We start from the raw sequence: 57,222 nt of genomic DNA, 5'->3' as shown, positions 1-57,222 counted from the left end.
TGCATGATATCAACTTTGCTTCAGTCTATTCCGATCGGATCGTGGCATTAAAAGAAGGCAGGATCGTCAAGGATGGTCCGACGAACGATATTATCAATTCGGAGTCATTACGGGAAATCTATGATATGGATATTCCGATACAACAAATGAAAAATTGCCGTATTTGCGTCTATTTTAACTCTTAAAAAAGTGAGGAACTTAAACCAATGAAAAAACTTACATTATCCCTGTTTGCATTAGTTTTAATGCTTGCACTAGCTGCTTGTGGCAGCACGAAAGAAGAAGATAAGCCGGCTGACAACGCAGCTCCTGAAGATAAGCCAGCTGAAGAAAGCAAAGAAGTAACAATTAAACACGAACTTGGTGAAACAACTCTTGGAAAGAACCCTGAAAAAGTAGTAGTTTTTGACTTCGGAACATTGGATACACTAGACGAACTGGGAGTGGAAGTAGCAGGCTTACCACAAACAAACGTACCTGGATATCTTTCTAAATATGAAGATGAGAAGTATGAAAACTTAGGAAGCTTAAAAGAGCCGGATTTCGAAGCAATTCATGCATTAAAGCCAGATGTCATCTTCATTTCTGGACGTCAATCGGACTTGTATGATCAGTTTACAGAAATCGCACCGACAATATTCACGGGTGTAGATACATCACGTTATATGGATTCGTTTAAAGAAAACATGGAAACTATTGCAACGATCTTCGATAAAGAAGATGAAATGAAAACTGAGTTGAACGATGTGGACGCAAGTATTGAAGGAATCAAAGCAAAAACAGCAGAATTAGATAGCAACGCATTGATCATCCTTGGAACAGAAGGTAAAGTAAGTGCTTATGGTCCTAGCTCACGTTTTGGAATCATCCACGATGTGTTCGGTTTTAAACCAGCAGATGAAGGTATCGAAGTATCTACACATGGACAAAATATCACGTTTGAATATATCTTGGAAACAAACCCTGATATCCTATTCATCATCGACCGTGATGCAGCTATCGGCGATGGAAGTGCAAAAGATTCCATTGAAAACGACCTAGTGAAGAAAACAAACGCATTCAAAAACGATAAAATGATTTACCTAAACGGTGAATATTGGTACTTATCTGGCGGCGGGCTACAATCATTTAAAGAAATGATCAAAGAAGTCGAATCTGCACTATAAAGAGAAATGCCACCCCGAAGGACTTAGTCCTTCGGGGTTTTTCTATGGAGTGGTGTAATGAATTTTGCGTGCGATGAACATAAAAGGCTGAATTGCGCTCATAAATTACCCACCTTAGCTCATACTTCTTTCTTAAGTAAAACTACGCTAGTCAAATTACCTCATAAAGTGCTATAATTACATATGTAAAGACACCTAAAGATTGTACAATAGAAAGGTAGAGCACTAGTGAAAACGAAGGAAATCTCACGTAATAAATTGCTTGGCATCGCGGGTACCGGGTGGATGTTTGATGCAATGGATGTCGGCATCCTGTCATTTATCATTGCAGCGCTCGCTGTTGATTGGCAGCTGACGTCTTCAGAGATGGGTTGGATCGGAAGTATCAATTCAATCGGTATGGCTGTTGGAGCGTTTGGTTTTGGATTGCTTGCGGATCGTATTGGGAGAAAACAGGTGTTCATGATCACGCTCATCTTATTTTCAGTCGCTAGCGGATTATCCGCCTTAACCACCTCTTTATGGGCGTTTCTGATTCTGCGTTTTTTAGTGGGAGCAGGATTAGGCGGTGAGCTTCCTGTTGCGTCTACGCTAGTATCGGAAAGTGTTTCAGCGAAAGAGCGCGGGCGTGTTGTCGTATTGCTTGAAAGTTTCTGGGCGGCAGGTTGGCTGATTGCAGCGCTGATCGCGTACTTTGTCATCCCGAGTTATGGTTGGCGGATTGCATTGATCATAACAGCATTACCGGCATTTTATGCAATTTATTTACGACGGAATTTGCCGGATTCAAAGAGGTTTATAAAAGAAGGAAGAACAGAACAGTCTACTGGACAAAAACTGAAGCTATTGTTGGCTCCGGCATATAGAAAGCGCACCGTTATGCTTTGGATCGTTTGGTTTGCTGTTGTCTTTTCCTATTACGGAATGTTCCTATGGCTACCGAGCGTCATGGTATTAAAAGGTTTTAGTTTAATCAAAAGCTTTGGATATGTTTTGCTTATGACACTGGCCCAGCTTCCTGGCTACTTCAGCGCTGCCTGGCTGATCGAACGAGCTGGACGAAAGTTTGTCTTGGCCACATATTTATTCGGCACGGCACTTAGCGCGCTGGCTTTTGGTAATGCGGATACGCTAACGACATTAATGATTGCAGGCGCATTTTTATCGTTCTTTAATTTAGGCGCGTGGGGAGCATTGTATGCTTATTCACCTGAGCAATATCCAACCGCAATACGGGCAACGGGATCAGGCGTTGCAGCAGCTGTTGGCCGAGTTGGCGGTATTTTCGGTCCGTTGCTTGTCGGTTCGTTGCTGACGGCAGGCTATGGGTTCGGTATCATATTCGGTATCTTCTGTGCCGCCATCCTGGTGGGGGTATTATCTGTTGTATTACTCGGAACAGAAACAAAACAAACGGAGTTAGCATAGTATAGGTTAAGTCGTTTCCATTTAACATAAATGGGGGCGGCTTTTTCAATGGTAAATATTTTTGATTCTGCCTAAGAACCTCTATAATTGTGACAAGGGAGTTGATAGGATGTTTCGTATTCCGGATGATATAGCACAGACTGCACTTGAACGCAGTGAAGGTTTTCAGGTGGAAGGGTTTGTACGAGGTGAAGGTCCTGAATCACCGACCCTCTTGCTGGTCGGAGAAGCGCCTGGAGAACATGAGGCCGTACATGGCGTGCCATTCATCGGCAGAGCAGGTGACGAACTGATGAAATCTCTTGCCTCGATAGGACTTTCGCGAGAAGATGTTTATATGACAAGTTCATTCCGCAGTAGACCTTATAAATGGGGAACGAAGAAAGAACGTGACGGCAGCTTGACGAAACGTAAATACAATCGTCCGCCAACGCAAAAGGAACAACTTGCCCATGCACCGGTATTGGATTATGAAGTGGCAAATCTTAAGCCGAAGCTCATCGTTACGCTTGGTAATATTGGTTTACAACGATTGCTCGGAAAGCATGCCAAAATAACAACACTTCACGGTCAGCTATTGACACAGCCTGTTCAGTATCTGAAATCATTGGATGAGACGCACTATAGCTGGACAGACCATTCGTATACCATTCTACCGACATTTCACCCGGCATCCATCTTTTATCGTCCGTCCCTTCGACCTGATTTAGAAGAGGATTGGTTGCGCATTGGGGAATATATCCAAGGGCTAAATTACAACGCATTGGAATAAGATAGAAAAGAGGCGAGTGATGAACAATCAAGCAAAAGCAACCGGATCATTGAAAAATTTCATAAGTTTAATCAAGACATTACATTGGCCTGTTGCAGTTACAGCCTTTGCCTTGCTTTTATCACTTATCGAGACAGTAGCAGGGTTGGTCGTTCCCTTGATCACCAAAGATTTGGTGGACTCTTTCACGAGCGAACTGATGAACTGGAAAACAGGCGTATTCTTGCTGGGTTTATTCGTTGTCCAAGCAATTGCTGGTGGCTTTTCCTACTATATGCTTGCTTATATTGGAGAAACGGTAGTGGCAGATCTACGCAATCAATTATGGCAGAAGGTTCTGCGTTTGCCGATCCCATATTTCGATCAGAATGAAACCGGGGAGACGATGAGCCGGATTACACAAGATACAACTGTGCTCAAATCGTTAGTGTCTGAACATCTAGTATCTTTCATTTCCGGCATGATTTCCATTATCGGAGCCATTGTCATTTTGTTGGTGCTGGATTGGAAAATGACCATCATTATGCTGATTAGTGTGCCAGTCAGTATGGTCATATTAATCCCATTAGGACGGTTAATGCATAAAGTAGCGAAGGCGACACAAGCTGAAATGGCGAAGTTTTCGGGGCACTTAGGTCGTGTGCTCGGTGATATCCGGTTAGTAAAGGCGTATCGGGCAGAGCCGACAGAAGGAGGGAAAGGGAAGACGGCAATTCAATCGTTATTCCGGTATGGGTTAAAGGAAGCGAAGATTCAAGCCGTCATCTCACCCATCATGATGCTGACGATGATGGGGATCTTAGTAGTGATCCTTGGTTACGGCGGAGCACAAGTTGCAAGAGGTGCTTTGTCTGCAGGAACGTTAGTAGCCATTATTTTCTTACTGTTTCAAATCATCATGCCGTTTGCCCAAATGGCACAGTTCTTTACCTCGTTTCAAAAAGCAGTCGGAGCGACAGAGCGTATCCAGGGAATTCTACAAATGAAGTCTGAGCCGGCAATGGGCAAATTTTCACCGCAATCAGAAGGGGCACTAACGTTTTCAGATGTGCACTTTTCTTATGATCCGGATAAACACGTAGTGAATGGTATTTCATTTACAGCGGGTAGAGGGACGGTCACTGCATTCGTAGGCCCAAGCGGTGGCGGGAAAACAACAATCTTTTCATTAGTCGAACGCTTCTATCTACCGAATTCAGGAGAAATCTTACTTGGCGCGGTGCCTATAAAGGACATACCACTAGCAGAGTGGCGTGGACGAATTGGTTATGTTTCACAAGAAAGTCCATTATTGAGCGGCACTATTCTAGATAATATTGCTTATGGTTTAGAGCGGCGACCCTCTATTGATAAGATTATCGAAGCAGCAAAGGCGGCCAATGCCTACACGTTTATCGAAGAGATGCCGGATCAATTCGAGACATTGGTCGGGGAACGCGGTATGAAACTGTCAGGAGGCCAGCGCCAACGGATTGCCATAGCCCGTGCATTATTGCATAACCCGGAAATCTTGTTATTGGATGAAGCTACTTCCAACTTAGACAGCGGGTCCGAAACTCATGTGCAGGAGGCATTACAGCATTTGATGAATGGCCGAACGACATTGATTATTGCGCACCGTTTGGCGACGGTTTTGCATGCCGATCAACTGTTGTTTTTAGAGAGCGGCAAGATTACGGGGCGAGGACGGCATGAAGAATTATTGGAATCACATGACCTCTATCGTGAGTTCGCAGCGGGTCAAGGTTTGGCCTGATATGTGGAAAGGAGAAGATTACAATGTATGAACCGATCGATCCGTCTTTTTTTGAAGCTCCTGTCTTAGAACTTGCACGCAACTTAGTCGGAAAGCATATTGTTCATGAGCGTTCGGACGGCTTGCTGGTTGTTAGAATCGTAGAGACTGAAGCGTACCACGGACCCGAAGATCGTGCGGCTCATAGCTTCGGTAATCGTCGAACAAAGCGCACAGAAATTATGTTTGGAGAAGCGGGATCGGTGTATACATACCAGATGCACACCCACGTGCTGATGAATGTCGTGGGTGCAAAGGTAGGAATTCCGCATGCCGTTTTGCTGAGAGCAGGCGAGCCTGTAGAAGGTTTGGTTCATATGCAAGAAAACCGTGGGAATCACATTAAGAAAATGACCGATCTGACAAATGGTCCGGGTAAGCTCTCAAAAGCACTTGGGGTCACGATGGACTACTACGGTCATCATTGGGCACAGAAACCGCTTTATATTTCAGAAGGATTGTCGCAAAATGAAGTGGAAGCTGGTCCGCGCGTAGGTATTGGAAACTCAGGTGAGGCTGTCCATTATCCTTGGCGGTTTTATGAAAAAGACAACCCTTTTGTTTCGAAATACAGGAAATGAAGTGGGGGTAAAGATCATCTCGCGGCCTTGTCGTGACAGAGAAGAATAGGGGAAATTATGAGAGACATATTAAAGATGGGAAGTGCCTTCATCGGCATAATTGTCGGGGCTGGTTTTGCTTCCGGGAATGAAATTATGACGTATTTTACGAGTTTTGGATTCTGGGGGATCCTGGGTGCTATCGTCTGTACTGTATTATTTGCTTATTTGGGGATGGTATTGACGCGTCTTGGCAGTCGGATGCAGACGAATTCTCACAAGGATGTCATTTATAAAATTAGCGGGCGTTACTTAGGCGTCGTGGTGGATGGCATTATTATCTTTACACTGTTCGGCGTTGGAGTGGTTATGCTGGCTGGCGCCGGAGCTAATTTACATCAGCAATTTGGGTTGCCTTCTTATGTCGGCAGTTTGCTGATGATTGTGCTCGTATTTTTAACAATCTTATTGAATGTCGACAAAGTGGTTGCGGTGATTGGCAGTATTACACCATTTCTGATCATCACAGTTGTTGGCGTATCGATCTATAGTGTATGGACTATGGATACAACATTTGCGGTTCTGGATCCTGTAGCTAAAGCGGTGCCGACGACATTACCAAATTGGTTTGTTTCGGCAATCAACTATGTGTCGTTCAATATTGCAGTGGGCGCATCTATGTCCATTGTGATGGGAGGCGCGGAAAAAAATGAGAAGACAGCTGCTTGGGGCGGTTTTGTTGGGGGCCTTGGTCTCGGTATCTTGATTTTATTGAGTCACTTGGCAATATTCTCGAAGGTAGATGACGTGGCGGGAACAGAATTGCCAATGCTTGCGATTATCAATTCTATTTCACCTATATTCGCGATATTTATGGCGCTTGTGCTGTACGGCATGATCTTCAATACGGCAGTCAGTATGTTCTATGCATTTGGTGCGAGATTCATTGAATCTGGTACGAAGACGTTTAAAGTTTTCGTAGCTGTTTCATTAGTAATCGGCTATGGGCTGAGCTTCTTCGGTTTTACGAACTTGGTCAGCAATTTTTACCCGCTTGTCGGCTATTTAGGACTTTTTTTAGTGGCTGCACTGATTTTTGCTTCAATCCGTATGCCTAAGAAATTATAAAGCGAAACACAGTTAGAAATGAACTAAAAGCCAAAGAAAGACCCCGCGAATCAAATTCGCGGGGTTTGTTAGTATGGTCAAACAGTTGCTAAATCAAGTTGTACAGCAGGTCCGAAGAATTCGAAGTGTACTTTTTCTTCTGGTACGCCGATTGCATAAAGCTGTTGGATAACGAATTCCATGAAACCAGTAGGTCCACAGACATAGACATCGCTGCCTTCGATGACATTTTCCTGCAAGAATTCGCGTGTGAACATGCCGTCTCCCTCTTCTGAATAAAGGGCTTTGTAGCTGGAGTTCGGTAATTTTGCGTTCAACTGCTCTAATTTAGTAGCAAATGCTTGTTGGCTGCGTGTACGGGCGGAGTGCAAGAATGCGACTTCACGTTCAGGAGACACGTCTGCAATTGTTTGATACATTGCTTTCATTGGTGTGATTCCTACACCGCCGCTGATCAATGTTACAGGTGTTGTCTTTGTCGGCTCTAGATAGAAGTCTCCTGCAGGTACGCTTACCTCGATGATATCGCCAACGGCTGCTTCGTTATGCAAGTAGCAAGAAACAACGCCATTCGGTTGCAGTGAATCTTCACGTTTGACGGAAATGCGGAATGTCTCATCATTGGATTTTTGCGACAAGCTATATTGACGATTAACGACATTTTTCACACCTGGGATTGAAGTGCGAATTGTAATATATTGTCCTGGCAAGTAGTACGGTAACTTTTTGCCGTCAACTGGTTTTAAATAAAAGGAAGTGATAACATCACTTTCTTCTACTTTATCGACAATCTCGAAATCCTTGAATTCTCTCCAGCCGCCATCGGCAGATTCGTTGTCATCATACATTTTTGCTTCCAATCCGATGAATGCATCTGCAATCACTCCGTAAGCTGCTGCCCATGCGTCGATGATTTCAGGAGTTGCTGCATCACCTAGTACTTCTTTGATTGCACCTAATAAATACTCCCCTACAATTGGATAATGCTCAGGCAAGATCCCTAAAGATACATGCTTGTGTGCGATTTGCACGACTGCTGGAAGAATTGCTCCTAGGTCGTCAATGTGTTGAGCTGCTGCGTACACTGTATTAGCTAGTGCCGTTTGCTGACGTCCCTGTGATTGGTTTGCATGATTGAAAATGTCGAGTAACTCTGGGTGTGCTTCAAACATATTTCTGTAGAAAACTGTTGTAATCGTTTTACCGTGTTGCTCCAGTACTGGTACTGTTGATTTAATAATATCGATTGTTTTTTGATCTAACATGGTAATGCACAACCTTTCCGTATTTGATAAACCCATCATAAAACACTTTTTGTTTAAAAGCTATATATAAAATACATGTTTAAACAGAATACAAAAAGTGGACACAGTTCATTCAATAAACCGCCATACACTAAAAAAGCTATCTTTTAATGATAGCCGGTTCTGATAAGTTTAAACCCTAAATGGATCAACATTATTATTCATCTAACTCGCTGCGGTAAATAAGGAATTTTTGAATGAAAATGCTATAATGGAAAAAGAACAGAAAGTGGTGATATTATGCGTTTAACTATGTACACTGATTATTCGCTGCGTGTTCTGATTTTTCTAGCGTCCAAGCAACCTGATGAACTTTCCACTGTGCAGGAAATATCGGATGCTTATCAAATCTCTAAAAATCACCTCACAAAAATTGTCCATGAATTGGGAAAGCTGCAGCTGATTGAAACGATTCGTGGTCGCGGAGGAGGAATTCGCCTTTGTACAGACCCTAAAGATATCAATGTCGGAGAACTTGTCCGTAAAACCGAGGATGATTTTCATTTGGTTGAATGCTTTGATCCAAATAAAAATATGTGTGTTCTATCATCGGCCTGTCATCTGAAAGGTGTATTGTATGAAGCATTACAAGCCTATTTTGCTGTGCTGGATCGTTATACAATAGCAGACTTCGTTCATAATAAAGATGAAATTCATGCTTTATTATTTCCCACTACTCAAACTTAAATAGTGTGGTAAAATAAAATTAGTAAACAGAGTGAATTAGGAGGATTTAACAATGTCAAAAGTGTTAGTCATCGGGCATAAAAACCCAGATACAGATTCAATAGCATCTGCTATTTCATATGCGTACTTGAAGCAGCAATTGGGAGTAGATGCAGAAGCAGTGCGTTTAGGAAATATTTCAAAAGAAACTGCGTATGCTCTTGAAACATTTGGTTTTGAAGCCCCTCGTTTAATCGAAAAGGCATCGCCTGAAGTATCGCAAGTTATCTTGGTCGATCACAATGAAAAGCAGCAGAGTGTAGACGATTTGGACGAAGTACAAGTGTTGGAAGTCATTGACCATCACCGAATCGCAAACTTCCAGACAAATGATCCGCTATATTATCGGGCTGAGCCGGTTGGTTGTACGGCAACAATTTTGAACAAATTATTCAAGGAACATGGAGTCAAGATACCGAAAGAAATCGCAGGACTCATGCTATCGGCAATTGTTTCTGATTCATTGTTATTCAAATCACCAACTTTTACAGAGCAAGATCAGGCAGCGGCTAATGAATTGGCTGCCATTGCCGAGATCAATGCTGCTGAGTATGGTCTAGCCATGCTAAAAGCCGGTGCAGATTTGAGTGCGACGCCTATTCAAGAATTAGTTAGCTTGGATGCAAAAGAATTTTCATTCGGCGATATCAAAATGGAGATTGCTCAAGTGAATGCAGTCGACCTTCAAGATATTCTTGGGCGTCAAGCAGAGTTGGAAAAATTGCTTCTTCAAGTGATTGAGCAAAAGAACTTGGATTTATTCTTGTTTGTCGTAACGGATATCATTAACAGTGATTCTGTCATCATTGCATTAGGTAAAGAAGCAGAACGTGCAGGCTCCGCGTTTAATGTATCGTTCGATAATAACTCCGCATTGCTAAAAGGCATCGTGTCACGAAAAAAACAGATTGTACCAGTATTAACTGAAGCGTTATCCTAATGAAAAGACTGTCTAGAAATCGGAAATTCATCCGGTTTCCATGACAGTCTTTTTTAACTTAAATCAAGAGGCTGAGTGGCAGGACCTTCGAGTACTGAACCATCTGCACGGAAACGAGAGCCGTGACAAGGGCAATCCCATGTTTGGTCGCCTTTATTCCAGCGAGTACGGCAACCCATATGTGTGCAAATAGGCGAGTCCGTGCGTGCGATATGACCGCCTGCAAATTCCTTCACTGTGCGCCCTGTCAATAAAAGAGCCCTGCTGAATAATGCGCCAAAATCCGTGCGTCGAGGAGAGTATAGTTCGCTGGCAGGATTGTGTCGCCCGACAATTGCGTCCGAGATGATTTGAGCGCTGGCCATGGAGTTGGAGAGCCCCCATTTTCGATAGCCAGTACTAATAAAGACATCAGGCGATGCATCTGAAATAGCTCCGGCGTAGGGCACTAGATCTGGCGTAGACGGATCTTGCGCAGACCATTTGTAGATGATGTCCGAATGTTGCAAGTTCGTTTTTAGGTCCTCTGTAATGCGGTCATAATGGATCTGCGTTTCTTTTTCTGCCCCCGCATGATGAGATTCTGCCGCCAGTAATAAATACGATTGACCGTCAATGGTTGTTGTGCGTATTGAGCGTTTCGGATTATCAACGGCGATATATTGATGGGCGAAAGGGGTGGTTGTTTTTGCCGCTGCTATATAAGAACGATCGACGTCTAATTTGAGAATTTGCATACCTTCAAGTGCCTCAATCGGATAATGCGAACAGATGATCAGCTGACGGTAACGAATTTCTGTGGAAGAAGAAAGCTTAACGAAATGGCGGTCTGTATCGAGTGCCGCAACTTGTGCATGTTCAAATAATCGAGCACCAGCCTTGGTTGCAAGCTGTGCTAACTTTTGTCCAAAACGAACTGGATGTATTTGAGCTTCGTTCTCGATGATTAATGTGTTTGTAGTCTGAAAAGGTAAATCGGTTGCCTTGCCAGCTAATGTGAACGGAATTCCTATTTCCTCATAGGCTTTTTTCTCTCTCATTAATTGTTCTGTACCTTTTGCAGTTTGTGAGTAAAGTGCGGAATGTGCAGTTTGCAGCTCATTTGCATCTGCAATGGAACGAGCGAATTGCAGAGCACTTTCGTTCGCATTGAAATAAAGCTTTGCGCTTTCCAAGTCAAATTGCTCAATCAAATCGGCATATACCAAGTCATGTTGCGCAGTTAGTTTACCAGTTGAGTTCCCGGTCGCTCCGTGTAAAATGCTGTTTTTCTCCAATAAAATGACATCTTTACCTTGTGACGCTAAGAAATAGGCATTTGCAATCCCACTTAAACCTCCGCCGATGATCAAAACCTCGCATGATAGATTATCCTCTACCACAGGATATTCTTCGTTTGGATATGCGGTTGCCAGCCATAGTGACTCATTCATTTTTACACCCGTCCTTTTATATTCAAATAGTTCAAGCATTTATATTGTACCCAAATTTTATTGAATCTAAAATTGATAGTAGAAAGGTGGCGGAATAAATGAAAATTGAAGTATGGTCCGATTATGTTTGTCCGTTTTGCTATATTGGAAAGAGACGTTTGGAGCAGGCACTGAAGCAAGCAGGGCTAGAGGAGAAAGCAGAGGTGCAGTACAAGGCCTATCAGCTGGATCCGAATACACCTGTAGCATCTGACCAATCGCAACTTGAAGGGTTGGCAAACAAGTATAACATCAGCAGGACTGAAGCAGAAAATATGATGAAAAATGTTGAAGAGCAAGCAAAAACGGTGGGGCTTCATTATCAAGTGGAAAAAATGAAGACTTCCAATACGCAGGATGCACATCGTCTAGCGAAATTTGCTGGACAGCATGGGGCGGAAGAGCAAGTGACCGAGCGTTTGTTGCATGGTCACTTTGTGGAAGGTGAACGTATCGACACAGAGGAAGTACTCGTATCGATCGCACAAGAAGCGGGTCTCGATGCAGAGCTGACGAAAGCAATGCTCCACAGTAATGATTTTGCAGATGAAGTGCAAGCTGATATCGAAGAAGCACGTCAGATTGGCGTACAGGGTGTACCGTTCTTTGTCATCAATCGGAAGTATGCAATTTCCGGTGCTCAGCCGATCGAAGCATTTGTGGAGGCGCTCGAAAAGATTGCAGAAGAGGAAGGAATCAAACCAACTCTGCAGATGCTAGGAAAAGATAGCGGGGGGCAGTGTGATGATGACTCGTGTGATGTGTAAATAAGGATAGCAAAGCAGCAGTCGGAATGCTCGTATGGCATTTCGGCTGTTGCTTCTTTAAATGTACGAGATTATTGAGTTACCTTACCAGATGAGATGATCTGGAGATATTTCACATTGTTATTATCGAGATTTCCATTTTAAGTGAAGCAAAAGTTATACGAATACAGCTGGTCAAGTTTTCGCCGAGTAAGTGCGGCAGGGGGGTATCCGTGAGGATTTGCGCTCTAGACGGTACGCTTTCCCGGAGTCGACCGTCTTCCGCTTCAATCCCTAAATTGCGTAGACTGGGCAATTTGATCTTCGTTTAAATTCAGTAAAAAGCAAATGCTTCTGACTGAGCACTGGTATTCATCTGTTCAGGCATTTTCATTTTTTCTTTACGGCAATGGTCAGCTGAATATCAATTGTATCGCCGACCATGACACCGCCTGCTTCGATAGCCCTATTCCATGTCAGGCCAAATTCTTTCCTCTTAATCTTGCCTTCAGCTAGATAGCGGGCATCAAATGTTTCAGGCGCTAAAGGTGTAACACAAAACAATAGCTTTTTCGTAGTCTGTTTAATGGTCAAATCTCCAGTCATTCTATACATATTATCCTTCTCTAGATAAATAGATCGAGAGAGAAACGACATATATGGAAAGGATTGTGCGTCAAAAAAGTCTTGTGAGCATAAATGCACATCGCGCTCCTTATTGTCTGTCTGAATAGAACGAACAGCCACTTGAAACTGGACAGAACTCTTCGCCAAATCCAGTGCATTTCCTTCGATTTCCCCTGAAAACTCTTCAAACTTACCCTTCACGCTCGATACCATCATATGGGGAACGGAAAATTCGACAGTGGATGCTGTGGAATCAACTTTCCATTTATTCACTTACTCTCCTCCTTGTGGGTCTTTAGTTATGTAAACTGTAAAGGAAAAGCCTATAAAAGTCAAAATGAAAAACCTTGTCAAAAAGACCGATTGGAAGCATACTAATAGAGTGATAAGAATGTTTCCTTGTTTGGAGACAGGTAAAGTGAAAGGACTGGATGTGAATGTCAAAACATCGCTGGTTTGAAGACCTTCAAATGAAAATAAAGAACGGTTGGGTATTGCTTGATGAACCGCTAAACAAATACACGAAAACGCGTCTAGGTGGAAAAGCAGATGTTGTCGTAGCACCTGGAACTATAGAAGAAGTGCAAGCAGTTGTAACCTACGCATATGAACAAAACATTCCGATTTTATTATTGGGTAACGGATCGAATATGGTTGTACGGGATGGCGGTGTTCGTGGGATTGTCCTGTACATGGCCAATCTTAATGAAATTCAGATTAAGGAAAGTACGCTAATCGCGGAAGCGGGGGCACATATCATCGATGCATCCAAGGCAGCGGCAAAAGCTTGCTTGACTGGTTTGGAGTTTGCTTGTGGGATTCCAGGATCGATCGGCGGAGCAATGGCAATGAATGCCGGGGCATACGGCGGTGAGATCAAGGATATTATTACACAAGCTACATTGATGGATGATACGGGGAAGATCTTCATTCTATCCAAAGAAGAGCTGGAACTTGGTTATCGAAAAAGCATTATTACAACGAAAGGCTACTATGTACTATCTGCTGAATTCCAATTGACGCCTGGCGTACAATGTGATATCGATGCGGCTGTGGCAGACCTTACGTTTCAGCGCGAATCTAAGCAGCCTCTTGAATATCCTTCGGCGGGCAGTGTTTTCAAGCGACCGCCAGGCTATTTTGCAGGAAAATTGATTCAAGATAGTGGGCTGCAAGGCAAAGGATTTGGCGGAGCAGAAGTTTCTACGAAACATGCCGGGTTTATCGTTAATAAAAAAGACGCAACTGCAACAGATTATATCCAGACGATTGAAATGGTGAGAGCAGAAGTCAAAAAGAAATTTGGAATCGATCTGGAGATGGAAGTGAAAATAGTAGGAGAAGAGCTCTCTGAATGATAAGAAGCAGCATCCCGAAAGTCGGGATGCTGCTTTTTTTTCAAAATGATATGCACAGATGTCAGTATTAATCATAGACTTTGCATTGAATCTTGCTCGTTTCCAGCACTTGGTCCTCTTCAATTTGAACTTGGCAAATTTTATTGTTTTGCATGAATTTAAAAATGCCGTTATTAAAATCTGTTCCAATTTCTTTGAAGAAGATACCTTCGTATTGTGCACGTTTGGAGAGTGTGAAATTAATGCGATAACCATCACCGTCTTGAACAAGGTAGGCACGCACGCCTTTTTCAAAAGACCCTTCCTCCTCATGTTTGATCGCCCGATCTACAGAGACTACATGGAAGTCAACGAATGGGATCTCTCTTAGCAGTACGTTCATGAAGGAGCCTTTCGTAATTTCTTCCCAACGGCTTTGCGCTGTTTGCCCGATGATGATTTGTGTGATGCCGTATTGGTGTGCGACTTCTTTAATGACCTTGGCTGCGGGTCGCGTTTCATCGTCTCGGATAATGAACGCTTCCACGTCTAGCTCTTCAGCAAGTTCTTGCCAGCGTTCGATGTACTCCGATTTCTCCGCATCAAAGTCATCCAGTGGTGCAGGATCGACGGTTAAGATGTACAGCGGACAATCCATGATTGCTGCGATTTTATATCCTCTTTTAATGAGACGTTCACCATTTGGACCGTAGTACACACAAACGAGAATACTCTCGTCCATACGGCTTTTCATTTTGCCCATAATGACTCTTCACCTCTTCATATTCGATAAAATAATTAGTTTACCACTGTATACATCCTATCTATTTGGTTGCATACTTCAGCAACCATACAACATTTCAACTGCGTTTTCTATGCGAATTCCTGTAAAGTAGTGTATACTTTCGAGTAGACAATATACTCTTTGCTTAGAGTCCCATTATGCATAACGTATGGGGTTCAGTCAAGAGGAGTTGGGTGGTTAGTCGATGTTTACGTTAGAATTTTTTAGGAGGTGTAAGGTTGATTACCGTCTTGCTGGCAATTTTTATTCCATTTATCGCGGCATGTTTGGTGCCATTCGTACATAAATTTTTAACCGGTAGGAAAATCGGTTGGTTTGTAATCATTGTTCCCTTGCTATTATTCATACTTCTTCTTCGTTTAGTTCCCTCGCTTTCACATGGCGCAACTTATACATATTCCCTTCCTTGGATACCTTCGGCGGATGTCTATTTTTTGACGTATTTAGATGGGCTAAGTATGATTTTTGCCTTGTTGATTACAGGGATTGGTAGTCTAGTCGTTTTCTATTCAATATTTTATCTTTCTGAACGAGAAGCGATTGGCCGCTTTTATACATATTTACTACTGTTCATGGGTGCGATGCTCGGAGTAGTTTTGTCTGATAATCTGATCGTTCTGTATGTTTTTTGGGAATTAACAAGTATTTCCTCTTTCTTGCTGATTGCATTCTGGTTCCACCGTAAGCAATCAAGATATGGTGCTAAAAAGTCGATGTTGATCACCGTGACTGGCGGTATTTTCATGCTGGCAGGGTTTTTAATGCTATACACGATGACCGGAACATTTAGTTTACGTGAATTGATCGGAATGCGCGATATCATCGCTGCAGATTCTCTTTTCATCCCTGCCATGCTGCTCGTATTGTTGGGTGCGTTTACAAAATCCGCGCAGTTTCCTTTCCATATTTGGCTGCCTGATGCCATGGAGGCACCAACTCCGGTCAGTGCGTATTTGCATTCTGCCACGATGGTGAAAGCCGGTATTTATCTCGTTGCACGCTTTACACCTGTATTTGCGGGTCATGCGGTGTGGTTCTATATCGTTTCATGTGTGGGTCTGTTGACGATGCTATGGGGGTCTGTCAATGCTGTGAAACAGACCGATTTGAAGGCGTTATTGGCCTTTTCAACGGTGAGTCAGCTCGGTATGATCATGAGCCTGCTCGGCGTTGGCTCACTTGCATTTGCTTCTTCAGAAAGCTCGCACGTGGCGCTATTTACAGCGGCTACATTTGCTGCATTATTTCATTTGGTCAATCACTCGACCTTTAAGGGATCGCTGTTCATGGTTGTCGGAATTTTAGACCATCAGCTTGGGACGCGTAATATTAGACGGTTGGGTGGTTTGGCGACAATTATGCCGATCACGTTTACGATTGCGTTGATCGGGAGTTTTTCCATGGCAGGATTGCCTCCTTTCAATGGTTTCTTAAGTAAAGAGCTATTTTTTGAGGCCATGCTGTCACTGAAAAATGCCAACTTATTGACGATGGATTCACTTGCTCTGCTCTTTCCCATCGTTGCATGGGTCGGCAGTGTCTTTACTTTCATCTATTGTATGGTTATTGTGTTTCAGTCCTTTTTGGGAAAGGTGCCAGAACCGTTCCCCGGCCAGCGCCCTGCTCATGAAGCACCCATCCAAATGTTGGTGGCGCCAATTGTGCTAGGCAGTTTAGTACTTTTGATTTTCTTCTTTCCGAATATTTTGGGGACGTATATTTTGGGACCTGCCATGCTTGCGGTGTATCCGCATCTTGGGAATATGGAAGGCTTGGTTCCTGAGATCCATGTTTGGCATGGATGGAAGGCTCCGGTCTTTATGACGCTTGGTGTAATCATAGCGGGAACCTTGCTCTATCGTTATTTACGTTACTGGAAAGGCGTCTATCGATTAGGAGTTCTGCAATGGACGTTGGATCGTTTCTATAATGGGACACTCTTACGGATGGAACGAGTGGCGACACGTGTTACGAGAGGCTATATGACGGGTTCTGTGCGTGATTATGTCGCATATATCATGCTGATTTTCATTGCGTTTATCGGAATCGGATTAGCTGGTTTCCAGCAATTTGTCTTTGATTTTTCAAACGATGCACCTATAGAAATGAATGAAGGCGTCATCGTTTTTGTGATGATGTGTTCGAGCGTGGCGGTTTTGTTTGCGCGCTCCCGAATTACAGCCATAATTCTAAACGGTGTGCTTGGGTATTCCATAGCGATTTTATTTGTCGTATTCCGCGCACCTGATTTGGCTTTGACACAAATTATTGTGGAGACAGTTACGACTGTGTTGTTCTTACTGTGCTTTTACTTTTTACCTGAGTGGAGAGCGGAACATAGAGCGGTATCCATGAGATGGCGCAATGGGCTGATTGCAGCGGCTTCGGGAGTCATTGTCACTGTAGTGGCTTTGTTGGTCCAAGGTCATTCGTTGTATCCAACTATCTCGATTTATTATGAAACAGCTTCGCGCATTGCGGGAGGGCTGAACGTAGTTAATACCATCCTCGGTGATTTCCGGGCGTTTGATACGATGCTGGAAGTGTTGGTGCTGTTTATCGCCGGACTTGGTGTGTTCTCGTTAGTGAAGCTGCGGCGCAAGAAGGGAGTGGATCGTCCTGAAGAAAAATGATGTGATCCTGCAGACCGTAACGAAAATTGTATTCTTCATTATTTTAACATTTGGCGTGGAGCTGTTTATATCTGGCCACAACAATCCAGGTGGCGGCTTCATCGGCGGTTTGGTGCTCTCTTCTGCGTTCGTCTTGCTTTATCTTGTATATGATATTGAGACGGTTCACCGAGGCACGCCATTCGATTTTAAGCGGGTGGCTGCGTTAGGTGTTTTATTGGCAGTAGGGACAGGCGTTTTATCTTTATTGTTTGGTGTTCCTTTTTTATCGCAGTCGACAAGAGAATTCGATCTACCGGTTTTCGGAGAGACGGAACTTGGAACTATGACAATTTTCGAAGCGGGCGTCGCACTGACGGTACTTGGAGTGGTAGTAACGATTATTTTGGGAATCAGTGAGGATGTGGAGTAATGGAAACATTAATTACCCTTCTGGTTGGTGTGTTGGTGATGGTCGGTGTTTATTTGCTTCTATCGAAAGAAATGTTGCGAGTTATTTTAGGTACGGCGATTCTTTCTCATGCCATTCATTTATTATTACTAACGATGGGCGGTTTGAAGAAAGGGGATGTGCCGTTGCTTCATGAAACAGCAGCAGAATATACGGATGCTTTGCCGCAAGCTTTGATTTTAACGGCGATTGTCATTAGCTTCGCTGTGACGGCATTTTTATTAGTGCTGGCATACCGCGTCTATCAGGAATCTGGTCGAGGACCTGAATTGCGAGGGCACCAAGATGAATAATTTACTAGTGTTGCCTATGATTCTGCCTGTATTGATGGGTGTAATCCTAGTGCTTTTCAGGCCGTATATTAGGGTTCAGCGTGTGCTGAGCCTATTGACGATGGTGCTGTCAGCCGGTGTTGCGGCTTATTGTTTGGAATATATCCGCCGTACAGGTATTATGCGATTGGATTTTGGGGATTGGTTACCGCCACATGGCATATTATTTGTAGGTGATTCATTTGCGATGTTACTTGTTTTGGCAGCTTGTGTTGTATCGAGCATAATATTGCTCTATGCATTCGTGACGACAGGTATAGAAACGGAAAAGATGTTTTTTTATCCATTCTTTCTATTTTTAGTGGCGGGTGTTAACGGATCTTTTCTGACGGGTGATTTGTTTAATCTATTTGTCTGTTTTGAAGTCATGCTGCTGGCATCATATGTTCTTCTTACCTTAGGCGGACGCAAGATGCAACTGAAGGAAGGTATTACTTATGTGCTGATCAATGTGCTGGCATCTTGGTTCTTCTTGCTGGGCATTGCATATCTGTATGGCACGGTCGGTACTTTGAATATGGCGCATATCGCGGTTCGTGTCGCAGAAGCTGGTCAAGGACCATTGCTTACTTTGATCAGTATCGTGTTCTTAATAGTATTCAGTTTGAAAGCTGGACTGCTCCTATACTTCTGGCTCCCCGGGTCGTATGCTGCACCTCCTACAGCAGTCGCTGCATTGTTTGGTGCTCTGCTTACGAAGGTTGGGATTTATGCGTTATATCGGATGTTTACGCTAATTTTCATTCACGATCCATTAGTCTTTAAAATGATCGGCGTATTAGCGGTTGTCACGATGATCGGTGGTTGTTTGGGTGCCATTGCCTACGGGGATATTCGACAAATTGTTTCCTATAATGTCATCATTTCAGTTGGCTTTGTATTAACAGGACTTGCAATTTCGACGACTACGGCATTTCAGGGTGCCAGTTATTATTTGGTTCACGATATGGCTAGTAAAGCATTGTTATTTTTACTGGCGGGTACCGTGGTACATTTGACCGGTCGCTCAAAGTTCGATGAAATTAGCGGGTTGATCCGGAATTATCCGCTGGTGGGCTGGCTATTTTTCCTGACGATGTTAGCAGTTGCAGGAATTCCGCCGTTAAGTGGTTTTATTGGAAAGGTGTATATCGGTTTAGGGGCGATTGAAACAGGTTCCTATCTGTTGTTGGCAGTCGCGTTCATATCCGGTATTGGAGTTCTGTATTCTTTGCTTCGCATTTTCCTAAATAGCTTTTGGGGAGAAACGACGATCAGTGAAGATGACCAAGTGTCGTTTAAGAAGGCGCTCGGACTGCCGCTTGTGTTGCTTGCAATGTTAGTGGTTGGTATGGGAATCGGAGCGGAATTGCTTTCACCATATATTCAAGATGCAACTAATACATTGGCGAATCCAGAACAATATATTCGGGCAGTTCTCGATAATGATTTGAAGTAGAGAGGGGGAGAGCGGCATGCCAGTCCAGCTATTGCTGAATTTATTCATCGCATTTTTATGGATGACTCTGATAGATGAAGATGAATTGAAATTCACAACGTTTTTTATGGGGTTTTTAGTCGGAATCGGCATCATCTTTTTTATGAGCCGTTTTTTCGGCATGCATTTTTATTTACGCAGAGTGTACGCAGCTTGTAAGCTCCTGCTCATCTTCATTCGGGAATTGACTCAGTCCAGTGTGGTTGTCATTTCTCAGATTTTGCGACCAACATTGCGGATTAAACCGGGGATTTTTAAGTATGAAACGATTTTGACGAGTGATGTAGAAGTAACGATGCTGTCGATGTTGCTCACGCTGACGCCAGGTTCCGTCGTAATGGAGGTTTCACACTCTGGAAATGAATTGTACATTCACGCGATGGACGTAGAAGAATCTCGAGAAGGTCTCATCAAGCAATTGAAGAACTTTGAGAAGGCGATTATGGAGGTGACACGATGATTACAGGTATGCTGACAATATCTGTCACTTTATTCGCGCTGACTATTTTAGTGGCGGTCATTCGGATTATTTTAGGTCCGTCGTTGCCGGACCGGGTCGTGGCACTAGATGTGATTGGCGTGAACTTGATTGCGACGATTGCTGTCGTGTCAGTCATGATGAATACGAAAGCATTCTTGGAAGCTATTTTGATTCTCGGTATTCTTTCGTTCATCGGGACGATCGCATTTTCTAAATTCATTGAGAGGGGGAAAATCGTTGAGCGTAAGCGAGATGGGTGAATTTGCAGGTGCATTGTTGATTTTGACCGGAGCTGTCGCGAGTATCCTCAGTGTTTTTGGCTTGATCCGGCTGCCGGATGTCTATACCCGATCGCATGCCGCGACCAAGAGCTCAACACTCGCAGTGCTTTTGACTCTGTCGGGTGCTTTTGTATACTTCCTTGCCGCTGAAAATTTCATTAGTGTGCGGTTATTGCTGGGGATAGCTTTTGTTTTTTTGACAGCACCAGTCGCTGGACATGTGATCATTCGGGCGGCATATCGTTCCAAAGTTAAATTGGCAGACATATCAACTGAAGATGAACTGTATGAGAAGATCCATGGAGTGAATGAGGATAAAACCAATGGATAGGATGATCAAACTCCTATCTGAGTAAATTGATTTTACTTAGTATGTTCTATATAATGACCATAATCTACAGTCTATGGAATGGGGTGGAAATGTGGCGAATACAGATTCATGTGACGTGACGATCGTACACGAGGACGTTGTGCGGAAAATTCAAAACGAGCTTCCGGATGTAGGGGAAATGGTACAAATATTCAAAGCGTTAGCCGATGAAACGCGGCTGAGGATTGCATATTCCCTGACATTGGAATCTGAAATGTGTGTTTGTGATGTAGCAGCTGTTATTCAATCTTCGTCGGCTACAGCTTCCCATCACTTGCGGTATTTGCGTGAACATTCATTGGCGAAATCGGAAAGACGCGGAAAAATGGTATACTATGCTTTAGCAGATAAGCATGTTGCTGACTTGGTGAAGATTGCGTATGAACATGCAATTGAGGAACAACACACGATGTAATTGAACTGTGCAGTGAGATGCTTGCTAAAGAGCGAGCATGATGGAGGAATTTTGATGCGCTTACAAGAATGGACGATAGAGGAACAAGATTTACTAATTCAGTTTATGACAACGAACTCCTGGCCATATCATGATATTAGCGAGCCCGGGCGTGAGTTATTGGAAAAGTCGATAGAAGAAGGCGGCTATGCATCCGATGACGTGAAGACGTTCTGGATAGAGAATAATGAAGATGAAAAAGTGGGTATTGTCAAAGTCTATGATTTACAAGAAGATGTTCCGTTGTTTGACTTGCGAATTGCGGATCGTTTCAGAGGTTATGGATATGGTTCGCGTGCGCTGAAGAAGCTGACGCAGTACGTGTTCGAGCTGCCTGAACAGAAAAATCGTATAGTAGGACATACCCGCCACGATAATGCGGCGATGCGTAAAGCCTTTGAGCGTGCGGGTTTCGTCAAAGAAGCTCATTTGCGGAAAGCTTGGTTTTTCCCTAAAGAGAATACCTATTATGACGCAGTGTCTTATGGGATGACCCGGGAAGATTATATAGCAGGCACAACAACCCCTGTGCATTGGGAAGATCGTGACTTTTACGAAAAAAGCATTCCGGATTTCAAAGAACAGTTCGAGTCATCACGCTTACTGATTCGGGCGCCAGAGTTGAATGACGCAATGGATGTATGGGGTGCTGTTTCACGTTCAATACCGACTTTGCGGCGCTGGACAAAATGGGCACAACACGATCTTACAATTGAGAGAACAGAGGAGCATGTTCGTCAAACGGTTGCTGAATTTATTAGCAGAAAGAACTTATGTTTCAACTTGTTTTTAAAAGATACAGGCGAATTTATCGGCTGTGCAGGATTACATCAAATTGATTGGCGGATTCGTAAGTTTGAATTGGAGTACTGGCTGGATACGAAATTTGAGGGGCGAGGTTATATGACGGAAGCGGTCAAAGAAATTGTAGCTTTTGCCTTTGATGAATTGCAAGCAGAGCGGGTGGAATTTCATTGTGATGAGAAGCACAGTAAGGGACTCGCAGTAGCAATGCGTGCAGGTTTCGAACTGGAAGGAATTCTACGTAAAAATGCTCCCTCCGCGAATGGAAAAGACTTGCAAAATACATGTTTGTACGCAAGAATTACCTGAACGCAGAGCGAGCATTAATTGAGATTTACTATTCACTATACCGATCGTCTTCCGGTGAGTAACTGAAGAATGAAGATGATTCCTGCCACTACAAGAAGAAGGTGAATAAATCCGCCGCCGATCTTTGCAACTAATCCGATTACCCATAATGCTATTAAGACTACAATAACAAGCCATAGTAAACGAGCCATTTTACATCACCTCTTTTCTTTGTTGTGTAGTTAATTTACCCAACCCACTAATTCCTAAACTTCTAAGACGAATATCAATTGCGCCGAGGCATAATTGTGTTCAGAAATTTATTGAGCTCACTCGAAAAGCTCCCTTAAAAATCTGTGACATCCGCTGGAGGCATGAAGTTAAAGTGTCTTTGCATTTAAACTAGGAGGCGATGTCTTGGCTACACCAAGTATGGAAGATTACATTGAACAAATTTATTTACAATTGGAGGCAAGGGGGGAAGCGCGTGTGTCAGATGTGGCAGAGGCGCTTTCCGTGCTTCCATCGTCTGTGACGAAAATGGCGCAGCGACTAGATCGGGAAGGGTATGTGCATTATGAACGGTATCGTGGTCTTGCCCTGACTGAGCGAGGATTGCGTTTTGGGAAAAAGCTTGTGCGTCGTCATGAACTACTCGAACAGTTCCTTCGAATCATCGGGGTGGAAGAAGAGAACATCTACGGGGATGTCGAAGGAATTGAACATCATCTCAGCTGGAATGCAATGGATCGCATCACGGATTTAGTGGAGACATTGGAACAAGATCCTGAGTTTATAAAAAAATTAAAAAGAAGAGCACTTTAGAAAGGACGGTCATTCATGACGCAATTACAATCAGGCACGCTTGCAAAACTTGAAATCCTTCGAAAGGAAGGATCTCGATGGGTGCTGGATGCAGACGGGGAAGAAATTTATTTGAATCTTTCGGAAGCACCGGACTTAGAGGAAGGCATGCAAGTAGAAGTTTTTCTCTATATCAACCGAAGAGGTGAATTAACGGCAACTGCACAGCTACCGACTGTCACAGTCGATACATTTGGCTGGGCAAAAGTCATTCGACTTGAAAGAGAAGAAGGCGCCTACGTGGACATCGGTTCATCTTTTGAAGTACTAGTTAACCGTGCTGATTTTCCACAGTTAAAAAAGCTTTGGCCGCAACCAGGCGATCAATTATACATGACATTACGTACCGATCCGGGTGGAAATTTATTTGGTCGCTTAGTTACCGAGGAACGTGTACAGGAGCATTTTACAATTGCTGATGAAGATTTATACAATCAGAATCTAAAAGCGAGAGCCTATCGTCTACTGCCTGTAGGATCTTTCTTCTTAACGGAAGATTTGTACCGCATTTTCGTTCATGAAACAGAGCGTCAGCAAGAACCTCGATTAGGTGAAGAAGTGGACCTTCGAATCATCGGGGTACGCGATGACGGGACCTTGAATGGTTCATTATTGCCGAGGAAGCAGGATCGCCTGCAAACAGATAGCGAACAAATTATGTCCTACTTGGAAGAGGCAGGCGGCAAGATGCCATTTACCGATAAATCGTCTCCTGATGAGATTGATGAGATGTTCCAAATGAGTAAAGGTTCATTTAAACGCGCGCTTGGAAAATTGATGAAAGAAGGACGAGTCGTGCAACAGGACGGCTGGACTACATTGAAGTCTTAAGACAGACGCAACTTTTTGAATTGCCTCATCGTATCTATATGTATAGAACAAGGAGGAGAAATTGTATGAAAAAAGGATTGTCATTGTTATTATCAATCATATTAATGGTTGGCGTCATCATGCCGTCAGCTGTTTTTGCAGATGACGTGATCAATGAAAAATTAGGTGTGCCGATTGTCGTCTATGGTGCAAATTTATCCGAAAGCGAAAAGGCTAGCGTCAAAAAGGATTTGAATGTGGCGGGGGAAGCTGAAGTTGAGGAATTGACGGTAGACGGTAATGACTTAATTAAATATATACCAGGCGGAGACCGCAACGCGCGTATGTATTCTTCTGCGAAGATCACTAGGCAGGAAGAAGGCGAAGGTCTCGTCATTAATATCGTGACGCCAGATAACATCACACAAGTGACTGCCGACATGTATGCTACCGCAATGCTAACAGCAGGTATTGAGGACGCAGTCGTTGAAGTGGCGTCTCCGAAAAAAGTGTCAGGCCATTCCGCGCTTGTCGGTATTTATAAGGCGTACGAAGTGACCGGGGAAGTATTGGACACGGAACGTACGGATACAGCAAATGATGAATTGAATCTTGCGACAAAGCTGTCTGAAAAAGCAGGCGTTGATAAAGATGAAGTGGCTCAATTGCTGACCGATATTAAAAAGCAAATTGCCGAGCAAAAGCCTGCAACGAAAGAAGATGTCGAGAAAATTGTCAATGAACAGCTGAAGAAGCTTAATATCCAATTAAGTGATGCTGACCGTCAGTTATTGATTGATCTCATGGATCGAATTTCAAAGCTGGATATCGATTTTTCAAAGCTAAATGAACAGCTAACCGACATGGCGTCTAAAATCAAAGACAAACTGGGAGATATCGATCCGAGTTTCTGGGAGAAAGTAAAAGAGTTCTTCAGAAATATGGCAGATTCGCTCAAATCATTGTTTAGTTAAGTTACAATAGTGGTAGGTTAAAGAGTATGAGATGAAACTACAAAGGAGAGATTTGCATGACTGGAAATAAAGATATGAATTTGCCTGAAAAGTTGGATTTGGATCTTGTGGAATTAGGCGGACATAAATACGCTTATCAGCATAAAGACAATGGTAAAGTGACAGCTGAGATCGAATGGACAGAAGAAAACGGCATCATGACAATGACACATACCTTTGTAGATGATTCATTACGCGGTCAAGGTATCGCTAAAAAGCTACTCGACCAAGCAGCGGTAAATGCACGCGACAAAGGATTGAAGATGAAAGCGGTTTGTTCTTACGTAGTGAATGCATTTGACCGTAGTGAGGACTACAACGACGTTAAGGCTTAAGTTTTGCAATCGCTTGGAATGAAATTAACAGTGAGTAAAAAATGTTGCTATGTCATTTAACTTTTCAGTAGATGACCCACATCGCTTTTTTGAAACTTTTTCATTTCCCTAGCGTATAAATGGGAGGGAAGTAAACTTGAAGAAGAGGATGATGTGGAGATGATTAACAGAACGGCTGAAAGAGTGCTTTCTATTATAGCGGCTATTTTGACAACTATTGGGTTGGCAGGATCTGTGTTAGTGGGAGTATTTTTGAAAATGGGGTTTTCTCAACCAGAAATACAAGAGGAAATTCGTCTAGGTATGGCTAGTGATGGAACATTGACACCTTCTGAAGTCGATATGTTAATGGGATTCGTTGAGTCATTTTCTATATTCATTTGGATTCTGGTCATTGCAGCTTTCATCAGTCTCGTGCTGAACATTATAGGGACCGTAAAGATTTGGAACAATGCCAATCCGAAAGCGGCTGGAGTTTTATTTATCATAGCGGGATTATTTGGCGGTATCATTTCTCTGCCATCGATTCTACTCTATATTGCTGGAATCCTTTGTTTCACGAAAAAGGATCCACTGGCACCTGAGCTGTCACACGATGCATCTGAAGCCAGTCAGACGAATTGGATGAGCTGAGGAAACCCATAAAAAAACCCTTTTCTTTAAAGAAAAGGGTTTTTACATATAGACAGGCTGCCTAGCCGGCAACGAATAGTGGATAGTCTCAACAGGAATTCCTTCAAATAGCTCAGGGAAAGACTCCACGTGAAGAAACCCGTGATCTACGTAGAAGTGTTGTAGTTCATTTGCACGTTCATCTACATATACATCGATTCGCTGTGCGGAATGTAACAAATCTAACGCAGCATTGAGTAATAATTCTTCATAGCCACTCTCGAGATGTGATGGGAGTACATGAAGAGCTGTCACTTCACACTCCCCGTCTTCGTCGATCGGAGTATGGCTTAAGTATCCTACAGGAAGCCCTTGCAGGTCTGTAGCGATTAAGATAGTCGTCTTTTCTAGTTGTTTTCGTAACATTAACTCGGAATAAGAGCGGTTAATAAATTCCTCAAGAACTTCACTGGGAATATCATCTTGGAACGTATGTCGCCACGAAGTGAGGGCGATATATTGAACATCTCGAATATCTTCTAATGTCATTTGTCTGATCATAGTGGTCTCACTCCTGTCATTCTTTCCATATAGTATATCAAATTAGTCGTCTCAAAACTACGATGTCATGAAAATGAAATATACTATTCTGGCAACTTGGTTAGCGCACATGAGTTCCTTTCAAGTAGAAGTTTTAATATAATGAGATTGTAGCAGCCAAACATCGTGCAGTCGACATCGGGGTCTAGCATTCACGATTGAAACGGTTGGTAACCACCAGTCGCAGAAATTTCAATGCTAAGTAACTAACTGTCCTGCGGTACGTTTGAAAATATGTTGCTCGGGTATATTAAGGATTAAGTAGACAAGCACTACAATTAATTAAGACGGAGGATGGTATACATGGCGGGTAAAAAATCGAATGGATTATTATTAGCAACCTTAGCAGCAGGTGCATATGCATATTTCAGTAAAAAAGAAAATCGTGACAAAGCAATGGAGACTGTTGGTACATTAAAGGAAAAAATGGATTCGTTCATGAATAACAACAAGCTGGTAGATCAGACCGATGAAAAGGTCGGACATTCCGATCCAGAAGACTTTGGTGACAACAATATGGTATCAGAAGGTGCGCAAACTAGTGTTCACTATTACAACCAGGAAGTTCAAGATCCAGACAAGAAATCCTCGGAAAAAGACGGCCTTTACAAGAAGAATAAAAACACCTCAGACAATGAGCCACTCTACAACAAAGACAAGTCCACGAATGAAGCAGCGAAAGAGACCAAATCTAATTAATCATATTCATGCTAAAAGCGTCCCTTTCGAAGGGGCGCTTTGATCTATATATATCAGTAAATCTAGAAACTGTAGATAAATTTGGAGAATAAGGTAAAATGATTTACATATAATATCTCGTCATGAACTATCTGAGATAGAGAGAATGAGTGGAGTGATACTCATGACTAACAAAAGAATAGTAGCCTCAAGTCTCGAATTAATCAATGCAGCGGAAAAAGAAAACAGCACCCAAGAAGCAAAAACATTCTTTCGCCTAGAAGAGGAATTGCTACAACAGATTTTTGCTCTAGAAAGAGATAAGGCCCGCGATACACTCAAAGAGATCCAACAAATCTTAGCGTTGTACACCCCTGGGTTTTCAATTAAAGTCATTCAATATCATTTCATCGTACTCTCAGCGATTGTAACTCGACAATTGCAAGTGAGGGCTATTTTAAATGAAGAAAATGCTTTTACATTCAGTGGCACTTGTATTGAATTAATAGAACAAAACCTGACGGTGGATAATGCGAAAGAAATTGGAGACGAGTTAATCGAATTCTTTTGCTATGTGCTGAAAGAAAAAGAAAAACCTTCGCTCTTACATGAAACAGTAAATGAGGTAATTCAGTACATCGACGAAAACGTAGAGAAACAACTTGTTGTTGAAGAGATCGCCAAACGATTTAGTGTAAGCACGAGCCATCTTTCTCGTATATTCCGTGAGTACACATCCGTCACATTAGTGGAATTTATTACGATTCGTAAGATAGAAGAAGTACAGTATTATTTACGCTTTACCGACCAAAAGATTGCTGAAATCGCAGAAAGATTTCATTTTTGCAATCAAAGTTATTTTACCCGTGTTTTTAAAAAGTACACGGGAGTAACCCCGCGGCGTTTCCGTAAAGATTTAGACGGAAATTACTTTCAATTTACAATAAAAAAAGATGATTCGCTGTAAATCTTACGCTGTTTGCTGTATAATTTTCTATAGTTTGAGATAGCGTAGGTGAAATCATTGAAAAAAAGAATAGGGCTCGTAAGTTTACTGGCTATTACTGCTGTGTTTTTGAGCGGTTGTTCTGGAGTAGAAAATAAAACAGGTCTTTTCTACAGCACATTTGTCCGGCCGATGGAGTGGCTGCTTCATTATCTTGGTGAAATGTTTGATGGGAATTACGGTATTGCGATTATCATTATAACCGTAGCAATCCGTTTGATTTTAATGCCGTTAATGCTGAAGAACTATAAATCTCAGCAAGATATGAAAGTTAAAATGGATGCATTACGACCTGAAATGGAAGATATCCAGAAGCGCATGAAAGAGTCCAAAGAGAAAAATGATAAAGAAGAGCAAATGAAGTTGCAGCAGGAAATGATGGGCTTATACTCTAAACACGGAGTGAACCCATTGAATATGGGTTGTCTGCCGCTTATTATTCAGATGCCGATCATCATGGGTTTATACTTTGCAATACTTTATGCACCACCTGAAGTGAAAAATCATGAGTTCTTATGGTTTAAACTTGGAGAACCGGATATCATTATGATGCTTGTTGCAGGTGCAGTGTATTTTGTACAAGCACGCGTATCGTTATGGACGATGCCGGAGCAGCAGCAGAAACAAATGAAGTTATTCATATACATGTCGCCCATCATGATTATGTTCATTTCTTATACTGTCATGGCGGCACTTCCGTTATATTGGGCAGTCGGTGGATTGCTTCTAATATTCCAGACGTATCTAGGACGTAAGTTTTATTATAAACATACCGATACTCCAGTCGCTGAAGAAAAATAGGGTACATGAAAAGCTGGCGTATACCAGCTTTTTTTGATGCCGAAAGTGGAAAGGGAGAGTCGTATGAAATCGAAATGGATCATGGGTTTGGCGATTGCGGCTTCTGCTGCCGTCTCACTTTATTTTATTATCCGATTAAATTTAGAGTTCGCTATCTTGTCCATGCTGATCATGTTTACATTAACCAATGCATCACGCGCGGTCATGTATAAAAACCAGGGATTAGCACGTGAGTCCAAATGGATGTTGTGGATGTCGATGTTCTTCGCGGTTGCCTCAATAGGAACTCTGATCTATATATGGATGTTATGACAGCTGCTAAACAAGAAATAAAACCGCATTCATCTCAATTCCTAAAGGCGATGGAAGTTTTCTGCTGAATAAAAATAAGAGGAAAGGCGCTCTCAAGAAGTGACCTTTCCTCTTAGCTGTTTTCGACTATAAATCTTCCTTTGAAACGTAGAGTTAAGAAGAAAGCGGCAACAGAGCAGACCGCCATGCTTAAGAATGCCAGTCGAGGCGTATGATCATACAGATAACCTGCGGGAAATGTCAAAATTGCAACGCTGAGACTCATGGCAACTGCTGCATAAACACCTTGTGCAGAGGCGATTAAATTGTGAGGCAAGCTTTTTGATATATATTGAATGAACCCAAAATGCGCCAAGCCGAATGAAACAGAATGCAGTACTTGTGTAGCAACGAATACACTTGTCATAGGAAATAGGAAGATCAAGAACCATCGCACTGTGGAGCCGATAGCTGCAACCAAAAATATTGTAGAGGTTTTGGTTTCCGAAAACAGACGATCTGCTTGGCTAAAAAACAAAATTTCAAACAGAACAGCAATATTGAGGATCACCCCAATATAAAATCCGTTGATGCCTAAGTCATTCAGAAAAATGAATCCGTAATTATAGTAGGATGCGTGTGCTCCCTGCAATAAGATTGCGATGAATAGAACAATGAGAAAAGGTTTGTTTGCAAAAAGAATTTGTAATTGGCCTTTCTGTTCGTTCGAAGCAGAAGTTGGCGGCGCCTGCAAGACATCTGGTGCGTTTTGATAGAAGAACCATAGGGCTGCGCCTAATCCGATAATCATCATGTATAAGATGGTGTGTTCATCCCAAACAGCCGTCACAATACCTATTAGTAAAAGGGCGACGGTATAGCCAATCGAACCGAAAGAGCGGCTTTTTCCATAATGGATTTGCTCTGATTGCATGAGTAAAGAAGCTCCGCTTTCAACGCCGGGTAAAATGACCGGATAAACTGCACTAAATAAGACGGTCAGTCCAAACAGAATGAAAAATGGACTTTCAGGTAAGTAAGCTAGTGCAATCAGAAAAGAAAGCAGTGTAGTCCAACGTATTACGCGTAGAAGAGACATGTGTCGCATGGCATATGGAAATAGAAAAAAGGTCGAGAATGAGCGTGCAATCATGCCTGCTCCCATAATAATACTTGCTTGCGTAACGGAAAGCCCTTTCGCAGATGTTAGCCAGCCAGTCCAATAGGGCAAGAAAACACCCCATGTAAAGAAAAAAGCAAAGAAACTCATCGAGAGCCAGCGCTGATTATTCAATTTTATTACCTCGCAATTAGTCTCATGATAGATTTCTTTAAATGGTAGCATAGACAGACTAAAAAGAAAAATGATGATACACTATATAAAAAGAGTATAGGATGAATAGTAATTGATTTGTTTGATAGGCGACTCAGAGAAAGAAAGCAGGGTAAAGTAGGATGAAAAAAAGAGGAAGATTTTCCACTCAAAAACGTAAACGAACAACTAAATGGACGAATATGATAGTAGGGCTGATATTTATTCTCTTAATAGGGAGTGTTGTTTGGATCGGAGCGAATGGATGGAATGTAGAACGGGCGGTTAAGAGCTTGCAAGGGAATACTGAACAGCCTAGTGAGTTTGAGGAAATCGAGCCCAAACTAGATAACGATGCAACAACGGAAAGTGAAATAGAAAAAGCTAACGAACTTGAGGAAACGCCTCTTAGAGAGGTCAAAGAGGCGCCTAACGCAGCAGAAGACCCCAAAGAAGGAGAATCAAAGGTTCAATCGGAACAGGCACAGAAGAAGCCTTCTAATCCAATAGGGTATATAGAAGGACAGGAATTGCCTGCTGAACCTAAATATATTAAGGGAGTTTTAATTGCCAGTAAGCAATATCCGTTACCGAAGGATTTCGCACCTGGTGAAAGTAAGGAAGCGAGAGCTGCTTTTGATGAAATGGCAGCCGCCGCCGCAACCTCAGGTATCAATTTACAGGCATTCAGTACATACCGTTCTTATGACTATCAAGTTACTTTGTATAATCGGTACGTAGAAAGGGATGGGCGGGAGGCAGCTGACCGCTATAGTGCACGACCGGGTTATTCCGAGCACCAGACAGGGTTGGCGTTCGATATCGGTGAAGTCAACCATGAAAAACATTGGGCATCCACTTCATTTGGCGATACGGAAGCCGCGAAATGGTTGGGTGCAAATGCTAATCAGTATGGCTTTATCCTTCGCTATCCTGAAGGAAAAGAAGAGATCACTGGATATATGCATGAATCTTGGCATTATCGGTATGTTGGCAAGGAAAAAGCGGAGCAAATATTTAAGCGGAATATAACACTGGAAGAGTATTTAGGAGTTCACTAATGAAATAGCCGGCAAAGGATGAACATATCCTTTGCCGGCTATTTTTCTCATAATATAGGGGATAGCAAACGTGAAACAGATTCCTTCACTTTGATGAATCGTGGTCGGTTATAGTAATCCTCAAATGTTAGCTCCGTACAGAGTTGGATGTCCTGCTCGAAGATTTCTGCCAGTTCATGTGATTTTTCGCGATCGTAGATGAAAGCATTCACTTCGAAATTCAGCCGGAAGCTGCGCACATCAATATTTGCCGTGCCGACGGTGGATACTTGATCATCCACGACGATCATTTTGGAATGAATGAAGCCATTTTCGTAAATATAGACTTTTGCTCCTGCCTTGAGTAAAATACCGATATTTGAGTATGTTGCCCAGTAAACAAACATGTGATCCGGTTTATTGGGGATCATAATTCGAACGTCCACGCCAGATAAACAAGCGATGCGCAATGCATCGAGTACACTTGTATCCGGAATGAAATAAGGTGTTTGGATGTAAATATACTCTTTAGCAAGGAATATCATTTTTAAGTAGCCATCTTTAATATCTTCCCATTGCGAATCTGGTCCGCTGGAAACGATTTGTACGCCGACTGTACCTTTGCGTGGTATTGCTGGGAAGAATCTCTCGTCATACTGAATATGAGTTTTGGCAGATGCTTGATTCCAATCTAAGATGAAGCGTGTCTGTAGTGGATGAACTGCACTGCCTTCCATCCGCAGATGTGTGTCACGCCAGTAACCGAATTTTTTACTCAGTCCTAAATATTCATCACCTACGTTAAATCCACCAATATAGCCGACACGACCGTCAATGATGACAAGCTTTCGGTGATTCCGATAGTTCAATCGGGGATTGATGAGCGGGAGAATGGCAGGAAAGAATGCAGCTACTTCGCCGCCGCTCTCTGTCAGCTCATGCAAATGATTCACGTGTAAGTCTCGTGAACCGATATCGTCAAACAGCATCCTAACTTTCACGCCTGCTTTAGCTTTACGTATTAAGACATCGACAATTCTTTGTCCAATCCCATCTAAACGGAAAATATAATATTGAATGTGAATATGATCTTTAGCATGTTCTAAGTCATCCAGCAGTGATTCAAACTTTTCATTGCCATCCGTAAAGATGTGCACATCGTTATCTTGCGTAAGAACAGAATGATTATTACGAAGATGGAGATAGATCATATCATGGTATTGCTCAGTGTCTGCCTTCAAAAATTCAAAGGATTCATCCTCTATCGCTTCAAGTTGATAATCGATGAGCCTTTCAATCCCAATCTTACTCCTGCCTTCCCAGCGGAATAAATGTTTTTCACGTAGTTGGCGGCCGAGTAGCAAATAAATGATGAATCCGACGATAGGCACGAAAAATAGGACGAGAAGCCAAGCCCATGTACTGGTTGGATCTCTGCGCTCTAAAAAGATCAAAGCAATTGCTAAAAATATGTTAATGATCAAAGTGCCTGTGATAATCAAACTAATCACTTGCGTCATATTCTTCCTCCCGTAGATTTATATACTATTTCTATAGTATAACGGAGTTAGTAGGAAAAGAAAGGATTACTAGAGAGTACGTCCTGCCTAGCCTTTCAAGAAACGGCTGTTTCCGTTACGTTTTTCAAAGAACGAGTAGATTTTCGGAAAATCCACACGAGCCCAATCGAAAGGATCGCTAATATGGCGGAAATAAAGTACATATTCCCTGCCTCCATCGTAAAAATCCAAGTGAATAACAATGGGCCGATGATCCGTCCCATATTATCCATGGAATAGGACAGACCGGCAGCCGTTCCATACATACCTCCTGCTTCCTTGGTTGTCAGTGAGACAAGAACAGTCCGCACAAGCGCATTTCCTGCTGTGAAGACACTCATCGCAAAACCTGCCCAAATTAAGTTCATTGAAAACGGAATGAGTGCCAAACCAATAGCCGTGACAATTTGCGCAACGATAATCCAGGAAGTCTCTGTTCCATTTTTTACTCTGCGCACGACTCCGCCTTGAATTGCGGCATCCACCAAACCGCTGACCATAAACAAATAACCGAGCTGCAAAGGCGTAATTTGAATTTTATCAATTTGGAACAACTGGAATGTCGACTCCACGCCTGCCAATAAGAAAGTTATGATGAAAGAAGTGATGAATAAATAGCGAATTCGATACGTCCAAAGTGTAGAGGCTCCTTTTGGTATGATCGCCCGTTTGTTTGCAGAATTATGTCTGTCGGGTTCCTTTAGAATGATGGACGCATAAACGGTTAATAAAAGTGTCAGCGTGCCCGATGCAAGAAAAGGAATTTGCAACTGTATATCACCAAGTATCCCACCAATTGCAGGGCCGAAAATAAAACCAAGTCCGATTGACATGCCGAGAAGCCCCATATATTTATTACGGTTCTCCTCTGTAGTTAAGTCCGCTACAAAGCCGGTGACCGCTGTATAAAGAGCTCCAGAAAAGATGCCGCCGATAATCCGTGAAACGTATAATAGCGGTAAATGGTGCATGAATACTGCGAACAAGAAGAAGCTTGCGCTAAAACCAAGCAATCCAATCATGATCAGCTTCTTTCTGCCTGTCCGGTCAGATAGTGAACCCCATAATGGAGCCGTGAAAAAAGAGGAAAGGGCGTAAATGGTCAGCAATCCTCCGACATGTACTTCTGAATAGCCTTCAGCCAGGATGACTTCGGGTAAGATAGGAATAATAATGCCAAATCCCAAATAGACAAAGAATTGGACGGACATCAATAAAAGAATCGTTTTCTTCATAGGTAACCCGCTTTCTGAGTAATTAGTTTCTCTCACATCGTACGATGAATGCGGATAGCGTTCAAGTATCGAGAGAACTAAAATGACATCTACAACCAATCAGTAATGAAGAAGTTCTGTTTTTCCATTGCTTCAGATTTTATATTCCAATGCAAAATACTTGCAAAATAAATGAAACTGTAACAAAAATGAAAGATTTAAAATGCTTTCACAGTGGTATAATAGGGATAATAAGAATTAATCATCAAAATAGAACTTCATAAGCTGGTAATGCGTCTATATAATTAACTAGGAAGGTTGAGGTGGGATGAATGGCTAAAGAAATGGACATAAAGAAAATTATATCCAACTTGGCAAAGCTTGGAGTTTCCGCAACGTTGACGAAATCGAGAAGTGATATGCTTCAATCTCTGACGCCTGCTGTACAAGCACCGCCCGTACAACCCAATTAAATTTGCAATAAGATAAAAAGATCACCTCTGAATCCTCGGAGGTGATCTTTTTATTAGGGATTCTTCAAATTTTCTTGACGAATTCAGACTTCAACTGCATGGCGCCGAATCCATCGATTTTACAGTCGATGTTATGGTCGCCGTCGACCAGGCGAATGCTTTTCACTTTTGTCCCCATCTTCAGTGCAGTGGAACTTCCTTTTACCTTCAAATCCTTGATAACGCTAACCGTGTCTCCGTCCTGCAGGAGATTTCCGTTGGCATCTTTCACTACTAGGCTCTCGTGATCAGACTCTTCCATGGATTCCTCTGTCCACTCATGCGCGCATTCAGGACACACGAGAAGGTTTCCATCCTCGTATGTATATTCAGATTGACACTTTGGACAATTTGGTAATGTTGGCATAAAAAACTCCCCCTTTTCTGTACAGTTTACACAACTTCTACCTGTCAGGAAAGGAGGTCTCTTTTTTACGCATAATCAGTCTTCATCGTCTGAAGCGAACATATACGTTCTATGATGGAATTTCATACTGAAAATCAAACCGATCGCCAGCATATTACTGAACAAGGAACTACCGCCATAGCTTATGAAAGGCAAAGGTATACCGGTAATCGGTAACAGCTGAATATTCATGCCGATGTTCTCGAACACGTGAAAGGAGATCATGGCGATAATACCTGTACACACATAGACACTGAATGGATCGTGAAGTGAAAGCGCCACTTTGGTTAAGTGATAAATCAAAATAAAATATAAAGTGATGACGACACAAGCACCGATAAATCCATATTCTTCACCGATAACGCTGAAAATAAAGTCGGTGTGATTTTCAGGGATGTAGACAATACGACCAAGAAAGCCTTTCCCTGTTAACTCTCCAGAGCCGATAGCAGTCATCGCCGTGATCAAGTTATACCCCTCATCTGTTGGATAGGAATACGGATCAAGCCATGAGTACACTCGTTTGAATTGATAAGGGGAAAATCCGATTTTATCCAAGAAATCCTGCGCATAGATAGCCATCCAGAGCACGCTTGCTGCCAGTGCCGCTCCGATTGAAAACAATGGAGCGAGCAACTTCCAGGAAATACCCGACACAATGACGACCGCAGCTGTAATCGAGACGAAAACGAGAGAAGTTCCTAAGTCGGGCTGCTTCATGATGAAGAACAATGGCACGACCAGCATGAGTGCAATCTTACCAAGTAACTTGAGATCTGATTGATAGGTCCGATGCAACACTTTTTCATTATGTGAGCTGACCATCCGTGCAAGCCCGAGAATGAAAAATGTTTTGATAAACTCGGCAGGCTGGATCGTTCCGATAACCGGTAGGTGAAGCCAGCGCTTCGCACTATAGCGCATCTCTGCGATTTGACCCGGTCCGCCCGGTGCAAGCATAAGGAATAGCAATAAGAAAATCCCGAAGCCATATACATACCAAGCAATTTTCTTATATTGATCTGGTTCAAAGTACATTACCATCGCGACAATGAACGATCCAAGAACGTACCATGTAACTTGTTTGATAACAAAGTTTTGAGTATATTGCTCAGAAGTTTGAGCAGAACCAATGACAACTAAACTAATAACCCCGAATAACATAATGATAAAGGCAAGTGTCCAGTCGAATCGTTCACCTAGCCTGTTTGTTTGTTTCAATTACGAACTCACCTTTTCTATAGCCATCATTTTGCTAGCTTTTATCAATATTCATTACAATCACTTATTATATCGTAAATGTTTTTAAGAAGTACACCTATTAATTGACGCTTTGTGAAATGAATGGTTTCTATAACTTGTAAAAAGAATGTCCAACGTTAGTTTTCCGTTCATGAACAGTCTCGTTTCATGGTAAACTATATGAATCAAATCTACGGATTGCGAGGAGATTGTATGAAAAAACGATTAGGGCTAGTATATGGCGGGAAATCCGCGGAGCATGAAGTTTCACTTTCCACAGCGCGTGCAGTTACACAGGCGCTGGATTTGAATAAATATGAAGTACTGCCGATTTACATTACGCTGCAAGGAGAATGGCTGAAAGGTCAGCCGCTCGAAGGACCGGTCACGGAAATCGACACGTTGCGTCTGAAAAAAGAAGGGGTGTCGCAACCGGATCATATTGAGGAATTTTTAAAAGGGGATATGCCGGATGTGATCCTTCCACTTCTGCATGGAACGAATGGGGAAGACGGTACAGTCCAGGGATTGTTTGAAGTGCTGAATATTCCATATGCAGGAAATGGTGTGCTTGCTTCATCAGCGGGCATGGATAAAGTTGTCATGAAACAATTATTCGCTCAAGCCGGATTGGCTCAAGTAGAATATATTCATTTCATTCGCAATGCATGGCAGGAGGACGCCGCAGCTTTATTAGACCAGGCAGAACAGAAATTGTCCTATCCGATGTTTGTTAAACCGGCAAATCTTGGTTCGAGTGTGGGGATCAGCAAGGCGGATGATCGAAACGAACTTCAACTGGCAATCGAACTGGCACTGAGATTCGATCGTAAAATCATTATAGAACAAGGCATCCAAGCGCGTGAAATCGAGATGGCGGTACTTGGTAACGATCACCCGGAAGTATCAGTTGCAGGTGAAATCCGTCCGGTCGCAGAGTTTTACGATTATGAAGCAAAGTATCAGGATCAAAGCACCGAATTATCAATACCGGCTGAAATTTCTGATCCAACGGCACGGCATATGAAAGACATGGCGTTCCGTGCATTCAAAGTGCTCGATTGTTCTGGGCTTGTTCGTGCAGATTTTTTCGTGACACAAGACGATGAAGTGTTGATCAATGAAGTAAATACTCTGCCGGGCTTTACTCCGACAAGTATGTTCCCATTGCTTTGGCAAAAATCCGGGCTTGCATATCCGGATCTGATCGACCGACTGATCGAGCTGGCATTTGAACGCCATGCTGAAAAGCAGAAATTGCATTACACAATGGATTGAGCGGAGGATATAACGTGAAACGAAATCTATCAACAATACAGCGGTGGTTGAAGGCGGATGGCCAGCATATTGCACAACAACTTGTAACAGGCGTATGTATCGATTCCCGCCAAGTCCAGGCCGGGGATTTGTTTATACCATTTCGTGGGGAACAGGTGAATGGCCACAAATTTGTGGAAGGTGCGATCGAACAAGGCGCCGTCGCCGCACTCTGGCTGAAAGACGAACCCAACCCGCCTGCTCACCTGCCACTTTTATTTGTCGAGGATGCAGAACTGGCACTACAGCAAATTGCACGCAGCTATCGGCAAGAGTTAAACTGTACGATTATCGGCGTAACAGGTTCCAATGGTAAAACGTCGACAAAAGATTTATTAGCTGGTGTGTTGTCTCCGTATTTCAAAGTGAAGAAGACGGAAGGTAATTTCAACAATGAGTTAGGTCTTCCACTGACGTTATTGTCGGTCGAAGAGGAAACCGAAGTTGCCATACTTGAAATGGGCATGAGTGGGTTCGGGGAAATCTCTTTCTTATCAACGCTTGCGGCTCCTCACTTCGCGGTGATCACCAATATTGGGGAAGCGCATATGCAAGACCTTGGCTCTCGTGAAGGAATTGCGAAAGCGAAGTTTGAAATAATCGATGGGCTGAAGAAAGACGGATTGCTGCTTTATGACGGCGACGAACCGTTGTTGCAGAACCTTATTGCGAGTCAGCCTGCAGTGCGCAGTATGTCATTCGGATACGAACGAGCGGATTTGACAGCGGAACAAATTGAGTCTACCGACAAAGGCAGTTCTTTTGCCGTTCGGGGTAAATTGCAAGGACAATTCACGATTCCTGTTTATGGTGCCCATCAAGTGAAAAATACGTTGGCGGCGATACTCATTGCCGATGAACTCGGGCTAACGGATGAGCAAATTAAAAACGCATTGGAGCAGACTGAACTGACTGATATGCGCATGCAACCCGTAGAAGGAATTAATGGTTCCTTGCTGATTAACGATGCATATAATGCAGCACCTACTTCTATGCGGGCGGCGTTCCGTTTTATTAAGGATACATCCGTTCGTCGAGATAAATGGCTTGTTCTTGGAGATATGCTGGAACTTGGGGAAGAAGAGCAAGACTACCACGAAGGGCTTGCAAATGATTTGAACGAGCTTGATCTGCAAGGCATCGCACTATTCGGCAGACGGATGAAATGGCTGGCGGATCAGCTGACGGACTTTCCGGGTGAAATCATGTGGACTGCGAATGATGTCGAACTGATTACGGATGCACTTAGTCCAAAATTGACGGAACAGACAGTCGTGCTGTTTAAGGGTTCAAGAGGAATGGAGTTAGAGCGAATCATCCAGGCCCTGGCAGAGGAAACGCCGTGACGACTGGCGTGCTCTTTGTTCACGGATTTACAGGAGGCCCTTTTGAAATCGCTCCCTTGAAGCAGTTTTTGAATGCTCGTACCGATTGGATTGTGAGGTCTCCCGTTTTACCGGGACATGAATTGGAAATCGGTTTACAAGAAGGTTCTGCCGCTTCGTGGATGATGGCGGCAGAGCTTGAGTTACAGAAGTTGCAGAAAGAAGTGGATCATGTGATTGTCATCGGTTTCTCGATGGGTGGTTTAATCGCCATGTACTTGGCTTTGCGTTATCCAATAGCAAAGCTTGTGTTGCTAAGCGCTGCAGCGAAATACATAAGTCCGCGGATATTGATGGAAGATGCACATGTCATGATGATATCTTCCATTCAGCGTCGCTATCCCGCAGATTCTTTCTACCACTTGTACAATTACAAACTCACACATACACCGATGCGGGCGACGCTTGAATTTTTGCGTGTCGTCCGTTTGGTGAAACCGTATTACCATAAGGTGCGGACGGCGGTCTGCATCGTACAAGGTGAACAAGACGGAATCGTACCTGCTTCCACAGCTACTGTGTTATTCAGACAGCTTGGATCAGAGCATAAGAAATTGATTTATTCGGAACGCGGAAAGCATCATATTTGCTATAGCGATGACCGAGATTTGTGGTTTTCTAAGGTGCTGAACTTCTTGACAGAAGACTGATTAATGGAACATAAGCTGATTCGTTGCAGTCCGGGGTGATGCGTGTTAGACTAATGAAAGGAATTGGATACATTTACAACAGCACTCTTCCGTTTTGTGAAGAGTACTTTTTTTTGAATAAAACGGTGGATACTTAGGCAAACTAGCAATGAGTTGCCGATCCAACCGCTCGGCAAGGACTGAGCTTTCCTTGTATGTCACAGGTTTCGCATTGTGCTGCATAATAAATCTGGACACAATTACGCTAGATGTAATTGATATGCCCCCTCTGCATCCGCAGGAATCCTTCCATTAGAGATTTCAAACGCCAGATGGATATATCGGAAAGGCTCCCAACTTTCAAAGTACATGGCTCGAATTGCCGCGCTTTCATTTGCAAATGTAACCAATTGTCAAATGAAGAAACAAAGGAGATTGAATATTTTGACGAAGTTTTCAGAATTGAATATTAGTGAAACAACACAAAACGCTTTGCTACGCATGGGGTTTGAAGAAGCAACACCGATCCAAGAAGGTACGATTACATTTGGTATGGAAGGCCGAGACGTAATCGGTCAAGCTCAGACAGGTACAGGGAAAACAGCGGCTTTTGGTATTCCGATCATCGAGAAACTTGATCCGAGAAATCCGGCAGTCCAAGCATTAGTCATTGCACCTACGCGTGAGTTGGCAATCCAAGTATCCGAAGAAATCTACAAAGTGGGCTACGGCAGCCGTGCGAAAGTTCTTTCCGTTTATGGCGGACAAGAAATCGGGCGTCAAATCCGTGCACTACGCAACAATCCAAACATCGTAGTCGGAACACCGGGACGAATTTTGGACCATATTAACCGTAAAACATTGAAGCTAGACAATGTCCAAACGCTTGTATTGGACGAAGCAGATGAAATGTTGAACATGGGATTCATCGAAGATATCAATACGATTCTTGCGAGCGTTCCGGCTGAGCGTCAGACGCTGTTATTCTCAGCAACTATGCCAGCTCCGATTCGTAAAATCGCAGAAACATTTATGAAAAACCCTGAGATCGTGAAGATTAAATCCAAAGAGATGACTGTCGAAAATATTGAACAGTTTTTCGTTAAAGCACATGAGCGTGAGAAGTTCGATGTTCTTTCCAGATTGTTAAACGTTCACCAACCAGAACTTGCAATTGTCTTTGGTCGTACAAAGCGTCGTGTCGATGAGTTAGCACATGCATTGAGCATCCGCGGATACTTGGCAGAAGGAATTCACGGTGACTTGACACAAGCAAAGCGTATGTCAGTTTTGCGTCAATTTAAAGATAACAAAATTGATGTTCTAGTGGCAACAGACGTAGCGGCACGTGGATTGGATATTTCAGGTGTAACACATGTATACAACTTTGATATTCCACAAGATCCAGAAAGCTATGTTCACCGGATCGGACGTACAGGCCGTGCAGGTAAAAGCGGGATGGCGATTACTTTCGTCACACCACGTGAAATGGGCTACCTTCGTATAGTTGAAGAAACAACTAAGAAGCGTATGACTCCTTTACGTCCGCCAACATCTGACGAAGCATTGTTCGAACAGAAGAAGATAGCGGTTGAATCTTTATCAGAAACAATTAAGCAAAATAATTTAGAAGACTACGCAGGACTTGCAGCACAATTGCTTGATCAGTATGATGCAAAAGACATTGTGGCAGCAGCTCTTCGCTCGTTGACTAAAGATGTAGATGAGACACCGGTCACTATTACGGAAGAACGCCCATTGCCTTCACGTAGAACTTCATCCGGCAACCGTGGTGGCTATAAAGGCAACCGTAGCGGCGGCGGACGTTCTCAAGGCGGACGCAGCAGAAGCTTCAGCGGCGGTACTGGTGGTTCACGACGCAGCAGTGGCGGTGGACGCGACGGCGGCAGAAGAGACAGCCGTTCACGCAGCAACCGTACAGAACGATAAAAATAGAGTATTCAAAATCCGAACTTGCTTCCAGCAGTTCGGATTTTTTTTTAGATGTTATGATATGATCAATCAGAATGAAACGTTTTCAAGTTTATTTCGTATACATAGTAGGTATTGTGGAAAGGAGTAGATGTGATTGAGACAGCAACCTGCAAATCAAATCTCAAGAAAAGGACTGACCGTCTGGAGATTGTATGGAATTATACAAACTTTAATTTTAATGGCCGTCGCGATCGGCATCGGTTTTCTCGTGTATTACTTTGAATGGCCTATTTGGATAGGTATAGTAGCGGCAGTGGTTGTCATGCTGTATGCATTTTTCTCTATTTATCTATTCCCGAAAATTAGATGGGAACGGTGGCGTTATGAAGTGCGTGAAGCAGAGATCGAGCTGCAACATGGCCTTTTTATTGTCAATCGGACGTTAATTCCAATGGTTCGCGTGCAACATGTGGATACAGCGGAAGGGCCGATTTTGCGTAAATATGGTTTGGCTTCGATTACAATCTCCACCGCGGCAACGAACCATTCTATTCCCGCTTTGGTGACGGAGGAAGCGGATGAATTGCGCAATCGGATTTCCACGTTTGCAAGGGTGGCGAAAGATGATGTCTGAACAACGCTATAAATTGCATTGGATCACGGCAGTAGTGGAAACGGTCAAAACATTGAAAGATATGATCGCACCTTTCGTTATCTTGGTCGTTGCCAACGGATTTAAAGGGGAGTCTACACAACCTTGGTTTGTTCAGTATTGGTCTCTGATTTTATTCGGTATTCTACTTGTGTCTACACTAGTAGCGGGTATCGTCAAATGGCGTCGTTTTGACTATTGGTTTGAGGATCAGGAATTGCGGATGGTTTCGGGGTTGTTCGTGCGAAAAAAACGCTATATTCCATTTGACCGTATACAAAGCCTTGATTATACGGAAGGGATTTTTCATCGTCCATTTAATTTGGTGAAAGTGAAAGTAGAAACTGCGGGTTCTGCTTCGGGCAAGGATGCAGAAGCGGAATTGACCGCCATCACGAAGGACGCAGCCGAGCAAATTGAACAGGAAATTCAGCGAGCGAAACGAGTTCAAATAACAGGGCCGATTCCTCGTCGTTATGAAAATGAAGAATTGTTGCTTCACGGAGACCGTGAAATTACGCAAGAAACAGAACGATCAGTACGCGCTGTTTTTTCGATGACAACAGGTGATTTGCTCATGTTGGCAACTACGTCGGGAGGAATTGGGGTCATTTTATCGGGGGCCGTCGTATTTTTGTCGCAAATCGAGGAAATCATCCCGTTTGATTGGCTATTTGGCGAATTGGAATCATTCGTTCGTTTTGGCGTGTTTGTGATCGGCATTCTGATTTTGCTAGGTTTCATACTGGTTTGGTTATTATCCGTTGCGATGACCTTCTTGGCGAATTACGATTTTAAAGTGAAGTTGGAAAAAGATGATCTCGTTATCACGCGAGGACTGCTCGAAAAAAAACGTGTGACGGTTCCGCTGAATCGGGTTCAAAATGTCTCGATTGTGGAGAATCCATTTCGTCAGTTATTTGGTTATGCGAGCGTCGTTCTGAGCAGTGCAGGGGGAGTAGGGGAAGGTGCGCGTATCAAGCTTTTTCCATTGGCTAAACGTGATCGGATAATTGAGCCGCTGCAAGAGTTGTTTCCGAATTTGGATTTCGGTGAGCCGACGGAAGTGCTGGATGCGCGGGGGAAACGTTTTTATTATCGCTTTAAGCTCTTCCTGACGCTTGTACTCGTGGCGGCCGCTTCGTACTTTTTATTCCCATACGGTTTATTATCGTTATTGTTGCTCCCATTCGTGTGGGGGCTCGGACTCTGGCAATATAAGACAGCAGCTTATTCAATCTTACCCAAACAGTTGACCATGCGCTTCCGGTCCATAAGCCGACACACCGTGTTTATGGAAAAGAATCGTATCCAATCAATGGAGGTAGATCAGAACTACTTCCACCGCAGAAGAAAGGTGGCCACTGTCACGGTCAATGTCAAATCGGGCATGACTGTCGATGCTCCTGCGGTCCGACACATGCCGCAAGAACAAGCAGAGCAATTCCTTTTATGGTATGAATATCCCACGGAAAGTAAAGAATGAAAAAGCCAGACAAGATCACTTGTCTGGCTTTCTGTTCATCTATCGTTTCTTTCTCCAACTGACGATATTCTTTGGATTGAAATAACTGAGTCCGATGAGGAAACCGGTGATCAATCCTGCGATATGTGCAGTGACATTAATATTCGTCCCGACAAATGTCATGACAACGCTTATAACGATGATCGGCAAAATCACTTGCTTCAATTGCGGGAAGACGTGCTTCGTATAATAAACGAGCGCACCGAACGCGCCGAACACTCCGAAAATCGCACCGCTTGCTCCCAAGTGACGATAGTCTCCTGATTGCAAGAAGTACGTGGCGACATCGCCGAACAAGCCTGCCAACATATAGATCGTAATAAAACGAGCCTTCCCTGCGATCTTCTCTAGTTCAGGACCGAAAATGAATAAAGAAAACATATTGAACAGTAAATGCGTCAACCCGCCATGTAAAAACATCGGGGTGACCAGGCGCCAATATTCTCCATTAGCGATTAAAAAGTTATCGCCGATACCGAACAGAAGGAGTTGGTTCCCAATGCCGGGAATCCACGTCAATATAAAAATCCCGATATTCAATGCCAATAAGAATGTCACGATAGGATAAGCGCGAACATATTGCGAAAAGTTTTCTGTACGTATAAACATAGTTTCACCTCAATCTTCTGTACTGATTATACCTGTAAATCACACTGATGGGAAAGGAGATGTCTGTTTTGATACAAGGAATTGGACTGGATATAGTGGAATTAGAGCGTGTTGCGCGCTTGGACAAACGTAACTCTAAGTTCCGTGAACGTATTTTGTCTTCATCTGAATTGCAAATCTATGAAAAAATGAGCGGTCATAGGAAAACGGAGTATTTGGCGGGTCGCTTCGCGGCAAAGGAGGCGTTTTCCAAAGCGCGGGGCACAGGCATAGGTCAAGATTGCGGTTTTCTAGATATCGAAGTGATTGCGGAACCAAGCGGCCGACCCGCATTATACTTCCGTCGACAGCCTGTCAAAGGGTTCATCAGCATCACACATACACAAACTGTTGCGGCAGCACAGGTAATTTTAATGGAAGACTGAAGTGACAATCCAAAACTTTGAAACAAGCTCGCATATTCGATTCATCACTCTCATAAGATAAGCTACCCGAATTGATTGGAGAAAGGATGAATTGAATGCGGAAACGATTTCTGTTGTTAGTTGTCGTAGCAGTCTTGCTAGTCTTAGGGGGATGCGGTAAACCTTCTAAAGAAGATGTGATGAAAAAGCTCAGCAATAAATGGAACGAAACGAAAGGCTATGAATTGAATGCCTCAATGGAAATTAAAACGGGCGCAGAACCTCGGGTATACGATGTGGAGGTATGGCATACAAAGCCCGAATTTTACAAAGTGAATGTCACGCAATCGGGGAATGAAGATTCACAAATGATAGTCCGTAATGAAGAAGGTGTCTTTGTCATTACACCGTCCTTGGGCAAAACCTATAAATTTCAAAGTGACTGGCCTGCTCAAAACAGCCAAGGATATTTGATTGGTACGCTAGCGGAAGACATTAAGGTTGATAAAGCGGCGACAATGGAAGAAAAGGAAAAAGAGTATGTCTTTGAAACGGAAACTCGCAATAATCATAAAAAATTATTGCCTACGCAAAAGATTCATATCGATAAGAAAACACTCTTGCCGACTCATGTAACAATCCATGACGAAACGGGCGAGGAAAAGATTTCGATCAAGTTCTCTAAAATTTCTTTGGGTGTAGAGCATAAGGTTGCGGATTATGCGGTCGAAATGGAGCAACCAAAAGCGGAAAGTGATCAAGCGGGGTCTGATGATGAGGAAGCCGGCGCTGATGAAAAAGCGGATGCTGATGAAAAAACAACAGGCTTTCAAACTTATTATCCAGCAGTGAATTGGGAAGGATCGACGCTATCAGACGAAAAGAGCGTGACGACTGAAAATGGTCAACGTATCTTGATGACGTTCAGCGGAGAGAAAGAATTTGTGGTTATTCAGGAACCTGCAGAAAAGCCGATGAACCAACTGCCTGTCTCAGTAGAGGGTGATCCAGTGGATTTAGGATTTGCTGTAGCAGCGTTAACGGACCAATCCATCCATTGGGAAGTAAATGGAGTGTCCTTCTTTGTCGCTTCTGAAACATTGAGCAAAGAAGAATTGATCACTGTTGCGAATTCCATGACCGTTACAGAAGCGAAATAATCAGCGGTTGAATCAATTGACTTGATCCTGCGTTCGGATAGATAATTAATTAAACAAGACACAGTCTATCCAATGAGGTGAAGCGAGATGTTCAACGAGACCGATTATCGGCCAACAAGAGCGATTATTGATACAACAGCAGTTAAGCATAATGTCCAGCGTGTTATTTCTTATCTTCCTAACAAAACGAAATTGATCGCGGTTGTGAAGTCGGACGGCTATGGTCACGGCGCAGTACAGATTTCAAATGCTGCGCTGGAGGCCGGAGCCGAGATGCTGGCTGTGGCTACGCCCGACGAAGCAATCACGCTTAGGAAACATCATCATGCAGTCGACATTCTCGTGATGGGTCCTTCACCTATTTCATTTGCGAAAGTAGCGGCAGAACAAGGTATTATGCTGACTATTACAAGCGCTGCATGGGTGAAACAAGTTAACGATCAACCGCAATTCGATAAAAAATGCAAAGTACATGTAAAAATTGATAGCGGAATGGGTAGAATCGGGGTACGGACTGAATCGGAGTTGACTAATCTGACCGAGTTGATTAATCAGTCCGATCACCTGTCTATTGATGGAACGTTTACTCATTTTGCCCGGGCGGATGAAAAGGATGCAGAGCCGACTCGATTGCAATTTAAACGATTTACACAACTGGTCGACTGTTTTCCGAAAAAGCCGCGCCTGGTTCATGCTTCTAATAGTGCTGCGACACTGATGTTCCCTGAATATGCACTAGATGCGGTTCGCTTTGGTGTGAGTCTGTACGGTATCGCACCATCCGCAGCCGTTGAGAAAAAATTACCCTTTGTGCTTGAAAAAGCAATGTCGATTGAAACCGAGTTGGCTTATGTGAAGAAGTTGCCTGCCGGCGAACAAATCAGTTATGGCGGGACCTATGAAACAGAAGAAGATGAATGGATTGGCACGTTGCCGATCGGCTATGCAGATGGTTTAAAACGTTCATTAGAAGGGCAAGAAGTATTGATAGGAGGCAGACGTGTCCCGATTGTCGGCACGATCTGCATGGATCAATGTATGATCAAACTCCCGTACGAATATCCAGAAGGTGAAAAAGTGATATTAATCGGCAGGCAAGGAGATGAGGAGATCACGATAGAAGAATGGGCGGGACGGCTAGGTACCATCCCTTATGAAATAGCCGTAACATTTTCAGCGCGTATTCCTAGGGTTTATAGGTAAAATATTTCTCGTACAATTCGATGCAACTTTCACAGCAACGGCCATTTATTTCGACAAACTACTGAATAAATTTGCATTTCTTGTCATAAGAGTTCAAACCTTGTCTTTTCTTATTAGTATTTCGATGGTAAGATAGATTTGATATAGAAATAAGGGATGGGTTTGTCGGAGGTGCTCAAGTTGCGTACGAATAAAAACGAAAAAGAAATAATTAGTATAGCCCCAACAAGATTGCTGCAGCAAAATGAAGACGCAATCTTTCAGCGGGAGCAGATGCAAGATGATTTCGTTTATATGACGACAGAGAGACATATGGAGTATGGTGAAGCTTCCTTATTGCGGGAAGCTATGATCAGAGGTTATGTTGAAATGTCGCAGATTAACCTAAACATAGCGGCAGAGTGTTTATATGCGGAATTTGAAGCTCAGCATACCGTGGAACGTTGCGTCAGCGGAGGATGAAAAGTTGGCAATTAAACGTGGAGACGTCTTTTTTGCAGATTTGTCACCTGTAGTCGGTTCTGAACAGGGAGGGACCCGACCGGTTCTCGTCATACAAAATGACATCGGAAATCGGTTTAGTCCCACAGTAATCGTGGCAGCCATTACTGCACAAATACAAAAAGCAAAATTGCCGACACATGTCGAAATAACGGCGGCACGGCATGGATTCGAGCGGGATTCAGTCATCCTGCTCGAGCAAGTCCGCACAATCGACAAGTCGAGGCTCACAGACAAAATAACACATTTAGACGATGCGTTAATGAAACAAGTCGATGAGTCATTGCAAGTAAGTTTCGGGCTCATTAAATTTTAGCATACATATTCTAACTACAGTTTTTTTAAAAAGCAGTACAAGATGGCTGCTACCCTAAAACACTACTGCCAATAGGCTCTAGTGTTTTTTTTGTATAGTTCTTTAATAAAAAAACAGCAAAATACATGTAGTTTGTACAAATTTTCGTTACAATAGAGATAACTGAAGGTATAGGGAGGAACAAGTGGCGATGAATGAAGTAATGAAACAAAGCATATCCGACAATATAGATACCATCACCAAACGCTGGGTGGAGCAAATGAAGGACAACTCCAGTGAGCGATTTTTAGATTTAATGCCGGCGAGTGTTGTAGAAACGACGAGCAGGGAATTTACTACATTAATGACTTCTAACTTATCCCATCGAGAGAAAGTGGATAAAGAAAGATTGGACGAGTTCACGGAGAAGATCATTCATTTTGGTTGGTCCATCAAATTCATTAACCGTGCGATTGATACATTCTCCGCAGTTGTATATGAGTTGTTTTTCGAAACGGGTGTTCTGACGAATTCAAATCTGCGTCAAGGTATGGACATTTTCTCCAGCTGGATCAACCCATTGCGCGAGAGTATTATTGAAGAATACGCTACGAAGTGGGAACAAACAGATAGCCTGCAAAAAATTGCTTTGCAGGAATTATCAGCCTCCTTGATTCCAGTATTTGAAAAAATCTCCGTTATGCCGTTAGTAGGGACGATCGATACAGAGCGCGCCAAACTGATTATGGAAAATTTGTTGGAAGGTGTCGTAAAACAACGTGCCGAAGTGGTGTTGCTTGATATTACAGGCGTACCAGTCGTGGATACAATGGTGGCTCATCATATAATTCAGGCTGCAGATGCAGTGCGGCTTGTCGGAGCGAAATGTATGTTGGTCGGTATTCGTCCTGAAATTGCTCAGACTATCGTGACATTGGGTATTAACTTAACGGACTTTTCAACGACCAGCACACTGAGACGAGGGATGCAAGAGGCGTTGCAGATGACAGGACGTACGATAGTGGAGGAGGAATAGTATGAAGATGCGAATCCCGATTCTAAAGTTAAAAGATACATTAATCGTATCCATTCAAGTAGAGCTAGACGATCAGACCGCTTTGCAATTCCAAGAAGATTTATTGGATCAATTGCATAAGACATCAGCCCGCGGTGTGGTAATCGATCTGACGCCAATTGACTTCATTGATTCATTTATCGCGAAAGTACTTGGTGACGTGATTCACATGACCAGTCTGATGGGAGCGAAAGTGGTCATCACAGGTATTCAACCATCAGTAGCCATCACACTTATTGAACTTGGCATACGCTTGGAAAATGTGAAGACTGCATTAGATCTAGAAAATGGGCTAGAGAAATTGACTAGAGAATTGGAGGCCTGACCATGGAGCACGGGTCTTCTATAGAGATCAATACGGAATGGGACATTGTTGCAGCAAGGCAGCTTGGCCGTAATGAGGCGAAGGAAACTGGTTTTGGAACAGTGGACCAGGCAAGAATTACAACTGCCATCAGCGAATTGGCAAGAAATATATATCTGTATGCAGGAAAAGGTGTAATTAAAATCGAGCCTGTCCGGGCTGGTCAGCGAGCAGGATTGATTATTACGGCTTCAGACGAAGGCCCGGGTATTACTGACTTGCAAAAAGTGATGGAGGATGGGTTTACTACTTCTGGAGGGTTGGGTGCCGGTATGCCTGGAGTCAAGCGATTGATGGATGACTTTCGCGTTGAGACGGAAGTGGGTATTGGTACTACCATTACAGCGACGAAATGGTTGCACTAGGAGTTGAAGAACATTGCCACAGGAGACAGGTAAACAGTATAAACAAATGCTGAAGAGTTTTCTGCGCACCCAAGGGGAAGAAGATCTTTATTTAGGTCAGCAATTCAGTCGTAATTTTATAGAAAAGAAAATTGCGCCTGAAGATGTCATCAGCCTTCACAAAACCTCTATTGAAGAGTTGATCGAGGACCTGCCCCCGGAAGTAAGTATTTCTTTTGATTTTTTAATTGAAATGATGATCCATTATGGACTAGCTTTGAAAGAACACCAAAGTCTAATTCGTAAGCAAGAAGCCATTCAAATGGAGATGGATATTGCGGTAAGGATGCAGAATACGCTGTTACAGACCGCGACTCCTGAAGTACAAGGACTGGACATCGGCTGGATCTCAAAGCCTGCTAAACAGATGAATGGGGACTATGTATACTTTTTGAATGAAACTTCAAGTCAAGTGTGCTTAGCGGTGGCGGATATTATTGGCAAAGGGATGTCTGCTGCTATGCATATGTCCATGGTGAAATTCGGCATGGATAGTCTGCGCTACGAAAAGAGAAGTCCATCTGAAGTACTCAGTTTTATTAATAAAATGATTGAAAAAAGCATTTCCGATTCGATGTTCGTTTCCATGTTCTATGGAAAGTATGACACGGATACCGCTACGTTTCGCTATGCTTCAGCGGGACATGAACCAGCCCTTTTTTATTGTGCAGCCGAAAAAGAGTTTAAGCTATTGGAGAGCAAAGGGCTTCTGCTTGGAGTTCAGGAAGAAGCGAAATACGAGGAACGTACAGTTAAGCTCGAAGTGAATGATTTTGTCGTTATAATGACGGATGGTGTAAGTGAAACTCGAACGGAAAATGGATTCATTGAAATGGATTTTATCGAAAACTTACTGTGTCAAGTGAAGTCCGAAAATGCACAAGCGATGGTCGACTATTTATTTAATGAACTTTCTAGAATGCAAGACTACCAGTTGCATGATGACTTTACACTGGTTATTTTGAAAAAAACAAAATAAATGTTTTGAAGTTTGGAAAGCGGGTATATTACAAGATGTGTGCAAATATCGAAATGATGATGCGCATAAATTGGAAAAATAGAGAAACCGATCGGGGTGGCGAAATGAATTTACAAGTTGAGCAAGTAGACAAAGATTTAGTTCATAAATTTAAGATTATTGGTGAGATTGATATATATACGGCACCAAAGTTGAAGGAACATTTGGCAAAGCTGGAGCAGGCAGAAGGAATGGAAGTTGAGCTGGACTTATCTGAGGTCAATTACATGGATAGTACAGGATTAGGCGTTTTCGTCGGCTTCTATAAAGAGATTAAAGCACATAACGCTAAACTGGTGATCAAAGGATTGAATCAGCGCCTCTATCGATTATTCGAAATCACAGGGTTGAATGAAATTATGGAGATAGAACAGATAGAAGGTGGCGAAGATGATGCAAGCGTTTGATTATATTGAAGTGAAAGTTCCGGCGAAACCACAATATGTTGGGGTAGCTCGATTGGCGATTTCAGGCTTGGCGAGCCGTCTAGGATTTACATACGACGAGATCGAGGATTTGAAAATCGCTGCAAGTGAAGCTGTGACGAACGCAGTGCAGCACGCCTACAATGACGAGAAAGTAGGTGAAGTGATTTTAGGCTGTGCCCTCTATGAGGACCGATTAGAAATTGTCGTGACAGATCATGGCAGAAGCTTCGATTTTGAAGAAACGAAGAAGAAGATTGGTCCATACCAAGACTGGAACGAGGAATCGCCATTAAGGGAAGGAGGATTAGGCCTTTACTTGATGGAAGCATTAATGGATGAAGTGAAGATTGATCATGGGGAGGGTGTCATCGTCTTCATGACCAAATACTTGGGCAGAGAGCGAGGAGAAGGACATGTCAAACCAACGGTCTTCTCGTGACAATGAGACAAAGGAACAAGTAATCCAGTGGATACATGAATATCAAGAGACGCAAGATGACGACGCCCAGACGCAGTTAGTCTTGCATTACGAGCGTTTGGTTCATTCGATTGCCCGAAAATATTCCCGTGGCCAATCACATCACGAAGACATCGTGCAGGCAGGTATGCTCGGGTTATTAGGTGCGATTCGTCGCTATGATCCTGAGCAAGGAAGAAGTTTCGAAGCATTTGCCGTACCAACAATTATAGGCGAAATCAAGCGTTTCCTTCGCGATAAGACATGGGCTGTCCATGTACCGCGACGTATAAAAGAATTGGGTCCTAAAATTAAAGCGGCTGTTGAGACGCTGACAACAGAGTTTCAACGCTCGCCTATGGTATACGAAATAGCAGAGTATCTTGACACTGACGAAGAACTTGTATTGGAAGCAATGGAGATGGGCAGAAGCTATCAAGCGTTATCCATTGACCATACGCTGGATGCGGATTCAGAAGGTGGCACAATTACGCTGCTTGATATTATAGGTGAAACAGACGGTGGATTTGAAAAGACAGACCAACGAATGCTGGTCTTAGATGCATTAAGTGTATTGAGCGAACGTGAGCGCCAAATTATCCAGTATACATATATTGACCAGATGAGTCAGAAAGAAGCTGGGGAATTACTGAATATCTCTCAAATGCATGTATCTAGACTGCAAAGAAAAGCAATTAAGAAACTGCAAGAAGTAATACTAACAAGTGGTGGTGCGAAGTAGTGAAAACTTTCGAGAATGAATATGTAGAGGCATATATATACCAACAGTCGAAAAAGGGAAATAAGGATTCTGGGGATGCATACTACATTCATTCAGAAGAAGATTATTTCATTTGTGCAATCGCAGACGGTTTAGGAAGCGGAACAGACGCTAAGGAATCCGCCGAAGTGATACCGAACGTATTGGAAGAGTACCATCATGAATCACCTGACGATTTGTTGCTACGTTGCAATAAATTAATGTTCCACAAACGTGGCGCAGCGGTCGGAATTGTAAAAGTTTATTTTACCCAGCAAACTTTGGAGTACAGTTGTGTTGGTAATATCCGTCTATATATCCTACAGTCAAATGGTCAGATGATTTATCCGTTGCCTGTCATGGGCTACCTGTCAGGACGTCCGCAATCACTTCGTACGCAACGCTATCCATATCATAAGAATGATCGATTTTTCTTACATTCAGATGGCGTGAGCTTGCGTAGCCCTAAAAAGTATTTACAAGAGAACACCACAGCCTATCAATTGTACAGAAAAATTGAAAGTACAATCGATTCGAATGATGATGCGACATTCATCGCGGCAAGCCTGCTTCATTAATTTGAAGTGGGTTTTTTTGTATGTACTTATCAGATAGGTAAGGCAGGAATCTGAATTCGACCTATGCTATTATATGGAAAGAAGAAGGGGTGGTTGAATTGTCAATAGATCTTATGGAAGCAACCGCGAGCCGAGCAGGCATTGGCAAACGTCAAACTGCAAGTGTTATCGCGCTATTGGAAGAAGGCAACACAGTACCTTTTATTGCGCGTTACCGTAAAGAAGCGACAGGTTCATTAGATGAAGTGCAGATAAAAGAGATTGAAGACTCTTATCACTATGTAAAATCATTGGAACAACGAAAAGAGGAAGTACTTCGTTTGATCGAAGAGCAAGGAAAGCTGAACGATCAATTAAAGGCCGATATTGAGCGGGCGACTGTATTGCAGCGAATTGAAGACTTATATCGTCCATACAAGCAAAAACGTCGAACGAAGGCGATGATCGCTATCGAAAGCGGTTTAGAACCGCTGGCTGATGAGATGATGCAACAAACAAACAGTAGTATCGAAAAGTCAGCTGCTGTGTACGTGAACACGGAAAAAGAGGTTCACACAATCGAAGATGCTCTTGAAGGTGCTAAATTCATTATTGCGGAAAGAGTTTCTGAAGACGCCACAATGCGGGAACGTATCCGTAAAACTACGTGGTCTGCAGGACGCTTGACGGCTGCTTTGAAAAAAGGTGCGGAAGATGAGCGGAAAGTTTTCGAAAATTATTATGATTACGAAGAACCGTTGAATAAAATTGTTCCTCACAGAGTGCTTGCTATCAATCGTGGAGAAAAGGAAGATGTACTGCGTGTCGGTGTAGGTTTTCCGGCTGATCGGATTGTCGGAGATCTGGAGCGGGCGTACCTCAAACAAACAGGTTCGCCATCTGCATCTTATATAAAGAACGCATTGGAAGATTCATTCAAGCGGTTAATCGCTCCTTCTATTGAAAGGGAAGTACGAACAGCGTTGACTGAAAAAGCCGAAGCGCAGGCGATTCATGTGTTTTCCGAAAATCTTCGGAGCCTTTTACTGCAAGCTCCCTTAAAAGGCAGAACAGTTCTCGGCGTGGACCCTGCTTTCCGTACAGGGTGTAAGTTGGCGGTCGTAGATGAGACGGGTAAGCTTCATGATATCTCCGTGATATATCCACATCCGCCCAAACCGCAAAAAGAGGCATCGAAAAAAGTAATAATGGATTTATTGAAGAAATATCCGATTTCGATCATTGCAATCGGCAATGGAACAGCTTCAAGAGAAACCGAGAAATTCATTGTCGAACTAATTAAAGAAGCTGAAGAGCCAGTTTCCTACGTGATAGTAAACGAGGCAGGTGCCAGTGTCTATTCGGCGTCACCGCAAGCAAGGGAAGAGTTTCCTGATCTCCAAGTCGAACAGCGTAGCGCTGTATCGATTGCACGTCGTTTGCAAGATCCGCTGTCAGAACTCGTCAAAATTGATCCCGAGTCAATAGGTGTGGGGCAATATCAGCATGACGTGGCAAAAAAGAATCTGTCGGAGTCCTTGTCCTTTGTCGTAGAAACGGCTGTAAACCAGGTAGGTGTCAATGTCAACACCGCCTCTTCTTCACTTTTGCAATATGTTTCAGGGCTTTCAAAAACTGTAGCTGAAAACATCGTCAAAGCAAGAGAAGAAGCAGGTAAATTCAAAAAGCGAACAGACTTAAAGAAGATTCCAAGATTAGGTGCCAAAACATATGAGCAAGCAATCGGCTTCCTGCGCATACCAGAATCCAAAGAACCTTTTGATACAACAGGGATTCACCCGGAAAGCTATAAAATTGCAGAATCCGTTTTGAAAGAAGTAGCGCTGGATAAAACTCAATTGGGAACGAGTGAAGCGACAGAGGCTTTGGGGAAAGTCGACATTGCACAACTGGCTAGACAGCTAGAGGTTGGAGAGATCACGCTTAAGGACATTATCGAAACGTTGCAACGCCCCAACCGTGACCCTCGTGACGACTATCCACAACCATTACTGAAAGCGGATATTTTGGATATTAAAGATCTGCACGAAGGAATGGAAATGCAAGGGACTGTCCGAAATGTCGTGGATTTTGGTGCCTTTGTTGATATTGGTGTTTCCGAAGACGGTCTGGTTCACATATCGAAGATGAAAAAAGGATTCGTCAAACACCCATTAGACGTCGTAGCCTCCGGTGACATTGTGACAGTGTGGATCGATTCAGTTGATCGACAAAAGGGACGTATTGCTTTATCCATGCTGCCTTTATCTAAGTAAGGGAGAATATGAGTATGTCGGATGAACAACTACAACAACTAGTCGAGCAAATCTCACTCGACGTCTTCTATAAACCTTTCATCCATCAAGCAATCTTTAATAAAAGGTTGCGTACAACAGGAGGACGCTATAAGCTATCCAATCATTATATTGAGATTAATCCACTTGTTGTCCAACTTTACGACGAGGATGAATTGGTTGGAATCATCAAACATGAACTATGCCATTACCATCTTCATTTAGAAGGTAAAGGATATAAACATGGGGATACCGATTTTAAAAAACTGTTACGACAGACAAATTCGCCACGTCATTGTAAGCCGCTTGCAGAGCGAAGAACGAAAAGTACGGTCGTCCACCATTATCGTTGTACTGCCTGTGGGTGCAACTATCAAAGACGAAGACGAATGGATTGCCGTAAATATCGTTGCGGAAAATGTGCGGGGAAGATCGTCAAAGTAGTATAAATAAAGAAAAGGGCTGTCATGAAAGACTGAAATGTCTTTTATATGGCAGCCTTTACTCGTAAATATTGGCAATGAACTCAGTGAGACGCGCTAAAGTCTCGTAGGACCATACCAGTCTTATATTATATATTCTCATCGTAATAGCGTTTTCCAAGAATGAATAAAAAGTTTTTTGACCCACAAGTAAGTATTGTTAAAGTGAAATGTTTTCAGAAGGATCTTAGAATCGGGATAGAGGCTATACAAAATAAAATAAAAAAATTTAAAGTGAAAGCTTGTTAAATCAAGGTTCTAGAAGAATAATGAAAGTTTTTTTAAAAAGATTGATAAAAAAGGTTGACGAATTTGATGACCCTGTCTATAATAGGAAAAGTCGACTGAGACATGCGGAACAAATCGCACATTAGTTTACCGAACAATATAACTAAGGCCCCTTGGTCAAGCGGTTAAGACACCGCCCTTTCACGGCGGTAACACGGGTTCGAATCCCGTAGGGGTCACTTTAGTAAAATGAAACGAATGCCTAGAAGTCTGACGAACAGATTATCAGTAGTGGGGTATAGCCAAGCGGTAAGGCAACGGACTTTGACTCCGTCATTCGTTGGTTCGAATCCAGCTACCCCAGCCATTTTTATAACATCACTTTTTAAAGTGTTATAAGGATCAAGTATGGTATTTGGAACATCTCGTTTTTTACTTTCAAAACGAGCCATTAGCTCAGTTGGTAGAGCATCTGACTTTTAATCAGAGGGTCACAGGTTCGAATCCTGTATGGCTCACCACTTTTTTAAAAAAGTTGTTGACTTATCATTTCAATCATGTATAATAGAGTTTGTCGCTAAAACAGAGCGGTAGTGGCGGAATGGCAGACGCGCTAGGTTGAGGGCCTAGTGGGGGTTAACCCCGTGGAGGTTCAAGTCCTCTTTACCGCACCAAACATGCTATTCATTACAATTTATATGCGGGTGTAGTTTAGTGGTAAAACCTCAGCCTTCCAAGCTGATGATGAGGGTTCGATTCCCTTCACCCGCTCCATATTATTTAACCAAATGAACCTTGAAAACTGAACAGCAAAACGTTAACGAATTATACGTTTGTGCATCGGCTCTGCCGGTGACATAAACAAAAT

The 57,222-nt window shown here is 42.9% G+C and carries 64 protein-coding genes and 5 tRNA genes (1 of these 69 only partly in view); 57 read left to right on the top strand and 12 right to left on the bottom strand.

The features are described 5' to 3' along the window. The 7 genes from H7J92_RS07395 to H7J92_RS07365 all read left to right on the top strand — a co-directional run. On the top strand, positions 1 to 185 hold the end of the coding sequence (locus H7J92_RS07395; protein WP_009498920.1) for an iron ABC transporter ATP-binding protein. 577 nt of this gene lie to the left of the window's left edge; the window shows 185 of its 762 coding nt (coding positions 578-762); the start codon falls outside the window, past its left edge; the stop codon is at positions 183 to 185. 21 nt (positions 186 to 206) lie between these two features. Continuing rightward, the gene (locus tag H7J92_RS07390; protein WP_221836256.1) at positions 207 to 1,166 is read left to right on the top strand and encodes a siderophore ABC transporter substrate-binding protein; all 960 of its coding nucleotides are present in this window, start codon (positions 207 to 209) and stop codon (positions 1,164 to 1,166) included. A gap of 285 nt (positions 1,167 to 1,451) precedes the next feature. Continuing rightward, positions 1,452 to 2,594 (top strand): MFS transporter, encoded by a 1,143-nt coding sequence (locus H7J92_RS07385; RefSeq protein ID WP_081464546.1) that lies wholly within the window; start codon positions 1,452 to 1,454, stop codon positions 2,592 to 2,594. Positions 2,595 to 2,703: 109 nt separating this feature from the next. Continuing rightward, positions 2,704 to 3,366: a uracil-DNA glycosylase gene (locus H7J92_RS07380; RefSeq protein WP_221836254.1), complete on the top strand. Its 663-nt coding sequence runs from the start codon at positions 2,704 to 2,706 to the stop codon at positions 3,364 to 3,366. A gap of 19 nt (positions 3,367 to 3,385) precedes the next feature. After that, entirely contained in the window at positions 3,386 to 5,122 is a 1,737-nt protein-coding gene (locus tag H7J92_RS07375; protein WP_221836251.1) for an ABC transporter ATP-binding protein, read from the top strand. A gap of 23 nt (positions 5,123 to 5,145) precedes the next feature. Continuing rightward, complete coding sequence (locus H7J92_RS07370; protein ID WP_221836249.1) at positions 5,146 to 5,742, top strand: DNA-3-methyladenine glycosylase; 597 nt, start codon at positions 5,146 to 5,148, stop codon at positions 5,740 to 5,742. Between the two features lie 57 nt (positions 5,743 to 5,799). After that, complete coding sequence (locus H7J92_RS07365) at positions 5,800 to 6,849, top strand: YkvI family membrane protein (RefSeq protein WP_078818280.1); 1,050 nt, start codon at positions 5,800 to 5,802, stop codon at positions 6,847 to 6,849. Positions 6,850 to 6,926: 77 nt separating this feature from the next. Here H7J92_RS07365 and hmpA read toward each other — a convergent pair whose 3' ends face one another. Beyond that, entirely contained in the window at positions 6,927 to 8,150 is a 1,224-nt protein-coding gene (gene hmpA, locus H7J92_RS07360) for an NO-inducible flavohemoprotein (RefSeq protein ID WP_340760629.1), read from the bottom strand. A 243-nt stretch (positions 8,151 to 8,393) separates the two neighbouring features. Here hmpA and H7J92_RS07355 point away from each other — a divergent pair, with 243 nt between their 5' ends. Continuing rightward, positions 8,394 to 8,840, top strand: a complete 447-nt coding sequence (locus tag H7J92_RS07355; protein WP_221836246.1) for an RrF2 family transcriptional regulator — start codon at positions 8,394 to 8,396, stop codon at positions 8,838 to 8,840. Positions 8,841 to 8,892: 52 nt separating this feature from the next. Beyond that, positions 8,893 to 9,819, top strand: a complete 927-nt coding sequence (locus tag H7J92_RS07350) for a manganese-dependent inorganic pyrophosphatase (RefSeq protein ID WP_078818277.1) — start codon at positions 8,893 to 8,895, stop codon at positions 9,817 to 9,819. Between the two features lie 53 nt (positions 9,820 to 9,872). Here H7J92_RS07350 and H7J92_RS07345 read toward each other — a convergent pair whose 3' ends face one another. Further along, a complete protein-coding gene (locus tag H7J92_RS07345) occupies positions 9,873 to 11,252 on the bottom strand; it encodes an FAD-dependent oxidoreductase (RefSeq protein ID WP_221836244.1) in 1,380 nt (459 codons plus the stop codon). 98 nt (positions 11,253 to 11,350) lie between these two features. Here H7J92_RS07345 and H7J92_RS07340 point away from each other — a divergent pair, with 98 nt between their 5' ends. Further along, the gene (locus H7J92_RS07340; RefSeq protein ID WP_221836242.1) at positions 11,351 to 12,058 is read left to right on the top strand and encodes a DsbA family oxidoreductase; all 708 of its coding nucleotides are present in this window, start codon (positions 11,351 to 11,353) and stop codon (positions 12,056 to 12,058) included. A 369-nt stretch (positions 12,059 to 12,427) separates the two neighbouring features. Here the strand turns inward: H7J92_RS07340 and H7J92_RS07335 are convergent, their stop codons facing one another. Then, complete coding sequence (locus tag H7J92_RS07335) at positions 12,428 to 12,937, bottom strand: YceI family protein (protein WP_221836240.1); 510 nt, start codon at positions 12,935 to 12,937, stop codon at positions 12,428 to 12,430. A gap of 164 nt (positions 12,938 to 13,101) precedes the next feature. Here H7J92_RS07335 and murB point away from each other — a divergent pair, with 164 nt between their 5' ends. Further along, positions 13,102 to 14,022 (top strand): UDP-N-acetylmuramate dehydrogenase, encoded by a 921-nt coding sequence (gene murB / locus H7J92_RS07330; protein ID WP_009498906.1) that lies wholly within the window; start codon positions 13,102 to 13,104, stop codon positions 14,020 to 14,022. 67 nt (positions 14,023 to 14,089) lie between these two features. On the opposite strand, the gene H7J92_RS07325 is transcribed toward murB, so the two are convergent. Further along, the gene (locus H7J92_RS07325; protein ID WP_078818275.1) at positions 14,090 to 14,764 is read right to left on the bottom strand and encodes a universal stress protein; all 675 of its coding nucleotides are present in this window, start codon (positions 14,762 to 14,764) and stop codon (positions 14,090 to 14,092) included. Between the two features lie 260 nt (positions 14,765 to 15,024). Between H7J92_RS07325 and H7J92_RS07320 the strand changes: the two genes are divergently transcribed. The 9 genes from H7J92_RS07320 (at position 15,025) to H7J92_RS07280 (ending at position 22,398) form a co-directional block, all read left to right on the top strand. Next, complete coding sequence (locus tag H7J92_RS07320) at positions 15,025 to 17,439, top strand: Na+/H+ antiporter subunit A (protein ID WP_221836238.1); 2,415 nt, start codon at positions 15,025 to 15,027, stop codon at positions 17,437 to 17,439. Further along, complete coding sequence (locus H7J92_RS07315) at positions 17,426 to 17,851, top strand: Na(+)/H(+) antiporter subunit B (RefSeq protein ID WP_078818274.1); 426 nt, start codon at positions 17,426 to 17,428, stop codon at positions 17,849 to 17,851. The genes H7J92_RS07320 and H7J92_RS07315 overlap by 14 nt, the downstream gene beginning before the upstream one ends. Continuing rightward, positions 17,851 to 18,183, top strand: coding sequence for a Na(+)/H(+) antiporter subunit C (locus H7J92_RS07310; protein WP_009498902.1), 333 nt, complete (start codon positions 17,851 to 17,853; stop codon positions 18,181 to 18,183). Before H7J92_RS07315 ends, H7J92_RS07310 begins: the two co-directional genes overlap by 1 nt. Next, a complete protein-coding gene (locus H7J92_RS07305; protein WP_221836236.1) occupies positions 18,176 to 19,660 on the top strand; it encodes a Na+/H+ antiporter subunit D in 1,485 nt (494 codons plus the stop codon). Before H7J92_RS07310 ends, H7J92_RS07305 begins: the two co-directional genes overlap by 8 nt. A gap of 16 nt (positions 19,661 to 19,676) precedes the next feature. Beyond that, complete coding sequence (locus tag H7J92_RS07300; RefSeq protein WP_009498900.1) at positions 19,677 to 20,159, top strand: Na+/H+ antiporter subunit E; 483 nt, start codon at positions 19,677 to 19,679, stop codon at positions 20,157 to 20,159. Then, complete coding sequence (locus H7J92_RS07295; protein ID WP_009498899.1) at positions 20,156 to 20,440, top strand: Na(+)/H(+) antiporter subunit F1; 285 nt, start codon at positions 20,156 to 20,158, stop codon at positions 20,438 to 20,440. The genes H7J92_RS07300 and H7J92_RS07295 overlap by 4 nt, the downstream gene beginning before the upstream one ends. Next, positions 20,418 to 20,792 carry a Na+/H+ antiporter subunit G gene (locus H7J92_RS07290; RefSeq protein ID WP_040759905.1) on the top strand — a complete coding sequence of 125 codons (375 nt, stop codon included), beginning with the start codon at positions 20,418 to 20,420 and terminating at the stop codon, positions 20,790 to 20,792. The genes H7J92_RS07295 and H7J92_RS07290 overlap by 23 nt, the downstream gene beginning before the upstream one ends. A gap of 73 nt (positions 20,793 to 20,865) precedes the next feature. Next, entirely contained in the window at positions 20,866 to 21,246 is a 381-nt protein-coding gene (locus tag H7J92_RS07285; RefSeq protein ID WP_009498897.1) for an ArsR/SmtB family transcription factor, read from the top strand. A gap of 54 nt (positions 21,247 to 21,300) precedes the next feature. Beyond that, complete coding sequence (locus H7J92_RS07280; protein ID WP_078818272.1) at positions 21,301 to 22,398, top strand: GNAT family N-acetyltransferase; 1,098 nt, start codon at positions 21,301 to 21,303, stop codon at positions 22,396 to 22,398. A gap of 35 nt (positions 22,399 to 22,433) precedes the next feature. Here the strand turns inward: H7J92_RS07280 and H7J92_RS07275 are convergent, their stop codons facing one another. Next, entirely contained in the window at positions 22,434 to 22,589 is a 156-nt protein-coding gene (locus tag H7J92_RS07275; protein WP_139366021.1) for a lmo0937 family membrane protein, read from the bottom strand. Positions 22,590 to 22,794: 205 nt separating this feature from the next. Between H7J92_RS07275 and mntR the strand changes: the two genes are divergently transcribed. The 5 genes from mntR to H7J92_RS07250 all read left to right on the top strand — a co-directional run bounded on the left by mntR (position 22,795) and on the right by H7J92_RS07250 (position 26,032). After that, the gene (mntR, locus tag H7J92_RS07270) at positions 22,795 to 23,202 is read left to right on the top strand and encodes a transcriptional regulator MntR (RefSeq protein ID WP_078818271.1); all 408 of its coding nucleotides are present in this window, start codon (positions 22,795 to 22,797) and stop codon (positions 23,200 to 23,202) included. 15 nt (positions 23,203 to 23,217) lie between these two features. After that, a complete protein-coding gene (locus H7J92_RS07265; RefSeq protein WP_078818270.1) occupies positions 23,218 to 24,072 on the top strand; it encodes a CvfB family protein in 855 nt (284 codons plus the stop codon). Positions 24,073 to 24,137: 65 nt separating this feature from the next. Further along, positions 24,138 to 25,025, top strand: a complete 888-nt coding sequence (locus tag H7J92_RS07260) for a DUF1002 domain-containing protein (RefSeq protein ID WP_078818269.1) — start codon at positions 24,138 to 24,140, stop codon at positions 25,023 to 25,025. Between the two features lie 56 nt (positions 25,026 to 25,081). Then, positions 25,082 to 25,399 carry a GNAT family N-acetyltransferase gene (locus H7J92_RS07255; protein WP_009498891.1) on the top strand — a complete coding sequence of 106 codons (318 nt, stop codon included), beginning with the start codon at positions 25,082 to 25,084 and terminating at the stop codon, positions 25,397 to 25,399. A gap of 159 nt (positions 25,400 to 25,558) precedes the next feature. After that, complete coding sequence (locus H7J92_RS07250) at positions 25,559 to 26,032, top strand: DUF4064 domain-containing protein (protein ID WP_221836234.1); 474 nt, start codon at positions 25,559 to 25,561, stop codon at positions 26,030 to 26,032. Positions 26,033 to 26,074: 42 nt separating this feature from the next. Here the strand turns inward: H7J92_RS07250 and H7J92_RS07245 are convergent, their stop codons facing one another. After that, positions 26,075 to 26,572, bottom strand: coding sequence for a GNAT family N-acetyltransferase (locus H7J92_RS07245; RefSeq protein WP_009498889.1), 498 nt, complete (start codon positions 26,570 to 26,572; stop codon positions 26,075 to 26,077). 342 nt (positions 26,573 to 26,914) lie between these two features. Here H7J92_RS07245 and H7J92_RS07240 point away from each other — a divergent pair, with 342 nt between their 5' ends. From H7J92_RS07240 to H7J92_RS07225, 4 genes are all read left to right on the top strand, one after another. Continuing rightward, positions 26,915 to 27,310 (top strand): hypothetical protein, encoded by a 396-nt coding sequence (locus tag H7J92_RS07240; protein ID WP_245799530.1) that lies wholly within the window; start codon positions 26,915 to 26,917, stop codon positions 27,308 to 27,310. Positions 27,311 to 27,473: 163 nt separating this feature from the next. Further along, the gene (locus H7J92_RS07235; RefSeq protein ID WP_176132589.1) at positions 27,474 to 28,256 is read left to right on the top strand and encodes an AraC family transcriptional regulator; all 783 of its coding nucleotides are present in this window, start codon (positions 27,474 to 27,476) and stop codon (positions 28,254 to 28,256) included. A gap of 57 nt (positions 28,257 to 28,313) precedes the next feature. Then, on the top strand, positions 28,314 to 29,096 hold the full coding sequence (gene yidC, locus H7J92_RS07230) for a membrane protein insertase YidC (RefSeq protein WP_078818263.1): 783 nt from the start codon (positions 28,314 to 28,316) through the stop codon (positions 29,094 to 29,096). 63 nt (positions 29,097 to 29,159) lie between these two features. Then, a complete protein-coding gene (locus H7J92_RS07225; RefSeq protein ID WP_221836231.1) occupies positions 29,160 to 29,408 on the top strand; it encodes a hypothetical protein in 249 nt (82 codons plus the stop codon). A gap of 112 nt (positions 29,409 to 29,520) precedes the next feature. On the opposite strand, the gene H7J92_RS07220 is transcribed toward H7J92_RS07225, so the two are convergent. Continuing rightward, entirely contained in the window at positions 29,521 to 30,681 is a 1,161-nt protein-coding gene (locus H7J92_RS07220; protein WP_343228077.1) for an MFS transporter, read from the bottom strand. 161 nt (positions 30,682 to 30,842) lie between these two features. On the opposite strand from H7J92_RS07220, the gene H7J92_RS07215 reads away from it, so the two are divergent. Next, positions 30,843 to 31,760 (top strand): M15 family metallopeptidase, encoded by a 918-nt coding sequence (locus H7J92_RS07215; protein ID WP_078818260.1) that lies wholly within the window; start codon positions 30,843 to 30,845, stop codon positions 31,758 to 31,760. A 47-nt stretch (positions 31,761 to 31,807) separates the two neighbouring features. On the opposite strand, the gene cls is transcribed toward H7J92_RS07215, so the two are convergent. Beyond that, positions 31,808 to 33,259, bottom strand: a complete 1,452-nt coding sequence (gene cls / locus H7J92_RS07210; RefSeq protein ID WP_078818259.1) for a cardiolipin synthase — start codon at positions 33,257 to 33,259, stop codon at positions 31,808 to 31,810. A 95-nt stretch (positions 33,260 to 33,354) separates the two neighbouring features. Then, positions 33,355 to 34,533, bottom strand: a complete 1,179-nt coding sequence (locus H7J92_RS07205; protein WP_009498881.1) for an MFS transporter — start codon at positions 34,531 to 34,533, stop codon at positions 33,355 to 33,357. Between the two features lie 311 nt (positions 34,534 to 34,844). On the opposite strand from H7J92_RS07205, the gene H7J92_RS07200 reads away from it, so the two are divergent. Beyond that, positions 34,845 to 34,985 carry an Lmo0850 family protein gene (locus H7J92_RS07200; protein WP_009498880.1) on the top strand — a complete coding sequence of 47 codons (141 nt, stop codon included), beginning with the start codon at positions 34,845 to 34,847 and terminating at the stop codon, positions 34,983 to 34,985. 64 nt (positions 34,986 to 35,049) lie between these two features. Here the strand turns inward: H7J92_RS07200 and H7J92_RS07195 are convergent, their stop codons facing one another. Both H7J92_RS07195 and H7J92_RS07190 read right to left on the bottom strand, forming a co-directional pair. Next, a complete protein-coding gene (locus H7J92_RS07195) occupies positions 35,050 to 35,391 on the bottom strand; it encodes a zinc ribbon domain-containing protein YjdM (RefSeq protein WP_009498879.1) in 342 nt (113 codons plus the stop codon). Positions 35,392 to 35,466: 75 nt separating this feature from the next. Continuing rightward, positions 35,467 to 36,651 (bottom strand): FtsW/RodA/SpoVE family cell cycle protein, encoded by a 1,185-nt coding sequence (locus H7J92_RS07190; RefSeq protein ID WP_281250676.1) that lies wholly within the window; start codon positions 36,649 to 36,651, stop codon positions 35,467 to 35,469. Between the two features lie 234 nt (positions 36,652 to 36,885). Between H7J92_RS07190 and H7J92_RS07185 the strand changes: the two genes are divergently transcribed. The 6 genes from H7J92_RS07185 (at position 36,886) to H7J92_RS07160 (ending at position 44,076) form a co-directional block, all read left to right on the top strand. Next, positions 36,886 to 37,950: a D-alanine--D-alanine ligase gene (locus tag H7J92_RS07185; protein WP_040759897.1), complete on the top strand. Its 1,065-nt coding sequence runs from the start codon at positions 36,886 to 36,888 to the stop codon at positions 37,948 to 37,950. Positions 37,951 to 37,964: 14 nt separating this feature from the next. Beyond that, positions 37,965 to 39,335, top strand: coding sequence for a UDP-N-acetylmuramoyl-tripeptide--D-alanyl-D-alanine ligase (locus tag H7J92_RS07180; protein WP_221836226.1), 1,371 nt, complete (start codon positions 37,965 to 37,967; stop codon positions 39,333 to 39,335). Further along, on the top strand, positions 39,332 to 40,024 hold the full coding sequence (locus H7J92_RS07175; protein WP_221836223.1) for an alpha/beta hydrolase: 693 nt from the start codon (positions 39,332 to 39,334) through the stop codon (positions 40,022 to 40,024). The genes H7J92_RS07180 and H7J92_RS07175 overlap by 4 nt, the downstream gene beginning before the upstream one ends. A gap of 423 nt (positions 40,025 to 40,447) precedes the next feature. Then, positions 40,448 to 41,953 (top strand): degradosome RNA helicase CshA, encoded by a 1,506-nt coding sequence (gene cshA / locus H7J92_RS07170; RefSeq protein WP_221836220.1) that lies wholly within the window; start codon positions 40,448 to 40,450, stop codon positions 41,951 to 41,953. A gap of 139 nt (positions 41,954 to 42,092) precedes the next feature. Then, a complete protein-coding gene (locus tag H7J92_RS07165) occupies positions 42,093 to 42,572 on the top strand; it encodes a PH domain-containing protein (RefSeq protein WP_221836218.1) in 480 nt (159 codons plus the stop codon). Further along, the gene (locus H7J92_RS07160; protein WP_176132588.1) at positions 42,562 to 44,076 is read left to right on the top strand and encodes a PH domain-containing protein; all 1,515 of its coding nucleotides are present in this window, start codon (positions 42,562 to 42,564) and stop codon (positions 44,074 to 44,076) included. Before H7J92_RS07165 ends, H7J92_RS07160 begins: the two co-directional genes overlap by 11 nt. Positions 44,077 to 44,115: 39 nt before the next feature. On the opposite strand, the gene H7J92_RS07155 is transcribed toward H7J92_RS07160, so the two are convergent. Continuing rightward, positions 44,116 to 44,724, bottom strand: coding sequence for a rhomboid family intramembrane serine protease (locus H7J92_RS07155; RefSeq protein ID WP_009498870.1), 609 nt, complete (start codon positions 44,722 to 44,724; stop codon positions 44,116 to 44,118). A 68-nt stretch (positions 44,725 to 44,792) separates the two neighbouring features. On the opposite strand from H7J92_RS07155, the gene acpS reads away from it, so the two are divergent. From acpS to H7J92_RS07055, 20 genes are all read left to right on the top strand, one after another. Further along, positions 44,793 to 45,149, top strand: coding sequence for a holo-ACP synthase (gene acpS, locus H7J92_RS07150; protein ID WP_078818254.1), 357 nt, complete (start codon positions 44,793 to 44,795; stop codon positions 45,147 to 45,149). 95 nt (positions 45,150 to 45,244) lie between these two features. Further along, entirely contained in the window at positions 45,245 to 46,288 is a 1,044-nt protein-coding gene (locus tag H7J92_RS07145) for a LolA family protein (protein ID WP_078818253.1), read from the top strand. A gap of 87 nt (positions 46,289 to 46,375) precedes the next feature. Next, entirely contained in the window at positions 46,376 to 47,491 is a 1,116-nt protein-coding gene (alr, locus tag H7J92_RS07140; protein WP_009498867.1) for an alanine racemase, read from the top strand. A gap of 156 nt (positions 47,492 to 47,647) precedes the next feature. Further along, positions 47,648 to 47,953 carry a hypothetical protein gene (locus H7J92_RS07135; RefSeq protein WP_009498866.1) on the top strand — a complete coding sequence of 102 codons (306 nt, stop codon included), beginning with the start codon at positions 47,648 to 47,650 and terminating at the stop codon, positions 47,951 to 47,953. Between the two features lie 4 nt (positions 47,954 to 47,957). Beyond that, on the top strand, positions 47,958 to 48,308 hold the full coding sequence (locus H7J92_RS07130; RefSeq protein ID WP_009498865.1) for a type II toxin-antitoxin system PemK/MazF family toxin: 351 nt from the start codon (positions 47,958 to 47,960) through the stop codon (positions 48,306 to 48,308). Positions 48,309 to 48,498: 190 nt separating this feature from the next. Further along, a complete protein-coding gene (locus H7J92_RS07125; protein WP_078818251.1) occupies positions 48,499 to 49,323 on the top strand; it encodes an RsbT co-antagonist protein RsbRA in 825 nt (274 codons plus the stop codon). Position 49,324: 1 nt separating this feature from the next. Further along, a complete protein-coding gene (locus tag H7J92_RS07120) occupies positions 49,325 to 49,687 on the top strand; it encodes an STAS domain-containing protein (protein WP_009498863.1) in 363 nt (120 codons plus the stop codon). 2 nt (positions 49,688 to 49,689) lie between these two features. Continuing rightward, entirely contained in the window at positions 49,690 to 50,091 is a 402-nt protein-coding gene (locus H7J92_RS07115) for an anti-sigma regulatory factor (protein WP_078818250.1), read from the top strand. 13 nt (positions 50,092 to 50,104) lie between these two features. After that, on the top strand, positions 50,105 to 51,109 hold the full coding sequence (locus H7J92_RS07110) for a PP2C family protein-serine/threonine phosphatase (RefSeq protein ID WP_176132587.1): 1,005 nt from the start codon (positions 50,105 to 50,107) through the stop codon (positions 51,107 to 51,109). A gap of 104 nt (positions 51,110 to 51,213) precedes the next feature. Then, the gene (locus tag H7J92_RS07105; protein WP_040759890.1) at positions 51,214 to 51,555 is read left to right on the top strand and encodes an STAS domain-containing protein; all 342 of its coding nucleotides are present in this window, start codon (positions 51,214 to 51,216) and stop codon (positions 51,553 to 51,555) included. Next, entirely contained in the window at positions 51,542 to 52,015 is a 474-nt protein-coding gene (rsbW, locus tag H7J92_RS07100) for an anti-sigma B factor RsbW (RefSeq protein ID WP_040759889.1), read from the top strand. Before H7J92_RS07105 ends, rsbW begins: the two co-directional genes overlap by 14 nt. Then, positions 51,990 to 52,775 (top strand): RNA polymerase sigma factor SigB, encoded by a 786-nt coding sequence (gene sigB / locus H7J92_RS07095; RefSeq protein ID WP_009498857.1) that lies wholly within the window; start codon positions 51,990 to 51,992, stop codon positions 52,773 to 52,775. Before rsbW ends, sigB begins: the two co-directional genes overlap by 26 nt. Then, on the top strand, positions 52,775 to 53,371 hold the full coding sequence (locus tag H7J92_RS07090) for a PP2C family serine/threonine-protein phosphatase (RefSeq protein WP_221836217.1): 597 nt from the start codon (positions 52,775 to 52,777) through the stop codon (positions 53,369 to 53,371). The genes sigB and H7J92_RS07090 overlap by 1 nt, the downstream gene beginning before the upstream one ends. A 113-nt stretch (positions 53,372 to 53,484) precedes the next feature. Then, entirely contained in the window at positions 53,485 to 55,626 is a 2,142-nt protein-coding gene (locus H7J92_RS07085) for a Tex family protein (protein WP_221836297.1), read from the top strand. A 14-nt stretch (positions 55,627 to 55,640) separates the two neighbouring features. Then, positions 55,641 to 56,093 (top strand): SprT family protein, encoded by a 453-nt coding sequence (locus tag H7J92_RS07080; protein ID WP_040759888.1) that lies wholly within the window; start codon positions 55,641 to 55,643, stop codon positions 56,091 to 56,093. Positions 56,094 to 56,521: 428 nt separating this feature from the next. After that, positions 56,522 to 56,593: transfer RNA gene (locus H7J92_RS07075), tRNA-Glu, on the top strand. Between the two features lie 53 nt (positions 56,594 to 56,646). Beyond that, positions 56,647 to 56,721: transfer RNA gene (locus H7J92_RS07070), tRNA-Gln, on the top strand. Positions 56,722 to 56,799: 78 nt separating this feature from the next. Further along, positions 56,800 to 56,875: transfer RNA gene (locus tag H7J92_RS07065), tRNA-Lys, on the top strand. A 66-nt stretch (positions 56,876 to 56,941) separates the two neighbouring features. Then, positions 56,942 to 57,028 (top strand) — tRNA-Leu (locus H7J92_RS07060). 26 nt (positions 57,029 to 57,054) lie between these two features. Further along, a tRNA-Gly gene (locus H7J92_RS07055) sits at positions 57,055 to 57,128 on the top strand. Positions 57,129 to 57,222 lie beyond the last annotated feature (94 nt).

Source organism: Sporosarcina aquimarina (genome assembly GCF_019748715.1).
GTDB classification, from domain to species: Bacteria; Bacillota; Bacilli; order Bacillales_A; family Planococcaceae; genus Sporosarcina; species Sporosarcina newyorkensis.
Note: the sequence above shows the minus strand (reverse complement) of the source record. Positions and strands in the feature narration are given on the sequence as shown.

Coding starts and splice junctions, on each gene's coding strand:
- H7J92_RS07390 (WP_221836256.1), top strand. CDS start 207: ATGAAAAAACTTACATTATCCCTGTTTGCATTAGTTTTAATGCTTGCA.
- H7J92_RS07385 (WP_081464546.1), top strand. CDS start 1,452: ATGTTTGATGCAATGGATGTCGGCATCCTGTCATTTATCATTGCAGCG.
- H7J92_RS07380 (WP_221836254.1), top strand. CDS start 2,704: ATGTTTCGTATTCCGGATGATATAGCACAGACTGCACTTGAACGCAGT.
- H7J92_RS07375 (WP_221836251.1), top strand. CDS start 3,386: ATGAACAATCAAGCAAAAGCAACCGGATCATTGAAAAATTTCATAAGT.
- H7J92_RS07370 (WP_221836249.1), top strand. CDS start 5,146: ATGTATGAACCGATCGATCCGTCTTTTTTTGAAGCTCCTGTCTTAGAA.
- H7J92_RS07365 (WP_078818280.1), top strand. CDS start 5,800: ATGAGAGACATATTAAAGATGGGAAGTGCCTTCATCGGCATAATTGTC.
- hmpA (WP_340760629.1), bottom strand. CDS start 8,150: ATGGGTTTATCAAATACGGAAAGGTTGTGCATTACCATGTTAGATCAA.
- H7J92_RS07355 (WP_221836246.1), top strand. CDS start 8,394: ATGCGTTTAACTATGTACACTGATTATTCGCTGCGTGTTCTGATTTTT.
- H7J92_RS07350 (WP_078818277.1), top strand. CDS start 8,893: ATGTCAAAAGTGTTAGTCATCGGGCATAAAAACCCAGATACAGATTCA.
- H7J92_RS07345 (WP_221836244.1), bottom strand. CDS start 11,252: ATGAATGAGTCACTATGGCTGGCAACCGCATATCCAAACGAAGAATAT.
- H7J92_RS07340 (WP_221836242.1), top strand. CDS start 11,351: ATGAAAATTGAAGTATGGTCCGATTATGTTTGTCCGTTTTGCTATATT.
- murB (WP_009498906.1), top strand. CDS start 13,102: ATGTCAAAACATCGCTGGTTTGAAGACCTTCAAATGAAAATAAAGAAC.
- H7J92_RS07325 (WP_078818275.1), bottom strand. CDS start 14,764: ATGGGCAAAATGAAAAGCCGTATGGACGAGAGTATTCTCGTTTGTGTG.
- H7J92_RS07310 (WP_009498902.1), top strand. CDS start 17,851: ATGGAAACATTAATTACCCTTCTGGTTGGTGTGTTGGTGATGGTCGGT.
- H7J92_RS07305 (WP_221836236.1), top strand. CDS start 18,176: ATGAATAATTTACTAGTGTTGCCTATGATTCTGCCTGTATTGATGGGT.
- H7J92_RS07300 (WP_009498900.1), top strand. CDS start 19,677: ATGCCAGTCCAGCTATTGCTGAATTTATTCATCGCATTTTTATGGATG.
- H7J92_RS07295 (WP_009498899.1), top strand. CDS start 20,156: ATGATTACAGGTATGCTGACAATATCTGTCACTTTATTCGCGCTGACT.
- H7J92_RS07285 (WP_009498897.1), top strand. CDS start 20,866: ATGGAATGGGGTGGAAATGTGGCGAATACAGATTCATGTGACGTGACG.
- H7J92_RS07280 (WP_078818272.1), top strand. CDS start 21,301: ATGCGCTTACAAGAATGGACGATAGAGGAACAAGATTTACTAATTCAG.
- H7J92_RS07275 (WP_139366021.1), bottom strand. CDS start 22,589: ATGGCTCGTTTACTATGGCTTGTTATTGTAGTCTTAATAGCATTATGG.
- H7J92_RS07265 (WP_078818270.1), top strand. CDS start 23,218: ATGACGCAATTACAATCAGGCACGCTTGCAAAACTTGAAATCCTTCGA.
- H7J92_RS07260 (WP_078818269.1), top strand. CDS start 24,138: ATGAAAAAAGGATTGTCATTGTTATTATCAATCATATTAATGGTTGGC.
- H7J92_RS07255 (WP_009498891.1), top strand. CDS start 25,082: ATGACTGGAAATAAAGATATGAATTTGCCTGAAAAGTTGGATTTGGAT.
- H7J92_RS07250 (WP_221836234.1), top strand. CDS start 25,559: ATGATTAACAGAACGGCTGAAAGAGTGCTTTCTATTATAGCGGCTATT.
- H7J92_RS07245 (WP_009498889.1), bottom strand. CDS start 26,572: ATGATCAGACAAATGACATTAGAAGATATTCGAGATGTTCAATATATC.
- H7J92_RS07240 (WP_245799530.1), top strand. CDS start 26,915: ATGGCGGGTAAAAAATCGAATGGATTATTATTAGCAACCTTAGCAGCA.
- H7J92_RS07235 (WP_176132589.1), top strand. CDS start 27,474: ATGACTAACAAAAGAATAGTAGCCTCAAGTCTCGAATTAATCAATGCA.
- H7J92_RS07225 (WP_221836231.1), top strand. CDS start 29,160: ATGAAATCGAAATGGATCATGGGTTTGGCGATTGCGGCTTCTGCTGCC.
- H7J92_RS07215 (WP_078818260.1), top strand. CDS start 30,843: ATGAAAAAAAGAGGAAGATTTTCCACTCAAAAACGTAAACGAACAACT.
- cls (WP_078818259.1), bottom strand. CDS start 33,259: ATGACGCAAGTGATTAGTTTGATTATCACAGGCACTTTGATCATTAAC.
- H7J92_RS07205 (WP_009498881.1), bottom strand. CDS start 34,533: ATGAAGAAAACGATTCTTTTATTGATGTCCGTCCAATTCTTTGTCTAT.
- H7J92_RS07200 (WP_009498880.1), top strand. CDS start 34,845: ATGGCTAAAGAAATGGACATAAAGAAAATTATATCCAACTTGGCAAAG.
- H7J92_RS07195 (WP_009498879.1), bottom strand. CDS start 35,391: ATGCCAACATTACCAAATTGTCCAAAGTGTCAATCTGAATATACATAC.
- H7J92_RS07185 (WP_040759897.1), top strand. CDS start 36,886: ATGAAAAAACGATTAGGGCTAGTATATGGCGGGAAATCCGCGGAGCAT.
- H7J92_RS07160 (WP_176132588.1), top strand. CDS start 42,562: ATGATGTCTGAACAACGCTATAAATTGCATTGGATCACGGCAGTAGTG.
- H7J92_RS07155 (WP_009498870.1), bottom strand. CDS start 44,724: ATGTTTATACGTACAGAAAACTTTTCGCAATATGTTCGCGCTTATCCT.
- H7J92_RS07145 (WP_078818253.1), top strand. CDS start 45,245: ATGCGGAAACGATTTCTGTTGTTAGTTGTCGTAGCAGTCTTGCTAGTC.
- alr (WP_009498867.1), top strand. CDS start 46,376: ATGTTCAACGAGACCGATTATCGGCCAACAAGAGCGATTATTGATACA.
- H7J92_RS07135 (WP_009498866.1), top strand. CDS start 47,648: ATGGGTTTGTCGGAGGTGCTCAAGTTGCGTACGAATAAAAACGAAAAA.
- H7J92_RS07125 (WP_078818251.1), top strand. CDS start 48,499: ATGAATGAAGTAATGAAACAAAGCATATCCGACAATATAGATACCATC.
- H7J92_RS07120 (WP_009498863.1), top strand. CDS start 49,325: ATGAAGATGCGAATCCCGATTCTAAAGTTAAAAGATACATTAATCGTA.
- H7J92_RS07115 (WP_078818250.1), top strand. CDS start 49,690: ATGGAGCACGGGTCTTCTATAGAGATCAATACGGAATGGGACATTGTT.
- H7J92_RS07105 (WP_040759890.1), top strand. CDS start 51,214: ATGAATTTACAAGTTGAGCAAGTAGACAAAGATTTAGTTCATAAATTT.
- rsbW (WP_040759889.1), top strand. CDS start 51,542: ATGCAAGCGTTTGATTATATTGAAGTGAAAGTTCCGGCGAAACCACAA.
- sigB (WP_009498857.1), top strand. CDS start 51,990: ATGTCAAACCAACGGTCTTCTCGTGACAATGAGACAAAGGAACAAGTA.
- H7J92_RS07085 (WP_221836297.1), top strand. CDS start 53,485: ATGGAAGCAACCGCGAGCCGAGCAGGCATTGGCAAACGTCAAACTGCA.
- H7J92_RS07080 (WP_040759888.1), top strand. CDS start 55,641: ATGTCGGATGAACAACTACAACAACTAGTCGAGCAAATCTCACTCGAC.